61 protein-coding genes and 3 pseudogenes (1 of these 64 cut by a window edge) are annotated in these 54,094 nt (G+C 65.3%); 35 read left to right on the plus strand and 29 right to left on the minus strand.

Translation table 11 applies throughout. The features are described 5' to 3' along the window. The 3 genes and pseudogenes from EPL01_RS11275 to EPL01_RS11285 form a co-directional block, all read left to right on the plus strand. A pseudogene (locus EPL01_RS11275) lies at positions 1-119 on the plus strand (IS6 family transposase); the annotation flags it as partial. Between the two features lie 111 nt (positions 120-230). Next, positions 231-797 (plus strand): J domain-containing protein, encoded by a 567-nt coding sequence (locus EPL01_RS11280; RefSeq protein ID WP_135825688.1) that lies wholly within the window; start codon positions 231-233, stop codon positions 795-797. Positions 798-931: 134 nt separating this feature from the next. After that, positions 932-1,684 (plus strand): hypothetical protein, encoded by a 753-nt coding sequence (locus tag EPL01_RS11285; RefSeq protein ID WP_135825378.1) that lies wholly within the window; start codon positions 932-934, stop codon positions 1,682-1,684. 205 nt (positions 1,685-1,889) lie between these two features. Here EPL01_RS11285 and EPL01_RS11290 read toward each other — a convergent pair whose 3' ends face one another. Continuing rightward, positions 1,890-2,675, minus strand: a complete 786-nt coding sequence (locus EPL01_RS11290; RefSeq protein WP_135825379.1) for a DUF7839 domain-containing protein — start codon at positions 2,673-2,675, stop codon at positions 1,890-1,892. A gap of 117 nt (positions 2,676-2,792) precedes the next feature. On the opposite strand from EPL01_RS11290, the gene EPL01_RS11295 reads away from it, so the two are divergent. From EPL01_RS11295 to EPL01_RS11310, 4 genes are read left to right on the plus strand one after another with little or no spacing between them, the layout of a single operon-like run. After that, positions 2,793-3,128 (plus strand): DUF7471 family protein, encoded by a 336-nt coding sequence (locus tag EPL01_RS11295; RefSeq protein WP_135825380.1) that lies wholly within the window; start codon positions 2,793-2,795, stop codon positions 3,126-3,128. A gap of 1 nt (position 3,129) precedes the next feature. Beyond that, positions 3,130-3,651 (plus strand): winged helix-turn-helix transcriptional regulator, encoded by a 522-nt coding sequence (locus EPL01_RS11300; RefSeq protein ID WP_135825381.1) that lies wholly within the window; start codon positions 3,130-3,132, stop codon positions 3,649-3,651. 1 nt (position 3,652) lies between these two features. Next, complete coding sequence (locus EPL01_RS11305) at positions 3,653-4,120, plus strand: putative toxin-antitoxin system toxin component, PIN family (RefSeq protein WP_168215883.1); 468 nt, start codon at positions 3,653-3,655, stop codon at positions 4,118-4,120. A 25-nt stretch (positions 4,121-4,145) separates the two neighbouring features. Then, positions 4,146-4,418: a DUF7967 family protein gene (locus EPL01_RS11310; RefSeq protein WP_135825383.1), complete on the plus strand. Its 273-nt coding sequence runs from the start codon at positions 4,146-4,148 to the stop codon at positions 4,416-4,418. A gap of 4 nt (positions 4,419-4,422) precedes the next feature. On the opposite strand, the gene EPL01_RS11315 is transcribed toward EPL01_RS11310, so the two are convergent. After that, positions 4,423-4,641: a helix-turn-helix transcriptional regulator gene (locus EPL01_RS11315; RefSeq protein WP_135825384.1), complete on the minus strand. Its 219-nt coding sequence runs from the start codon at positions 4,639-4,641 to the stop codon at positions 4,423-4,425. Beyond that, positions 4,638-5,057, minus strand: coding sequence for a DUF2178 domain-containing protein (locus EPL01_RS11320; RefSeq protein WP_246045682.1), 420 nt, complete (start codon positions 5,055-5,057; stop codon positions 4,638-4,640). Before EPL01_RS11320 ends, EPL01_RS11315 begins: the two co-directional genes overlap by 4 nt. A 256-nt stretch (positions 5,058-5,313) precedes the next feature. Between EPL01_RS11320 and EPL01_RS11325 the strand changes: the two genes are divergently transcribed. Continuing rightward, positions 5,314-6,024: a metallophosphoesterase gene (locus EPL01_RS11325; RefSeq protein ID WP_135825385.1), complete on the plus strand. Its 711-nt coding sequence runs from the start codon at positions 5,314-5,316 to the stop codon at positions 6,022-6,024. Between the two features lie 380 nt (positions 6,025-6,404). Here EPL01_RS11325 and EPL01_RS11330 read toward each other — a convergent pair whose 3' ends face one another. After that, positions 6,405-7,700: an NAD(P)/FAD-dependent oxidoreductase gene (locus EPL01_RS11330; protein WP_135825386.1), complete on the minus strand. Its 1,296-nt coding sequence runs from the start codon at positions 7,698-7,700 to the stop codon at positions 6,405-6,407. Positions 7,701-7,797: 97 nt separating this feature from the next. Here EPL01_RS11330 and EPL01_RS11335 point away from each other — a divergent pair, with 97 nt between their 5' ends. Beyond that, entirely contained in the window at positions 7,798-8,055 is a 258-nt protein-coding gene (locus EPL01_RS11335) for a DUF5789 family protein (protein WP_135825387.1), read from the plus strand. Between the two features lie 73 nt (positions 8,056-8,128). Continuing rightward, positions 8,129-8,254: pseudogene (locus EPL01_RS11340) on the plus strand (RPA12/RPB9/RPC11 RNA polymerase family protein); the annotation flags it as partial. 241 nt (positions 8,255-8,495) lie between these two features. Here EPL01_RS11340 and EPL01_RS11345 read toward each other — a convergent pair. From EPL01_RS11345 to EPL01_RS11360, 4 genes are all read right to left on the minus strand, one after another. Beyond that, positions 8,496-9,293 carry a formyltransferase family protein gene (locus EPL01_RS11345; protein WP_135825388.1) on the minus strand — a complete coding sequence of 266 codons (798 nt, stop codon included), beginning with the start codon at positions 9,291-9,293 and terminating at the stop codon, positions 8,496-8,498. Between the two features lie 102 nt (positions 9,294-9,395). Beyond that, positions 9,396-10,136 (minus strand): tRNA (adenine-N1)-methyltransferase, encoded by a 741-nt coding sequence (locus tag EPL01_RS11350; protein WP_135825389.1) that lies wholly within the window; start codon positions 10,134-10,136, stop codon positions 9,396-9,398. Beyond that, entirely contained in the window at positions 10,133-10,537 is a 405-nt protein-coding gene (locus tag EPL01_RS11355) for a nascent polypeptide-associated complex protein (RefSeq protein ID WP_135825390.1), read from the minus strand. Before EPL01_RS11355 ends, EPL01_RS11350 begins: the two co-directional genes overlap by 4 nt. 1,103 nt (positions 10,538-11,640) lie before the next feature. Continuing rightward, positions 11,641-12,132, minus strand: a complete 492-nt coding sequence (locus EPL01_RS11360; protein ID WP_135825391.1) for a PUA domain-containing protein — start codon at positions 12,130-12,132, stop codon at positions 11,641-11,643. A 183-nt stretch (positions 12,133-12,315) separates the two neighbouring features. On the opposite strand from EPL01_RS11360, the gene EPL01_RS21625 reads away from it, so the two are divergent. After that, on the plus strand, positions 12,316-12,486 hold the full coding sequence (locus tag EPL01_RS21625; protein ID WP_168215884.1) for a hypothetical protein: 171 nt from the start codon (positions 12,316-12,318) through the stop codon (positions 12,484-12,486). Between the two features lie 26 nt (positions 12,487-12,512). On the opposite strand, the gene EPL01_RS11365 is transcribed toward EPL01_RS21625, so the two are convergent. The 3 genes from EPL01_RS11365 to EPL01_RS11375 all read right to left on the minus strand — a co-directional run bounded on the left by EPL01_RS11365 (position 12,513) and on the right by EPL01_RS11375 (position 14,624). Then, on the minus strand, positions 12,513-13,010 hold the full coding sequence (locus EPL01_RS11365) for a LabA-like NYN domain-containing protein (protein ID WP_135825392.1): 498 nt from the start codon (positions 13,008-13,010) through the stop codon (positions 12,513-12,515). Positions 13,011-13,231: 221 nt separating this feature from the next. Then, the gene (locus EPL01_RS11370; RefSeq protein ID WP_135825393.1) at positions 13,232-13,867 is read right to left on the minus strand and encodes a metallophosphoesterase family protein; all 636 of its coding nucleotides are present in this window, start codon (positions 13,865-13,867) and stop codon (positions 13,232-13,234) included. A gap of 115 nt (positions 13,868-13,982) precedes the next feature. Then, positions 13,983-14,624 (minus strand): metallophosphoesterase family protein, encoded by a 642-nt coding sequence (locus EPL01_RS11375; RefSeq protein ID WP_135825394.1) that lies wholly within the window; start codon positions 14,622-14,624, stop codon positions 13,983-13,985. Between the two features lie 237 nt (positions 14,625-14,861). Between EPL01_RS11375 and EPL01_RS11380 the strand changes: the two genes are divergently transcribed. Then, a complete protein-coding gene (locus tag EPL01_RS11380; protein ID WP_168215885.1) occupies positions 14,862-15,818 on the plus strand; it encodes a hypothetical protein in 957 nt (318 codons plus the stop codon). Positions 15,819-15,833: 15 nt separating this feature from the next. On the opposite strand, the gene EPL01_RS11385 is transcribed toward EPL01_RS11380, so the two are convergent. Continuing rightward, a complete protein-coding gene (locus EPL01_RS11385) occupies positions 15,834-16,130 on the minus strand; it encodes a hypothetical protein (protein ID WP_135825396.1) in 297 nt (98 codons plus the stop codon). A 579-nt stretch (positions 16,131-16,709) separates the two neighbouring features. Here EPL01_RS11385 and dapA point away from each other — a divergent pair. The 10 genes from dapA to EPL01_RS11435 all read left to right on the plus strand — a co-directional run bounded on the left by dapA (position 16,710) and on the right by EPL01_RS11435 (position 27,455). Beyond that, positions 16,710-17,618 carry a 4-hydroxy-tetrahydrodipicolinate synthase gene (gene dapA, locus EPL01_RS11390; protein WP_135825397.1) on the plus strand — a complete coding sequence of 303 codons (909 nt, stop codon included), beginning with the start codon at positions 16,710-16,712 and terminating at the stop codon, positions 17,616-17,618. Further along, on the plus strand, positions 17,615-18,439 hold the full coding sequence (gene dapB, locus EPL01_RS11395; RefSeq protein ID WP_135825398.1) for a 4-hydroxy-tetrahydrodipicolinate reductase: 825 nt from the start codon (positions 17,615-17,617) through the stop codon (positions 18,437-18,439). The genes dapA and dapB overlap by 4 nt, the downstream gene beginning before the upstream one ends. After that, positions 18,440-19,273 carry a 2,3,4,5-tetrahydropyridine-2,6-dicarboxylate N-succinyltransferase gene (locus EPL01_RS11400; RefSeq protein ID WP_135825399.1) on the plus strand — a complete coding sequence of 278 codons (834 nt, stop codon included), beginning with the start codon at positions 18,440-18,442 and terminating at the stop codon, positions 19,271-19,273. Beyond that, positions 19,270-20,544, plus strand: coding sequence for a diaminopimelate decarboxylase (gene lysA / locus EPL01_RS11405; protein WP_135825400.1), 1,275 nt, complete (start codon positions 19,270-19,272; stop codon positions 20,542-20,544). The genes EPL01_RS11400 and lysA overlap by 4 nt, the downstream gene beginning before the upstream one ends. Further along, entirely contained in the window at positions 20,541-21,416 is an 876-nt protein-coding gene (gene dapF, locus EPL01_RS11410; RefSeq protein WP_135825401.1) for a diaminopimelate epimerase, read from the plus strand. The genes lysA and dapF overlap by 4 nt, the downstream gene beginning before the upstream one ends. 19 nt (positions 21,417-21,435) lie before the next feature. After that, on the plus strand, positions 21,436-22,593 hold the full coding sequence (locus EPL01_RS11415) for a M20 family metallopeptidase (RefSeq protein WP_135825402.1): 1,158 nt from the start codon (positions 21,436-21,438) through the stop codon (positions 22,591-22,593). Positions 22,594-22,698: 105 nt separating this feature from the next. Further along, positions 22,699-23,280, plus strand: coding sequence for a GNAT family N-acetyltransferase (locus tag EPL01_RS11420; protein ID WP_135825403.1), 582 nt, complete (start codon positions 22,699-22,701; stop codon positions 23,278-23,280). A 262-nt stretch (positions 23,281-23,542) separates the two neighbouring features. Continuing rightward, positions 23,543-24,472, plus strand: a complete 930-nt coding sequence (locus tag EPL01_RS11425) for a rhomboid family intramembrane serine protease (RefSeq protein WP_135825404.1) — start codon at positions 23,543-23,545, stop codon at positions 24,470-24,472. A gap of 31 nt (positions 24,473-24,503) precedes the next feature. Then, a complete protein-coding gene (locus EPL01_RS11430; protein WP_135825405.1) occupies positions 24,504-25,340 on the plus strand; it encodes an endonuclease V in 837 nt (278 codons plus the stop codon). 105 nt (positions 25,341-25,445) lie between these two features. Next, entirely contained in the window at positions 25,446-27,455 is a 2,010-nt protein-coding gene (locus EPL01_RS11435) for an AMP-binding protein (RefSeq protein WP_135825406.1), read from the plus strand. A gap of 46 nt (positions 27,456-27,501) precedes the next feature. Here EPL01_RS11435 and EPL01_RS11440 read toward each other — a convergent pair whose 3' ends face one another. From EPL01_RS11440 to EPL01_RS11480, 9 genes are all read right to left on the minus strand, one after another. Next, positions 27,502-27,930 carry an Ig-like domain-containing protein gene (locus EPL01_RS11440; protein ID WP_135825407.1) on the minus strand — a complete coding sequence of 143 codons (429 nt, stop codon included), beginning with the start codon at positions 27,928-27,930 and terminating at the stop codon, positions 27,502-27,504. Continuing rightward, positions 27,927-28,514, minus strand: a complete 588-nt coding sequence (locus EPL01_RS11445) for a GNAT family N-acetyltransferase (RefSeq protein ID WP_135825408.1) — start codon at positions 28,512-28,514, stop codon at positions 27,927-27,929. The genes EPL01_RS11440 and EPL01_RS11445 overlap by 4 nt, the downstream gene beginning before the upstream one ends. 383 nt (positions 28,515-28,897) lie before the next feature. Then, the gene (locus EPL01_RS11450) at positions 28,898-29,635 is read right to left on the minus strand and encodes a long-chain fatty acid--CoA ligase (protein WP_135825409.1); all 738 of its coding nucleotides are present in this window, start codon (positions 29,633-29,635) and stop codon (positions 28,898-28,900) included. Positions 29,636-29,745: 110 nt separating this feature from the next. Beyond that, positions 29,746-30,639 carry a hypothetical protein gene (locus EPL01_RS11455; protein WP_135825410.1) on the minus strand — a complete coding sequence of 298 codons (894 nt, stop codon included), beginning with the start codon at positions 30,637-30,639 and terminating at the stop codon, positions 29,746-29,748. Between the two features lie 42 nt (positions 30,640-30,681). Then, positions 30,682-31,680, minus strand: a complete 999-nt coding sequence (locus EPL01_RS11460; protein WP_246045683.1) for a CPBP family intramembrane glutamic endopeptidase — start codon at positions 31,678-31,680, stop codon at positions 30,682-30,684. 112 nt (positions 31,681-31,792) lie between these two features. Beyond that, positions 31,793-32,965 (minus strand): molecular chaperone DnaJ, encoded by a 1,173-nt coding sequence (gene dnaJ / locus EPL01_RS11465; protein ID WP_135825411.1) that lies wholly within the window; start codon positions 32,963-32,965, stop codon positions 31,793-31,795. 144 nt (positions 32,966-33,109) lie between these two features. Beyond that, a complete protein-coding gene (gene dnaK, locus EPL01_RS11470; protein ID WP_135825412.1) occupies positions 33,110-35,029 on the minus strand; it encodes a molecular chaperone DnaK in 1,920 nt (639 codons plus the stop codon). Between the two features lie 519 nt (positions 35,030-35,548). Then, positions 35,549-36,181 (minus strand): nucleotide exchange factor GrpE, encoded by a 633-nt coding sequence (locus tag EPL01_RS11475; RefSeq protein ID WP_135825413.1) that lies wholly within the window; start codon positions 36,179-36,181, stop codon positions 35,549-35,551. Positions 36,182-36,324: 143 nt separating this feature from the next. Beyond that, positions 36,325-36,714, minus strand: coding sequence for an Ig-like domain-containing protein (locus tag EPL01_RS11480; RefSeq protein WP_135825414.1), 390 nt, complete (start codon positions 36,712-36,714; stop codon positions 36,325-36,327). A gap of 103 nt (positions 36,715-36,817) precedes the next feature. On the opposite strand from EPL01_RS11480, the gene EPL01_RS11485 reads away from it, so the two are divergent. Next, positions 36,818-37,843 (plus strand): twin-arginine translocation signal domain-containing protein, encoded by a 1,026-nt coding sequence (locus tag EPL01_RS11485; protein ID WP_135825415.1) that lies wholly within the window; start codon positions 36,818-36,820, stop codon positions 37,841-37,843. A gap of 15 nt (positions 37,844-37,858) precedes the next feature. Here the strand turns inward: EPL01_RS11485 and EPL01_RS11490 are convergent, their stop codons facing one another. Next, a complete protein-coding gene (locus EPL01_RS11490) occupies positions 37,859-38,320 on the minus strand; it encodes a luciferase domain-containing protein (RefSeq protein WP_135825416.1) in 462 nt (153 codons plus the stop codon). A gap of 633 nt (positions 38,321-38,953) precedes the next feature. On the opposite strand from EPL01_RS11490, the gene EPL01_RS11495 reads away from it, so the two are divergent. Next, complete coding sequence (locus EPL01_RS11495) at positions 38,954-40,297, plus strand: DEAD/DEAH box helicase family protein (RefSeq protein WP_135825417.1); 1,344 nt, start codon at positions 38,954-38,956, stop codon at positions 40,295-40,297. Between the two features lie 15 nt (positions 40,298-40,312). Here EPL01_RS11495 and EPL01_RS11500 read toward each other — a convergent pair whose 3' ends face one another. Beyond that, on the minus strand, positions 40,313-40,744 hold the full coding sequence (locus tag EPL01_RS11500) for a hypothetical protein (RefSeq protein ID WP_135825418.1): 432 nt from the start codon (positions 40,742-40,744) through the stop codon (positions 40,313-40,315). Positions 40,745-40,882: 138 nt separating this feature from the next. Here EPL01_RS11500 and EPL01_RS11505 point away from each other — a divergent pair, with 138 nt between their 5' ends. Further along, positions 40,883-42,424 carry a DUF790 family protein gene (locus EPL01_RS11505; protein WP_135825419.1) on the plus strand — a complete coding sequence of 514 codons (1,542 nt, stop codon included), beginning with the start codon at positions 40,883-40,885 and terminating at the stop codon, positions 42,422-42,424. Here the strand turns inward: EPL01_RS11505 and EPL01_RS11510 are convergent. Further along, positions 42,421-42,957 carry a DUF7122 family protein gene (locus EPL01_RS11510; protein ID WP_135825420.1) on the minus strand — a complete coding sequence of 179 codons (537 nt, stop codon included), beginning with the start codon at positions 42,955-42,957 and terminating at the stop codon, positions 42,421-42,423. The genes EPL01_RS11505 and EPL01_RS11510 overlap by 4 nt on opposite strands. Beyond that, entirely contained in the window at positions 42,954-43,862 is a 909-nt protein-coding gene (locus EPL01_RS11515; protein ID WP_135825421.1) for an RsmB/NOP family class I SAM-dependent RNA methyltransferase, read from the minus strand. Before EPL01_RS11515 ends, EPL01_RS11510 begins: the two co-directional genes overlap by 4 nt. A 112-nt stretch (positions 43,863-43,974) precedes the next feature. On the opposite strand from EPL01_RS11515, the gene EPL01_RS11520 reads away from it, so the two are divergent. The 3 genes from EPL01_RS11520 to EPL01_RS11530 all read left to right on the plus strand — a co-directional run bounded on the left by EPL01_RS11520 (position 43,975) and on the right by EPL01_RS11530 (position 45,083). Continuing rightward, the gene (locus EPL01_RS11520; protein ID WP_210424133.1) at positions 43,975-44,253 is read left to right on the plus strand and encodes a hypothetical protein; all 279 of its coding nucleotides are present in this window, start codon (positions 43,975-43,977) and stop codon (positions 44,251-44,253) included. A gap of 65 nt (positions 44,254-44,318) precedes the next feature. Next, a complete protein-coding gene (locus tag EPL01_RS11525) occupies positions 44,319-44,687 on the plus strand; it encodes a hypothetical protein (protein ID WP_135825422.1) in 369 nt (122 codons plus the stop codon). Between the two features lie 138 nt (positions 44,688-44,825). Continuing rightward, positions 44,826-45,083 carry a hypothetical protein gene (locus tag EPL01_RS11530; protein WP_135825423.1) on the plus strand — a complete coding sequence of 86 codons (258 nt, stop codon included), beginning with the start codon at positions 44,826-44,828 and terminating at the stop codon, positions 45,081-45,083. Here the strand turns inward: EPL01_RS11530 and EPL01_RS11535 are convergent. Continuing rightward, entirely contained in the window at positions 45,080-45,607 is a 528-nt protein-coding gene (locus EPL01_RS11535; protein ID WP_135825424.1) for a nicotinamide-nucleotide adenylyltransferase, read from the minus strand. The two genes, EPL01_RS11530 and EPL01_RS11535, sit on opposite strands and share 4 nt — an antisense overlap. A gap of 170 nt (positions 45,608-45,777) precedes the next feature. On the opposite strand from EPL01_RS11535, the gene lonB reads away from it, so the two are divergent. Both lonB and EPL01_RS11545 read left to right on the plus strand, forming a co-directional pair. Beyond that, positions 45,778-47,790, plus strand: coding sequence for an ATP-dependent protease LonB (lonB, locus tag EPL01_RS11540; RefSeq protein ID WP_135825425.1), 2,013 nt, complete (start codon positions 45,778-45,780; stop codon positions 47,788-47,790). 113 nt (positions 47,791-47,903) lie between these two features. Next, entirely contained in the window at positions 47,904-48,095 is a 192-nt protein-coding gene (locus EPL01_RS11545; protein WP_135825426.1) for a hypothetical protein, read from the plus strand. A gap of 12 nt (positions 48,096-48,107) precedes the next feature. On the opposite strand, the gene EPL01_RS11550 is transcribed toward EPL01_RS11545, so the two are convergent. Beyond that, complete coding sequence (locus EPL01_RS11550; RefSeq protein WP_135825427.1) at positions 48,108-48,695, minus strand: protoglobin domain-containing protein; 588 nt, start codon at positions 48,693-48,695, stop codon at positions 48,108-48,110. A 241-nt stretch (positions 48,696-48,936) separates the two neighbouring features. Between EPL01_RS11550 and EPL01_RS11555 the strand changes: the two genes are divergently transcribed. Further along, positions 48,937-49,770: an SDR family oxidoreductase gene (locus EPL01_RS11555; protein ID WP_135825428.1), complete on the plus strand. Its 834-nt coding sequence runs from the start codon at positions 48,937-48,939 to the stop codon at positions 49,768-49,770. 1 nt (position 49,771) lies between these two features. Here EPL01_RS11555 and EPL01_RS11560 read toward each other — a convergent pair. Together EPL01_RS11560 and EPL01_RS11565 are read right to left on the minus strand one after the other, a co-directional pair. Beyond that, a pseudogene (locus tag EPL01_RS11560) lies at positions 49,772-50,884 on the minus strand (ArsA family ATPase); the annotation flags it as partial. A gap of 337 nt (positions 50,885-51,221) precedes the next feature. Beyond that, complete coding sequence (locus EPL01_RS11565; protein WP_135825430.1) at positions 51,222-51,443, minus strand: hypothetical protein; 222 nt, start codon at positions 51,441-51,443, stop codon at positions 51,222-51,224. 176 nt (positions 51,444-51,619) lie between these two features. Between EPL01_RS11565 and EPL01_RS11570 the strand changes: the two genes are divergently transcribed. From EPL01_RS11570 to EPL01_RS21630, 4 genes are all read left to right on the plus strand, one after another. Continuing rightward, complete coding sequence (locus EPL01_RS11570; protein ID WP_135825431.1) at positions 51,620-52,213, plus strand: flavin reductase family protein; 594 nt, start codon at positions 51,620-51,622, stop codon at positions 52,211-52,213. Next, positions 52,210-53,136, plus strand: a complete 927-nt coding sequence (locus tag EPL01_RS11575; protein ID WP_135825432.1) for an AAC(3) family N-acetyltransferase — start codon at positions 52,210-52,212, stop codon at positions 53,134-53,136. Before EPL01_RS11570 ends, EPL01_RS11575 begins: the two co-directional genes overlap by 4 nt. A gap of 118 nt (positions 53,137-53,254) precedes the next feature. After that, complete coding sequence (locus EPL01_RS11580; RefSeq protein WP_135825433.1) at positions 53,255-53,974, plus strand: hypothetical protein; 720 nt, start codon at positions 53,255-53,257, stop codon at positions 53,972-53,974. 12 nt (positions 53,975-53,986) lie between these two features. Beyond that, positions 53,987-54,094, plus strand: the 5' portion of a protein-coding gene (locus EPL01_RS21630) for a hypothetical protein (protein WP_168215886.1). The gene runs 63 nt beyond the window's last position; 108 of the gene's 171 nt are visible here — the first part of the coding sequence; its start codon is at positions 53,987-53,989; the stop codon falls past the right edge of the window.

Here is a 54,094-nt window from a genome sequence, read left to right on the forward strand (position 1 = left end):
TCTTCCGCGAGGTAAAACGACGAACCTCATCGTTCAGTAACTGTTTTAGCCATGTCGAACCAGCAACTGCTGAAACATGGTTGCAAGCGTTCGCCGTCTGGCACAATTCCACTAACTAAACACGATGAATCTAAGCCGACGGATATTAATCTTGTCCCCGGGTCGATACGAAACCGGCGAGCGGTACCGGCGAGAGTTTCTTTACCACACGGTCCGTAGCCGTCCCTGTGTTGCCCGAATGGCTCGTGGTCGGCCTCTGGTTGTCGGTCGGCGTCGGCGTCCTCATCGGCGTCATCTTCGTGGCCGGGGCGCGTCTCTACCCGAGCGAGACCCCCACCGCGACCCACGCGACCGGTGAGGGACGGCGGCGCATCGAAATCCGCCAGTACCTCTCGACAATCGGCGAGGAGTTCGCCGAGGACCACTTCGTCGAGGGCCAGCACGTCGCGTTCTATCTCCCCGAGCGCGACGTGGCCATCACCTTCGACGCGCGGGCCTACTTCCGCATCGAGCGCTCGTCCACCTTCGCGGTCCTCGTGGAACACGAGATGCCGGGGATGCATCTGGGCGACCGCCTGCCCTTCGAGACGCCCGATATTCGGGACGACGAGGACCAACTCGACCCGACCGAGGCGGCGTTCGCCGTCCTCGGCGTGTCTCGGGGCGCGACCCTCTCGGAGGTCAAGCGCGCCTACCGCCAGAAGGTCAAGGAGGTCCACCCGGACCACGGCGGCGACCGCGAGGAGTTCCAGCAGGTCCGCGAGGCCTACACCGCGGCGAAAAATCAGGTGAGCTAGGCAGTAATAAAAGAGACAAAGAAACGATTAGAATTCTAATCGAGAACGAGAAAACTATACAAAACGACTCGGACCATATTTCTGCCGTATTTCATACCGAATGACTATTAAACCACACATGGAAAAGAAGGGACATGTCGGACGACGACCGTTTAAAGAGGGCAAAGTTAGCTCGGGAGGAGGCACGCGAGACATTAAGCGAGCAAGCGGCAACTCTCTCAGATATTGACGAGAAGGCGATGCAAATATTTCGAGCGAACGTGGTACTTACTGGAATCATCGTTAGTGGGGTCTCTATTGCTGTTCAAGCTAACGAAGCTGATACGACGGCAATACTCAATCCGTTTACCAAATTCGGGGCGGTTCTTCTATTCACGGCGACGGTCCTAGCTTCGGCTACGTACACTTCAACGAGCGAAGAGATAGGCGTGAGTTCCGACGATATTACAGAGAATATCCTGAACAGAGATTACAAATATACACTTGTAGAAGAAGGTCTGGCAGAGGAATACAGTTCGTGGATTTCTCAAAACTATCGGTCAAACGTCCAGAATGCCCTCTTGTTCACTCTTACGCTACTCGCAACTGTGATGGCTATTTGTTACTTCTTTCTCGGTGCAATTGAGATCTACCGCAATTCGCTCCCGTGGTACACGAATTTGGGAGTAGGAGTGGTATTTGCCGTCATTGTAAAGATTAGTGGCTTACGAGGACAGTTAAAGCGGTGGTATCGGGAAACCAACCCACAAAAGCGATTTCTCGGTTGGCTCGGAGGGTTGTGTTCTCAGTTTTACCCTAACCGAGTGAGAGAAAAACTGAGTGAGGTATCCGATAGGTGTGGAAGTAAGGAGGACGGCGAGACTGATGATAGAGACAGTACCGACTAATGTAGATAGTACCCAAATTATATCACTCACTCTACGCTACTAGCTCCCATGAGCAAGAATACTGACGACGAAGAGAAACCTAGCTTCGAGGGACAGACGGTGTTCAAGGGTGACTTCGACGAGGACACCGACAAAGACGAAGGACGAGAATAGCGGACAGAAACCGGGGTGGACGACAGCAAAGAAACTACGCCTTCTCCTGAAATCAGGGACCGAGTTCCGAGACCTCGTAGGTCACGTTGCAGTCCCGGAGCGCGTCGGTGACGCGGCCGACGATGTCCGCCGTGGCGACGACCACCGCGTCCAACCCCCGGCCCGCCGCCTCGGCGGCCACCTCGCCCGCGGCGAACGTCGTCGCGGGTTCGCACCCGACGTTTCGGAGCGCGACCACGGCTTCGACCCCTGTCGCGGCCACGAGGTCGGCCGACTCGCAGGCCTCGGCCAGCGTCTCCTCGTCGGCGGCACCCGACCCGCCGGACCGAACCGGCGGCACTTGATACACCGTGACGGTGCCGGGTTCGAACTCGATGATGCCCTCGAACCCGGTCACGCCCATGTCGGTGCCCGCCTCGGCGTCGGTGGTCGCCACGCCGGTCGCCGGACCCTCCTCGCCGGGCGTGGCGTGCAGGAGGCCGTCCCGAAGCGAGAGCGTGACGGCCTCGCCCTCCGCCACGTCGTCGGTGGCGATGGCGGCCTCCTCTTGGACGCTGCCGAGGATGTCGTCGGTCACGTGGTCGGCGTACCGGCGCACGTCGCCCGCCGCCTGCAGGAGCCAATCGACGCCCTCCTTGGTGACGGTGTAGCGCGAGCGGCCCTCCTTCTCGACCAGTCCGTCCTCCACCAGCGCCCGGATGTACTCGCTGACGGCCTGACTGGTCACGCCGACCGCCTCTGCGATTTCGCCCTGACTCACCGCGGGTTGGCGGTCCGCGATTTCCGCGAGGATGCGAAATCTCGTCGCGGCCCGCTTGTTCTCCAGAACGTCGGCCATGTGTTGACCTGTCGGGCGGCGCGTTAAAAACGTCGGCGTTCGGCGCGTGGGATGGGGTTCGGGTGAGACCCTCCGAATCGAACGCTTAATTCGGCTCGACTCCCTACTCGGCGATAGATGAGTGGGGTCCACCCCGAGGCGACGGCCGCGCTGGTCGACCCGTGGCTGGCGGCCGTGCTGTCGGTCGCCGGACTCGCCACGGCGATTCTGGCGGGCCTCGCGCTCGCCGTGTTCGCGCGCCGCCGGTCGCGGTCGTACTTCCTCGTGGCGCTGGCGCTACTCGCGCTGTTCGCCCGGACGATTGTGGCCGCGCTCTCGATGACGGGCGTGCTGGCTGACTCCTCGCACCACCTGCTCGAACACGGACTCGACCTCGCAATGGCGTCGCTCGTCATCGGCGCGGTCTACTACGCCCGGAGCGTCGAACGCCGCAGTACCTCGGAGGGAACCTGACGTGACCACGACGACACGAGACACACTTCGCTCGCACATCGAACGCCACCCCGGCCAGCACTTCAACGCGCTGGTTCGGGACCTCGATCTGGCACCGGGACAGGTACAGTACCACCTCAGACGCCTCCGGAAGGCCGACTCGGTGGTCGAGGAGCAGTACTACGGCCAGACTCACTACTACCCGCCGGAACTGGACCCGTGGGAGCGGGGCCTCCTCGCGCTCGTCCGCCGGGAGACCTCCCGCGACGTGCTGTTCGACCTGCTCGAACACGGTCCCGACGGACCGAGCGCGGTCGCAGACCGGGTCGGCATCGCCAGAAGCACGCTGGAGTGGCACGTAGACCACCTCGTGGAACAGGACGTGGTCCGCAAGAAGCGCGACGACGCCAACCGGGTGACGCTCGAACTCACGAATCCCGAGCGCACCGTCGAACTGCTGGACGCGGTCGAACCCTCGCTCCCCGAGCGCCTCGTGGACCGCTTCGAGCGCCTGCTCGACGGCCTGTTCGCCGACGACGCGTAGCGTGGCGCGCGAATCGCTCCCTCCGGCCGCCCTCCCATCGCCGACCGTCGTCTTCGACACCAACGTTCTGGTCGCCGAACTCGCCTTCCCCGAGGAGCCACCGGTCTGCGTCGCGCTGGCCGAGGCCGATGCTCTCGAAGTCGCGGTCTCGCCCGCGCTCCTCGAAGAATTCGCGGCCGTCCTCGAATACGACCGACTGGCGCTCCCCGCCGAGAGCCGGGCCGAGGCAGTCGAACGCGTCGCGGAATTCGCCCGCGTGGTCGAACCTGCCGCCTCGGTGGACGCCGCCGAGGACCCGGACGACGACGCCGTTCTGGAGTGCGCGCTGGCGGTCGGGGCCGAGCGGGTGGTCTCGGACGACGCCCATCTCCGGGCGCTCGACGGGTTCGGCGGCATCGGGATTTCGAGCAGGGAGGCGTTTCTCGCCGAGTCTCTTCGGCGTGCCTCCTCGACCGGGCCAAACGACTAAACTCTCGTTTCTCGTTCGTGTGCCCGTGCCAACCGAGACAGACGACGTTCGCGTCTGGCTAGTCGAGCGCGGGTACAACAACCGCGACCTCATCGTCCTCAAGTACGCGACGCCCGAGGGAGACCGACTCCTCCGGCGGGAACTCGCGTCGCAGGCCGTGGACGTGGACACCGTGACCGCCGCCAAAGACGTCTCGCCCGATGACCTCGAACGCGTGGACGAGTCGGACTTGCAAGAACGGTACGCTGACGAGGCCTCGCGGATGGCCGCGGAACACGACCCCGAGGACACGATTTAGGACGCTACGCTGACTCGCCGTTTTCGCCGCCGAGTTCCGGGTCGAACAGGTCCTCGATGTGACAGTCGAAGTGTCGGGCCAACTTGAACGCGAGTTCGATGGAGGGGTCGTAGCGCTCGCGCTCGATGGCGTTGATGGTCTGGCGGGTCACGCCGACCGCTTCGGCGAGGTCGGCCTGACTCAACCCCGCGGCGTCTCGTCGCTCCCGAATCTCGTTCTTCATGGCCGGTAGCGGAGCGCGAGGTAGACGACGCCGAACGTGGCGTACAGCGCGACGAAGCCGTAGAGCGCGGGCCAGACTGCTTCGGGGACGGTGTAGGCCGTCACCTTCGGAACCACGCGGGCGGCCGACGCCGCGAGGACCAACACCGGCGCGAACAACTTGAGGGTGAGCTGGCTCGCCTTCCGTTCGAGCGCGCGGTCCCGCTCGTCGAACAGCGTCAGCGAGGTGCCCTGCCAGACCGCGAGGAACCCGAGGATGCCGACCCAGTAGACGGCCTCGCTGACCAGCGGGTAGCCCAGCACCTCCCTGAGCAGGAGGGCGACGGCGACGCCCCCGAAGACGAACCCGTACATCAGTTGTCGATACCGGCGCTTCTGGTCGAGCGGACTCCGTCCGGAGGTTTGCGTTCGGGTCATGGATGGTTTCGGGTGCGCGTGACGTAAAGCACGCTTTACAGTAAAGTCTGCTTTACACACGCACTTAGCTCTACCGACCAGTTGGCTCGCAGACGTGACTGGGATTTATCGAAGCTAGAAACGAAACGGTTTCTTTAGAATAATGAAACCTGTTCTTAGAAATTGTAATTCTTTCTCTGCGGCTCGACCACTACCTTTCCGACCGCGCTCGCCCGGACCGCAACCGGCAAGGCCGCGGCGGTCCAACCCCGCGCCGATGGACGCACAGTTCCGCGACCGGGCGGTCTACCTCCCGACCGAGGAGGCGCTGGTCGTCGCGGACCTCCACGTCGGCCGGGACGCCGAGTCGGCGGTCGAACTCCCGCTGGGCGAGCGCGCGGACCTGACCGAGCGACTCGCCGCGCTTCTGGCGGCGTTCTCCCCGGCGCAAGTCGTCGTCGCGGGCGACCTCCTCCACGCCTTCGACGGCGTGCCCGAGGGCGTCCGCGAGACGGTCGGCGCGCTGGTCGAGACCGCCGAGGAGGCGGGCGCGGACCTCGTCGTCGTCCGCGGAAATCACGATTCGATGCTCGACGCGGTGCTGGACGGCGGTGCAGTACCTTCGGGGTCGGTAACGACAGCCGAGGAGTACCGACTGGGCGACACCGTCGTCCACCACGGCCACGCCGACCCCGAGGCCGACGCCGACCGCTACGTCGTCGGCCACGACCACCCGGCCATCGAAATCGAGGGCAAGCGCCACCCCTGCCTGCTCTACGGGCCGGGTGCGTTTCGGGGTGCGGACGTGGTGATGCTCCCGGCGTTCAACCGCCTCGCGCCCGGCGCGACGGTCAACGGGATGTGGGCGCGGGACTTTCAGTCGCCGCTCGTGACGGACGCGGATGCGTTCCGGCCGGTCGTGTGGGATTCCGAGAGTGGGGACGCGCTTTCGTTTCCTCCTCTCGGCGAGTTTCGGCGGATGTTGTGAGTTGGAGGCGGAGACGCCCGCTTTTCTTCGGGGAGTTGTCAGGACGTTTGGCGGATTCAGAGTGTGAGGAGCGTTTGGCGGATTCTGCTCGGGAGAAGAGGAACCCGAGAGGAAGCTAGCTTCAGGCTTGAGCCGAGGAGTCTACCGCACAGCACCGCCACCGCTACCGCGGACCACACCCTCCCCACCCGATTGCGTTGTCTGCGAACCACGTTCGCAGATCAGCGAGACGCAAAGCGTCTCGCAAGCCTCGTCGCTTTGCTCCTGCGCTACTCATCCCTCGCGCGACGATGGCGTGCCACGGAGGGCACGCCAGCGCGCGCCGAAGTGAAGAAAGTGAGGCCGATTTCGAGAGGGTAGTTCGCTAGATTCTCACGCCCTCAGAAGTCCAAATCGAAGTCCTCGGCCACGCGCTTCGCCGCGGTCCGACCGCTCATCATCGCGGCGTTCAGCGAGGAGGCGTCGGTGTACTCGCCCGCGAGATAGACCGGGCCGTCGGGGGCGCGAACGTCGGGCAGGCGGTCGTGAATCCCCGGCGGTTGGGCGAACTGGGCGAACTCGACCCTGCTGGTGTGCAGGAGGTCTACGTCGAGTCGGCGCTCGGGGTACCACGAGTCGAGGGCGCGGACGGTCTGGGCGGCGAGGTCCTCGTCCGGGTCGTCGGGGACCCCGAGGAAAGTCGCGCTCAGGAGGTTGCGGTCGTCCGGCGCGTACTCCGGCGCGACCGACGAGAGCTGGGCGATTTGGTTCGGCGCGTCCTCCTCGGCGTTGAGCAGGAGGCGCTTGCCGCAGTCGAGTTCCGGCCCGTCGAACGCGAAGTACTGGGTGACACACCCCTTCGCCTCGGTCGGAATCGACTCGACGCCGGTCAGCTCGCGGGCCTGCTTGGGGTCGGTGGCGACTACCACCGCGTCTGCGCTCGCTGACTCTCGGCCGAGTTCGACCTCGGCTCTGCCCGAACCACCGGGTCCGGTGGCGTCGGGGCCGGTGGCGTCGAGGTCGGTCACGGTCTCGTCGGTCACGATTTCGACCCCGGCCTCGCGGGCGTTCTCGGCGAGTTGCTCGCTAATCGCCCCCATCCCGCGGGAGGGGACCGCGATGCGCCCGACCGTCAGCATCTTGAAGGTGAACTCGAAGACCTTCTTCGAGGTCTCCAGCCCCCTGTCGAGCGTGATGCCGCCGTAGAACGGCGCGGCGAAGTTTTGGAGGAACTTCTCGGAGAAGCCCCGCTCGCGGAGGTACTCGCGGGTCGATTGGTCGGACCCCCGGAAAATCTCGCGGTCGGATTTGTCGGCCAACTCCTGACGGAGTTCGTAGACCTTCAGCTTGTCCCGAAACGTCACGTCCCGGTTCAGGGCGGTCTCCAGCGCGGCGTCGACGTCCCTGAAGGGGTCGGCCAGCGTCGAGCGGTGGTCGGGCCGGGCCACGACCGCGCCGGGCTTGAAGTACCGCAGGTCCAGCGCGTCGAAGTCCAACTCGCGCTCTGCCGCCGGATAGGCGGTGAACAGCACCTGAAACCCCCGGTCGAAGACGAACCCGTCCTGGCGGAGCGACCGCACGCGCCCCCCGAGGTCCCGGTGTCGCTCGAACAGTCGCACGTCAGCGCCCGCGTCGGCGAGGTGACGCGCCGCGACGAGTCCGGCCAGTCCACCGCCAGCGACGACGACTTCGGTCATACCACCTGGTTCGGTCGCGCGCCACAAATTTTCTCTGCTCCGACCGCCCGAGAAACTGCCGACAACACCTAAGGTATGGTCCGTCGTACCGAATGCCATGTCACGAGAAGTCAAACTCAGTAGACTCGACTCGGTCCTGACCGACCTCTCCTACCCGGTCGAGCGCGAGGTCGCCGCCGAGTCGTTCGAGGACACGACCGTAACCTTCGCCGACGGGGAGGCGAATCTGGGGGAACTGATTTCGGACACGCCCGCCGAGGAGTTCGACTCCTTCGAGGAGCTACGCGACGAGATCAACAACACGCTCCCGCGAGAGGCGGTCGGCGAACCCTACCAGTCGGAGGGCGAGGGATAGCGCGCCGAACCGAACCGACGAAACACCGTACTTAACTTGTCGCGTCGGCTACGCCGTGACAACAATGGAGTTCTGTGACGAGTGCGGCAACGACCGCGCCCAGTGGTACATGCAACAGATTCGCGCCGCGGACGAGAGCGAGACGCGCTTTTTCATCTGTACCGAGTGCGAACACAAGTGGCGAGAGGACGACAACTAGCCACTTTTTGCTGCGCTCGGTCGGCGAGCGCCGTAGGCGCTCGCCCTCCCTCGCTGGCAAAAACTTGGGGAAAAACCCTGCGTCACCCCCTCAGGCCGGGCCGGAGGCCCGGCCTTCGAGGGATTCCTTGGTCCGCTCGCTCACGTTCGTTCGCTCGCGGTAGAACTGCTAGCGTGACGGGAGACTAGTGCGCGAGCCTTCGGCTCGCTGTAGCGGTTTTTGGTTGAGGACTTGCGCCGCGCTACCCCACGACTTGCTGGACTCGGCCCTTGCCCTCCTTGACGACGTACTTCAGCACGTCGCCGCCTTCGGGGAGCGAGTAGAGGTCGCCGAGGTCGTCGGGCGACTGGGGTTCGACGCCCTTGTGGACGTTTCTGATGCCCTTGACCAGCACGTCGTCCGAGACCGCGAAGAGGCGTCGCCGGACCGCCGTCCACGTCGGGGCGTCGGCGATGTCCACCGGTTCGTAGGCAACGATTTCCCCGCCGTCGAGGGTCTCCGAGAGGCGCTGGAGAGTCACGCCCGCGGTCTCCTCGTCGTGGAGGAACTCCCAGAAGCCCGAGGGCATCCCGCGGTACTCCCGCAGGTCGCCGTGGTGAAAGCTCAGGACGCCGTGGTTCGGCGCGTCGAGCGCGTCGCCTTTCAGGATGCCGAACCCGAATCGGATGGCGACGTCGGCCTCGGAAATCGTCTCGACCGCGTGGTCGGGCAGGACGTTACCGAAGTCCGGGGCGGGTTCGGGTTCGACCGCCAGCGTCTCGGGTTCGCCGAGGCCCGCGATGTCTTCGAGGTCCACCGGTTCGCGAAAGGCCGGGCGTTCGCCGAATCGGAAGGCCGCGCCGACCGGGGTCCAGAGGGGGTACTCGCGGACGCGCTGGAGGTAGTGGCCGAGACCGCCGGACCCGCCCGACTCGGCGTTCATCACGACGTGGGTCACGTCGGCGTCGGTCCGGGTAAGCATCGCTTCCACGGCGCTGGCCTGCCACGCGGGTACGTCGGTACCGCGAACGAGGAGTGCAACTGAAAGAGTCGCTGACATGGGGGTGTCGTGGCGAAAACGACCGCTGTCGGCTTTGTTATGCCGTGGCTTCGCGCGACTTCGCGCTCCCTACGAGAGAACAGGTGGTGATTGACACCCGATTCAGGGCCGACGCGCGAACGTCAGGTAGCCCGTGTGGCCGACGCCCGCGGTCGAGGGCCGCGAGCCTCGGTCGTCGAAGTCCATCCGGCGCTGGATGGTTTCGAGAGTCTCGATGTCGTCGAGTCCGGCCTCGCGTGCCGCCTCGACCACGTCGCGGGTGTGTTCCACGAAGGGCGAGTAGACCGCGAGGAAGCCGCCGCGGACCAGCAGGTCGGGGGCGCGGGCCACGACTGTCGGGGCGTCCTCGGTGTCGAGAGTCAGCACGTCGAACTGGCCGAGGTCGGTCCGAGCGTCGTCGTCCGTGACCTCCTCGGTCACGTCGCCGGACCGCACGTCTACTCGGTCGGCCACGTCGGCCATCTCCATGTTCCCGCGAGCCACCTCGGCGAAGTCGGGGTCGCGCTCGTAGGTCGTGACCTCGGCACCCATCCGGCCCAGATAGGCCGAGAGGACGCCGGTTCCGGTCCCGGCGTCCAGCACGCGGTCGCCCGCGGCGATGCCGGTGTGGCCGACGATGAGGCCCACGTCGCGGGGCATCATCGGCGCGCCGGTGCGCTCGAAGTGGTTGAACAGGTCCGGGCCGCGCAGTCTGCGGACCTCGAACGGTTCGCCCAGATGGGTTTCGAGCGTCTGGCCGTGTTCGACGTCCTCGGGGACCTCCAGCACGCCGAGGTCGGTCTGTAGCTCCTCGCCGGGTTCCCGGAGGTACTCCCGGTCGCCGTGAACCAGCAGGACCGTCACTCTAACCGCTCGACTGCGGCCGCGAGGTCGCCGTCGGTCGCTTCGAGCGCCTCACGCGCGTCGTCTTCGGTCGAACCGGTCCGCTGGGCGACGATTTCCACGTCCTCGTCGGGAATGCCGGACGCTCCGGCGTCACTCGCCTCGTCGGACTCGCCCGACTCGACCGCGCTGGCTCCGCCAGCACCGGCCTCGCGGGTCTCGGGTTCGCCGACGACCTGATAGGTCTCCTGACCGCGGGCGTCCATCACGGTGATGTCGGGGTTGTCGAAGACGAGCTGTTCGCCGTCGCTCTTCGTGATGACGACTTCCTCGGCGTCGAGTTCGTCCACGTCGATACCCATCTGCTTCATCATCTGCTTCATCTTGCGGGGGTCTAACCCTCCGCCGCCTCCTCCGAACATACTCAACTCGTCGGAGCGTGAAGAAATAAGGTTGGCGGACCAGTCGCGTCCGGCCGGTCGAATCGTCGCCCCGCGAAGCGACCTTCCCGCGACGCCACCGCCTCCCGAATCGCCGACAGGTTTCTTGTCGCGGCCGTCGAGAGAGACGGTATGGCCCGACGATGGGCCGCGACTGCGCTCGCGGTCTGGCTCGCGGTGCTGGTAGCGACCGCCGCCGTTCCCGCGCTGGAGATGAAGACGATGGGAGAGGAGGGAGCGATGGCGGAAGAGGAGGACGTCCGCGACCGACAGGGCACCATCGTCGGCCGACCGAACCTGTCGGTCGAGATTCCGGACAACCGGGTCGAGGCCGGGGAGACGGCGACACTCTCGGCGTACCTCGTCAACGACGCCAGCGTGTTCCGGGGCGGCGACCCCCGCGACGAGGAGCGCGTCACGACCGCGTTCGACGTGTCGATTCGGCCCCGGACCGAGGAGTTCAGCGGGCGACTCGCAGGCGAACTCGAATTTCTGACCGAGCGCGTGTCGGTCGGCACCGTCCCGGCGGGCGTCACGGGGCCGGTCCAGTTCCGGATTGCGGTCGGCGACTCGCTCCCGCCCGGCCGGTACCGGGTCCCGTTCGCGGTGACCTACTCCTACGTCGGGTTCGTCCGACCGAACGAGTCGGTGGTCGTCCGGACTAGAACCGAGACGCTGGCCGCGACGCTCGTCGTGGAGGGTCGCCCGCGGCTCAGGCTCTCGGCCCTGCCGAACCAGTCGCTCTCGCCGGGCGAGAGCGAGGCGGTCCGCTTCGCGGTCGAGAACGTCGGGAGCGAGACGGCCTCGGAAGTGGGAGTCAGGCTCTCGGCGGACAACGGGTCGATTTACTTCGGGACGCGACTCGACCGCCAGTCGGCGGCGGGATTCTACGTTCCGGCGCTCGCGCCCGGCGAGAGCGAGACGCTCGCGGTCCGGATGGGGGCCGACGACGCCGCGCTCGCGGGGACGTATCTGGTCTCGGGGAGCGCGACGTTTCGAGACGGGTCGGGAGAAGTGCGGGACGAATCGTGGCTCGCGGCCGGGATACCGGTCGAGCGGAACGGCGCTCCGGCGGCGAGACCGAACTACTCGCCGTCCGCGCCCTCGCGGACCATCACGGCCATCCCGGTGTCGAAGTCGGCCATCGCGTCGGCGGAGAGTTCCGCCCGGCCGACCCCGAGGAGCGCGCCCTCCTCGTGGACGATAGCGACCTCGTCGCCGGGCCGGATTTCCGGGCCGACCGCGGAGACGAACTTGGCGAAGACGTTCTTGCCCTCGCGGACGAACGGTTCGCTCTCGTCGCCGACCACGACCCGGCCCGCCGGGGCGTCGAGGGCGTCCGCGACTCGCTGACCGCCAGCGAGACCGAGGGTGAACCGACCGTCGGTGCCGTAGGTGACGAGTCGGCCCTCGTCGGCGATGACCTGCTGGGGTCGGCCCGACGAGGACCGCTTGATTTCGAGGCGCTCGTCGTCGGGGAACAGCGCCGCGCCGACGCCCGCCCCGAACTGGTAGTCGGCCACGGTCCGGAGTCGCGGGAGGTCGTCCGGAACGCCGCCGTCGTCGCTCGTACTCATTGCTCGGAGGTTGGCGTCGCCCGGCGAAAAGGCTTCGTTCTTCGGGTTGCGGTGTGAGGAACCGCAGTATTGTGTGTTGATAACACTACCCCTGATACCGGGGAACAATTTAATGATTAATAATAAGATTCCTCGGCGGGTACGGTTTGATTTATAGTCTTGGAGTGATTACGAACGACTACGATGAAAGCAAACCTCGGCCTCGGCCTCGTCTTCGTGGCTGGCCTCGTCGTCTTCGCGCTCGCAACCGTCCAGACCTTCCCGACCTACCTCGCGTCGGCCGTCGGCGTCCTCGTCATGGCGGCAGGCGCGCTCCTGAGCGGTACCGCGGACGAAGACGGCCGCCCGGTCTAAGTCGCCGATTTCGCCGACTTCGCCGGTTAGAGCAGGAAGGTGTCGGGACGCTCGGACATGTCCACGAAGGCGTCGGCCGCCTGAATCAGTTCTTCGGACGTAGACTCCTCGAAACTAGTGACTTCTGTCCGCACGCCCTCGTGGCGGAGGTGCGAACAGAGCCGCGAGAAGTCGCCGTCGCCGGTACAGAGGATAATCGTATCGACGTGGTTGGCAAGCGTCACGGCGTCTAGGCTCATCCCAACGTCCCAGTCGGCCTTCTTCGACCCGTCGCCGAACGTCTTGAGTTCCTTGATTTTGGTCTCGAATCCGATGTCGCCGAGCGCGTCGAAAAAGCGCTCCTCGTCCGGGCTATCCGCCTGAATAACGTACGCGATGGCACGAGTCAACTCGCGGTCCTGAACCGACTTCTCCAGCAGGGCCGAATAGTCGATATTCCGACTGTAGACGCTCTGGGCCGTGTGATAGAGGTTTTGCGCGTCCGCGAGAACCGCGACCCGCTGATGCGGGTGTATTTCCGTCATAACTGAAGCTTCGAACCTCCGATGATAAAAATGCCCACCAACCTTTTGCTGCGCTCGCTCGGTCGAGAATCGAAGATTCTCGGCCTCCCTCGCTGGAAAACGTTGACGAAAACACCGTCAGAGCGCCGCTCTGACGAGCTGTCGGTCGTTTCGCTCCCGACAACCCGGCGTCACCGCCTCAGAAGCGCCGGAGGCGCGCTTGAGAGGGTTCCTCGGTCTACTCACTCCTTCGGCGTCGCGTAGTCGGTCAGCTCCAGCGTGTCGGAATCGAGTTCGTAGAACCGTTCCCAAACGGGCGCGAGGCTGACGACGCGGGTGTCGCCGTACTCGGCCTCGACGTGGCGCTCGTGGTGGCCGACCAGACAGAGGTCCGGATTCAGCGCGTCGAGGAGTTCGTCGATTCGCTCACAGCCAGCGTCGTAGCCGTAGTAGACGACGCCGTGAGGGGCCTCGTGGGTCAGGAGGACGTCCACGTCGTCCACCTGTTTCAGGCGTTCGACGTCCTCGCGGACGAAGTGTCGGCGGCGCTCGCCCGAGAGGTCCGCGCGGGACTCGTCGTACTGGGTCGGTGCGTAGTTGCCCGACAGACCGGCGATGCGCAGGCCCTCGACCTCTGCGACGGTGCTGGCGAGCAGATGGGCGTTCCGGACCCCCTCGGGGTCCTCGCCGCGCCGGAGCGCGTCGATGGCGTCGAACTCCTCGTTGTTGCCCGCGACGAAGTAGGTGGGAACCGGCAGGTCGTAGTAGAGCAGGTCGCCGGTGTGGAGCGCGACCGAGGCATTCGATTCCCGGTAGGCGGCCAACAGCGACTGGCGGTGGTCGGCGTCGTCGGCGTGGGCGTCTCCGAGGACGAGCATCGGCGGAGAACCGACGGGAATCGAGGTAAGGGCTGTGGCTCGCCAGAATACTCCCTAGGCAATCAAACCAATTTCTAAGAAAACGTTTTGATTGCTCAAGGAAACGTGGAGTTGTCTATGACGGCGGCGTCGAGTACGAATCCAACGCCAGCGTCTCGGGATCGAGACGGTAGTACCGCTCCTGAACCGGCGCGAGGCTGACGACGCGCGTGTCGTCGTAGGCCATCTCGGCGTGCTGGTGGTGGTGGCCGACCAGACAGAGGCGCGGTTCGACCGCCTCGAGGAGTTCGTCGATGTACTCACAGCCGACCTCGTAGTCCTCCGAGACCGGCAGGCCGTGAGGAGCTTCGTGGGTCAGCAGTACGTCCACCTCCTCCAGTTGCTTGACCGCCTCCACGTCGTCGCGGACGAAGTGTCGCCTGCGTTCGCCGTGGAGGTTGGGTCGGGGGCGTTCGTACTGGGTCGGCGCGTAGTTGCCCGACAGACCGGCGATGCGCAGGCCCTCGACTTCGACGGCCTCGCCGACGATGAGGCGGGCGTTCGTGACGCCGGAACTCTCGACGCGGCCGTGTCGCAGGGCGTCGATGGTGTCGAAGTCCTCGTTGTTGCCCGCGATGAAGTAGGTAGGAATCGGCAGGTCGTAGTGAAGCAAATCGCCTAACTGCAACGCCACGTCCGCGTCGGCGGCCCGATAGGCGGCGAACAGCGCGCGCCGGTTGTCGGGGTCGTCGGCGTGAGCGTCTCCGAGAACGAGCATTAATCACGCGTTCGACCGGCGGAAAGATAAAACCGCGGTTCAGACGGCGCTTCAGCGACGGGGAGATAGTGCTATACTCGACATCGTAACGTAAAGATACAGTCCCAAACGTTTATCCGCCCGAAAGAAAGAACCGTGTCAGACACAGCGAACTCCTCCGTTAGTGTGCTAAATCCGCGATGCGATTGCAGCGACCACACAGACTACGAGACCGAGTACGGACTAGACCTCACCGAAGTGGAATCGCTACCGTATCGTGCAGAGTTCTGCGACACTAACGGCCGGGAGGAGTACGAGGTGCTGTCCTTCGCCGAAGAGTGCCGTCTCCTGAGTGCGCTCGGCGAGGTTCACGACCACGAGAACGTCTGTCGAGTCCTCGACCCCCACTACCGCTGGAAGGTCTCATCGAACCCGAAAGAGTACGACTATCCACAGCATCACGAACACCTGTTCAAGTACACGTTCGAGGTCGAGTGTGAAGTTCGCGGAGAGGAGCCGCCGACGTACCAACCCAATCCCGACGATTGTGCAGTCGCCCGAGACCTCTACTGCGTGACACAGGCGTTTCTCGATCAGCAGGAGGGCTCGGAATTGACCGTGTATCGCGGACTCTCGCGGCACGCGTCGAAGTTCGTCGCTCGGACGCTCCGTGCAGAGTCACGACCGAAGTACGAAATGCCTGCAAACGTCCTCAAGAATTTCACGGCCTCGGAGTCGTTCGGGTCGTTTTACAGTTCGCTCGTCTTTCGACTCGACGTTCCGCGCACCGCTATCGCCATCGCGGCCGACCATCTTGCCAAGCACCGACAGGGCGGAACCCCTGCCGAGCGTGACGCCGAATACCGCGTCTTCGGCGACGAGTTCGGGACCGTCTCACCGGACGACATCTACCTGTACGTCGATGGAGAACGAACGCCGCTGTTCGATTTTGTCGCCGTCAAAGAGACGTTCACGAGGCCCGAGCATCTCTGTTACGTCGATTCGATACGACAATTGGCGAAAGACGACGAACGCATCACGAGCGACCCCGGCGTCTCTCGTGTCGCCGACTGGTACGAGACGCTCGCCGAGGACGAGTACGAACTCGCCGAGACGATAGAACCGATCGTCCACTATGTCGTCGGAGAAGCGAGCGAACTGCCGAACGACTGGGAGGACGACTTAGAGAGCAAGATTGGAAAGAGCCGAATCTGAGCAAAACCTATAAGACTACACGAGAGATATATTACGGTAAGAGACCCACTCATGCCCGACGAGCAATCCTCCGTTACGGTCGATCTTCGGGACGAAAACGAAGAGTGGGTGCAGTACGCGCGAAACCAAGGACGGCCTCGCTCGGATTCGGAAATCGACGACCAGTCGCTCGAAGCCGCGTCGAACCGAAAGCTTCGGCGGGCCGTGTATCAGTATCTCGAAAATCTGGAGCATAATACGCTCGATATAGCGACTCTCTTCGAACTCTCTCGACGCCAACTTCTGGACGAACTGGCGGGTCTCGTCGTCCATCGCGTACAGAACGTTGAATCGATTCGAAGAGAAATTCGAGGTCGACTCCGCTCCGAGGAAGACGTTTCGGCGTTCGAGTTACCACAGCGAACCCGAGAGGAGACGGCGAAGTATCTCGCCGAGGCGGTCGGAAAAGCCGAGATTCGGCGGATGGCCCGTTTGCTACTCGACAGAGAATCCAGTCTCGATACCGACGACCCTCTAGAATGCGTTCCGGGACCTCGTACGACGAGCGATTGAGAAGCAGTAACTACTGGGGTTCTGTACTTTTCTGCGACTAAACAAATTCTCGCCGACGTTCGGCAGGTATCGCGCTCGGCGCAAAGATTAAGTCCGAGTGAGTGTGTTGGTCGCATATGCACTCCGACCACACCGCGGCCGCGCTCGTCTCGTCGGCCAGCGGTGGGTCGGTCGGTTTTGCGGGGCTGAAACGCACAAAACGCGATTACCGACAGGCTTGAGGCGGGCGTAGCACACCCGTCGCGGGCCGCACTCGTTTTTCGGATTTCACCGTTCAGCCTCGAATCGACAACCGGCGCGAAAGCACGTATCCGACCACCAACCGACCGACCACCCACCATGACACAGCCTACCGAACCTTTCAGCGGGGTCTACCCGGCGATGACGACCCCCTTCGAATCCGACGACAGCATCGACTTCGAACAGCTCCGAACAGACGCCCGGCGACTCGCAGACGCGGGAGTGGACGGCCTCCTCGCGGTCGGCTCGACCGGCGAGAGCGCGACCCTGAGCCACGACGAACACGTCGAAGTCGTGGAAGCGGTCGTGGACGCGGTAGACGTGCCCGTCATCGCAGGTTCCGGCAGCAACTCGACCCGCGAGGCGCTCGAACTCTCCCGGCGCTCGGCCGACGCCGGGGCCGACGCTCTGCTGCTCATCTCGCCGTACTACAACAAGCCCGAGCCCGAGGGGATGGAGCGCCACTATCGGACCATCGCCGACGAGGTGGACGTGCCCCAAATCGTCTACAACGTCCCGTCGCGCACGGGCCGAAACATCGCGGTCGAGACCGCGGCCTCGCTCGCCGAACACGAGAACATTCAGGGCTACAAGGCCGCCAGCGGCGACTTGAACCGAATCGGCGAGGTCATCGAGCGCACCCGAGACGAGGAGTTCTCGGTCCTCTCGGGCGACGACTTCCTCACGCTCCCGTTGCTCTCCATCGGCGCGACCGGGACCATCAGCGTGGCCGCGAACGTCGAACCGGAGCGCATGTCCGCGATGGTCGAGGCCGCGCTGGCCGACGAGGTCGGCGAGGCCCGCGAGATTCACGAGGACCTCGCGCCGCTGTTCCGCGCGCTGTTCGCCGAGACCAACCCCATCCCGGTGAAGGAGGCGATGGAGATTCGGGAGTACGGCCCGGCGCACCTGCGCTCGCCGCTGACGCGCCTCTCGGAAGCGCCTCGCGCAGAACTTGCGGGTATCCTCGGAGAGTTAGAAGAGCACGAGATTGGAGTACACCAATGAGCGTCTCAGTCGCAGTCACGGGGGCGACCGGCCAGATGGGTCGGGCAGTCCTCGACGCGGCCGATTCCCGCGAGGACGTGGAGGCCGCGTTCGCGGTCAACCGCGGCGCGCCCGACGACCTCGAAGCGCGCGAGGAGATTGCGGGCGTCCCCGTCGAACCGGCCCGCGAGTTCGACCGACTCCTCGCCGACCACAATCCCGACGCGCTCGTGGACTTCACCGGTCCCGCGAGCAGCCAGAACTACGTCGCGGTCGCCACCGAGGCCGGAGTCGCCAGCGTGGTCGGCACGACCGGGTTCGACGACGAGAGCGAGCAGGCCCTCCGCGAACTCGCCGAGTACGCCCCGGTCCTCAAGGCCTCGAACTTCGGCCGAGGCGTTCAGGCCCTCCTCTCGGCGGTCGAGTCGGCGGTCGCCGACCTGCCGGGCTACGACGTGGAGGTCACCGAGACCCACCACAACCGGAAGCGAGACGCTCCCAGCGGGACCGCCAAGACCATCCTCGAAACCATCGAGAACGCGAGAGAAGACGCCAGCGCCGACTCCGGCCAGCGCGTCCACGGTAGAGAGGGCGAGGCCCCCCGAGAGCAGGGCGAAATCGGCGTCCACGCCCGCCGGGCGGGGACCATCACCGGCGAACACGAAATTCTGCTGGCTGGCAACCACGAGGAGGTCCGACTGACCCACCGCGCCGAGGACCGCGGCGTCTTCGCCGAGGGGGCCTTGGACGCGGCGGTCTGGCTCGCAGACCGGGAACCTGGCTGGTACGACTTCGAGCAAGTCGTCGCAGGCGAGCAGGTGGCCGAGGGAGGTGGCCAGTAGATGAGCCTTCAGTCCGAAATCGAGGACCTGTGGAACCGATACGACGAAGGGAACATCACCGCAGACTCGGCGGGCCGCGACGAACTGGACGCTCTCGAGGCCTTCCTCGACGCGCTCGAATCCGGCGAGGTCCGGGCCGCCGAGAAGCGGGACGGCGAGTGGGTCGCCAACGAGTGGGTCAAGCAGGGCATCCTCCTGAACTTCGGCCTCAGGGAAATCGAAGGGCGGGAGTACGGCGACGTGACCTACCACGACGTGCTTCCCCTGCGCGAGACCGGCGACCTGCCCGACCGCGGCACCCGAAACACCCCCGACGGCACCGTCCTGCGCCGAGGAGCCTACGTCGGGTCCGACTGTATCATGATGAGTCCGAGTTTCGTCAACGTCGGCGCGCACGTCGGCGACGGGACGCTCGTGGACTCCTGCGACACCGTCGGGTCGTGCGCCCAAATCGGCGCGGACGTGAAACTGGGCGCGAACACCCTCATCGGCGGCGTGCTGGAACCGGTCGAGGACGCCCCGGTGGTCGTCGAGGACGGGGCCTCACTCGGCGCGGGGTGCCGAGTCACCTCGGGGTTCGTCGTGGGCGAGAACTCGATAGTCGGGGAAAACACCCTCCTCACGCCCCGAATCCCGGTCTACGACCTCGTGGACGAGGAGATTCACTACGGCCGCCTCCCGCCCGAGCGCCGGGCGTTCACCCGGTTCGTGGAGTCGTCGGTCGGCGACCACGACCTGTTCGAGGGCGGGGCGTACAAGCCCGCGGTGGTGGCGATGGACGTGGAGGCCGAGACGCTGGAAGCGACCGAGCGCGAGGAGGCCCTGCGAGAATGAGCGCCGCGCAGGTCCGAAATCCGCCGGTCCGCCGACTCGCCGACTGGTCGGCGAGTCGGCTCCGTGACCTCGCGGACGAACACGGAACGCCCCTCTACGTGCTGGATTTGGACCGCGTGCGCCAGAACTACCGGCGAATGGCCGCGGCCTTCCCCGAGGCCGAAATCTACTACGCCGCGAAGGCCAACACCGCCAGACCGGTCCTGCAAGCCCTCGCCGACGAGGGTGCCGGAATCGAGTGCGCCTCGGCGGGCGAGTTGGCGCGAGCCCTCGACGCGGGCGTCGAGAGTTCTCGGGTCCACTACACCGCGGTCAACCCACCGGCCCGCGACCTCGACGTCGCGGTCCAACTCGCCGCGGACCACCCCGACCTGACCATCACCGCGGGCGCTGAGGACACCCTCGACAGACTCGCCGACCGGGGCTACTCGGGTCGGGTCTGCCTGCGCGTCAACCCCGGCGTCGGCGCGGGCCACCACGAGAAGGTGGCGACCGGCGCGGACGCCAAGTTCGGAGTGCCCTTCGACCGGGCCGCTGACCTCGCCGAAGACGCCGCCGAGGAGTTCTCCGTGGTCGGTATCCACGCCCACGCCGGGAGCGGCATCTCCGGCGAGGACCTCTCGGCCCACCGGGAACTCGTCGGTCGGATGGGCGAGTTGGCTCGGGAAGTCGAGTCGCGGGGCCTCGACCTCGAATTCGTGGACGTGGGCGGCGGCTTCGGCGTTCCCTACTCCCCCGACGAGGAGCCACTCGACTTGGACGCGGTCGCCGAGGCGACCCGCGAGGCCCTCGGCGAGACCGCGGCCGACCTCGCGGTCGAACCCGGTCGGTACCTCGTGGCCGACGCGGGGGTCCTGCTGACCGAGGTCAACACGGTCAAGGAAACGCCCTCGGGCGTCGTGGTCGGCGTCGGCGCGGGAATGACCGCCCTCGCCCGGCCCGCCATCTACGGCGCACACCACGAGATTCGAAACCTCTCGGCCGACGGCGGTCCCGGCGACTGCGAACCTCGTCCCGAGCGCGAGGTGACGGTCGCCGGACCTGTCTGCGAGAGCGGCGACTCCTTCGGCGACTACTGGCTTCCCGACCCGGCCCGCGGCGACCTGCTCGCGGTGGGCAACGCGGGGGCCTACGGCTACGAGATGGCGAGTCAGTACAACTCCCGTCCCCGCCCGGCCTCGGTCGTCCTCTCGGGCGACGAGGCCAGTCTGGCGCGGCGACGCGAAACGATTGCGGACGTGACGGCGGTCGAACTGGAGCGACACCAATGAGCATCGAATTCGAGAAGTACCACGGCACCGGCAACGATTTCGTAGTAGTAGACGCAGACGAGTACGTCCCAGACCGGGGCGCGTTCGCCAGAACAGTGTGCGACCGACGCGACGGCGTCAGCGAGCGAGACGAACAGACCGAATCGGTCGGGGCGGACGGAACACTCTTTCTTGCGCTCGAACCCGAATTCTCGCCGCCTCGCGTAGTAATGACGCTGGTCCAGCCCGACGGTTCGACCGCGGCGATGTGCGGCAACGGCGCGAGATGCGCGGCCAAGTGGGCCGCCGAGCAGACCGGCGCGGACGCCATCATGCTCGACACGCAGGCGGGAACCCGCCGGGCCGAACTCCGCGACGGCGAGGTCACCATCGAGATGGGCTCCCCCTCGTTCTCGCCGGGCGACGTGCCGCTCGCGCCGGGCCGCGAGGACCCGCTGGTCGAGGAGACCGTGGAGGGACTGGAAGTCACCGCGGTGAACACGGGCGTCCCCCACGCAGTCGCGTTCGTCGAGGACGTGAACGACGTGGACCTCGAAGCGGTCGCGCCCGCAGTCCGACGCGCCGAGGTCTTCCCCGAGGGCGCGAACGTCACCTTCGCTTCCCCGCGCGACGACGGCGGGTACGACCAGCGAACCTACGAGCGCGGCGTCGAGGGCGAGACCCAGTCCTGCGGCACCGGCGCGGTCGCAATCGGGGTCGCGGCCCGGCGACTCGGCCGGACGACCGACGAGGAGATTCCGGTCTACCCGCCGGGCGGGCGACTCGACGTGGGATTCCGAGACGGCCGCGCGACCCTGACCGGCCCGGTCGAGCGCGAGTTCGAGGGCGAGTTGGCCTCGACGCCGGACCCGTGGCACGTGAGCGAAGCGTGACACCGCAAGTCAGTTCAGCATGAGCTTCGACCCCATCGCCTTCCTCGAACGCGCGGTTCAGACGCCCTCCCACGAGGACGTCGGCGAGATGCGCGACCTGCTGGTGGAGACGCTGGAGGGGGCAGACGCAGACGCCGAGGACGACGAGAGCGGAATCTCGGTCGAGGTGGACGACGCCGGAAACACCGTCGCGGTTCGGGACTCGGGCCGCGTGGGACCCCACGTCGTCCTGAACACCCACATCGACACCGTGCCGCCCCACGTCCCCTTCGAGCGCGACGAATCCTCCGGAGAAATTCGCGGCCGAGGCTCCTGCGACGCGAAAGGACCGCTCGCCGCCATGCTCGCGGCGTTTCTCTCCTCGCCGCCCGAACGCGGTCGGGTGACGCTGGCGATTACGCCCGACGAGGAGACCGACTCGACCGGCGCGGCCGCCCTCGAACTGACCCCCGACCCCGACGCAGTCATCGTGGGCGAACCCACCGAACTCGACGTTTGCAACGCCGCCAAGGGGCGATTTCAGGCGACAGTCGCAGTCCGGGGGGCGAACGCCCACGCCGCCGAACCCGAGTCCGGGGTCAACGCGGTCCGGGCCGCGGGAGACTTACTCCGCGAGGCGTCGGAGACGCCTCGAACGAGCGGTGCAACCGCGAGTGCGCTCGACTCCTTCGACGACCGCAAGGACCGGCCCGACCCCAGCGAGTTGCTCGGCGACTCGACGCTGGTCCCGACCACAATCGAGGGCGGAACCGCGACGAATCAGGTGCCCGCGGAGTGTTCGTTCGTGGTTGACCGGCGGTCGATTCCGCCGGAGACCGCCGAGGGCTTCCGGGAGGCGCTGGCGGCCCATCTCCGCGACCACGCGCCGGAGGGCGTCGAAGTCGAGGTGACGCTGGCCGAGCGCGAGACGCCGTTTCTGGCGGCGTTCGAGACGCCTGCCGACTCTGCCGCGGTCCGGGAACTCCGCGAGGCCAGCGGCGGCGAGGTCCGGCCCTTCGGTGCCGCGACGGAGGCCTCGTACTTCGCCGAGACGGCTCCGACCGTCGTGTTCGGGCCGGGCGCGCTGGCCGACGACGAGGGCGCGGTGGCGCACGCTCCTCGGGAGTACGTCCGGATTTCGGAAGTCGAGGCGGCCGCCGAGGCGCTCGAAACGACGCTCTCGCGGCTCTGCGGCTGAGTAGGGCCGAGGTTCCGAACGCGGGGGCGTCGTGAGGCCGGTCGCTGTTCCAACAGATTCGACCCGAACCCGAATTTTAAGCGACCGGCGCGAGTCGGTCCCGATATGACAACCGACGGCGTTTCTGTCGTCAGAACCGGCCTGAACGGCCACGAACCGGAGTTACGCAATCTCCTCGTCGAGTACTACGAGTTCGCCGACGAGTTGGCGGTCGAGCATTTCGACGCGCTCGACGGACTCGACGCGGCGGAGGCCGCCCAGTCGGACCTCGACCGACTCGCCGACGCGAAAATCGGCGACCCGCTGTTTCTGGCGCTCGAAGAGAGCCGAACCGGCAAAGAGGGCCAAAACAGCGACGAGAGCCGAAACAGCGACGAGGACCGAATCGTCGGCACCGTCCAGTTGAAGCGACTGGACGAGACGACCGCCGAGGTCAAGCGCCTCTACGTCGTCCCGTCGCGGCAGGGCGAGGGCCTCGGTCGGCGACTGATGGAGCGGGTCCTCGACGGGGCGCGAGCGGACGGATTCGAGACGCTGCTCCTCGGCGTGGGACCGTATCTGGAGGCGGCGCGGGCGCTCTACGAGGACCTCGGCTTCGAGTACATCCCGCCCTACGACCAGAGCCAAGCGCCGCCGGAAATCCGCGACGAGTGGAAGTTCATGGAGTACTCGCTGGACGATAGCTGAGAGCGCAGGGAATTGTTCTGTTGTCGTAAACGTATATCTATATTTCTTTACCGATTTAAAAGATGTCTCTGACTGTCCGCGCGCTCGCGGCGCGCCGCGAGCGCGCTGGCCGCGGCGACGCGGCCCGAGTGGAACCTTCGGGAGAACTCACGGGAGCGTTCATGAGTCGCTCTGCCGACAGATACGGTTCCGGGTTCCGTCACCGCGGAGCGGCCGCCAAGGACCCAAATCCCTTTCAGGTCCGGACCCCAAGGAACCGACAATGGCGCAGTGCGACGAGTGTGGCGAACACGAGAACATGCCGTACAACTGCCGACGTTGCGGCGGCACTTACTGCTCGTCCCACCGACTCCCCGAAAGTCACGACTGCCCGGGACTCAACCAGTGGAACGACCCGGACGGCGTGTTCGACAGCGGCTTCGACGACAACGTGGACCAGAGCGGCGGCTCCGGCGGCATCGCCAGCTCGCTCGGCGTGAACACCGGCGCGGGCGGTCCGCTGGGCTACTTCCGCGGGAACATGACCTACGTGTTCCTCGGCCTGATGTGGCTGACCTTCCTCGCGGAGGTGATAGTCCTGCACGTCCTCCAGAACGCCCAGCTCTTCCAGATGCTGTTCGTCCTCGAAGCCAGCAACGTCGAGTACGTCTGGACGTGGGTCACGTCGGTGTTCTCCCACAGTCCGTTCGGCTTCTTCCACATCGCCGGTAACAGCATCGCGCTGTACTTCTTCGGCCCGCCGGTCGAGCGATACATCGGCTCGAAGAAGTTCGCCGCCCTGTTCGTCGTGAGCGGGATGGTGGCGGGCCTGAGCCAAATCGGGACCGCGATGGCGCTGGGCACCGCTGGCGGCGGCGTCCTCGGCGCGAGCGGTGCCGTGATGGCCATCATGGGCGTGCTGACCATCCTGAACCCGAACCTCCGGGTGATGCTCATCTTCCCGCCGATTCCGATGCCCATCTGGGTGCTGACCGGCGGCTACGCCCTGCTGTCGGTTATCGGCGGCCTCGGCCCGGTCTCGGGCGGTATCGCCCACTTCGCGCACCTCTCGGGCCTCCTCATCGGCTTCGCCTACGGCAAGCACGTCAAGGGCAAACGCCGCGCCCCCCAGCAACTCGGCTCCGGCGGCGGGTTCGGCGGCCGCGGGCCGGGCGGTCCCGGTGGCCCGGGTGGTCCGGGCGGACGATTCTAATTCCTCGCGCTCTTCTTCCCTTCCATCGACAATGACACCAGTCCATCCGGAGTTCGCGCCCGACCCCGCGCTCTCTCGCGCGGAGATGGAACAGTTGCAACTCGACCTCGCCGAGGAGGCCCGTTTCGAGGACGACTTCGCGTTCGACCCCCGAGCGATTGGTGGCTCCTCCGGCGGAACCCAGACCACGCTCGGCGAGGAGGCCAATCTCGGCGAAGACACCGATTCCGAACCCGGAGACGCCGAACCCCCAGTCGTCGCTGGCGTGGACCAAGCGTTCACCGCCGACGGCGAGAAGGCAGTCAGCGCCATCGTCGCCACGCGCGGCGACGAGGTAGTAGAGCGCGTTCACGCCGTCGAACCGACCGACATCCCCTACATTCCGGGCCTGCTCTCCTTCCGCGAGGGCGGGGCCATCCTCTCGGCCTTCGAGGCACTCTCGGTCGAGCCGGACCTCGCGGTCGTGGACGGGAGCGGGCGCATCCACTTCCGGCAGGCGGGCATCGCCACCCATATCGGCGTCATGCTCGACGTGCCCGCAATCGGCGTCGCCAAGAACCTGCTCTGCGGTCGGCCCCGCGAGTCGCTCGCCGACCCCCTGCCCGAAGGCGGGCGGGTCGCCATCGAGGCCGACGACAGCGTGACCGCGCCGGAGGGCACCGTCATCGGCTACGCCTACCAGTCCCGCCAGTACGACAACCCACAGATCCGCCACGTCAACCCCCTCTACGTGAGTCCGGGCCACCGCGTCGGTGCCGAGACCACGACTGACCTCGTGGGCCTCCTCTGCGCTGGCTACAAGCTTCCGGAACCCACCCGCCGGGCCGACAGCTACGCCGACCAAGTCAAGGCCGAAGTCGGGGATTGAGCCTCCGACAGGAAGGCCGAGGACGGACGGAGACTCAGTCCGCGAACAGGTCGTTGAGCAAATTACTTGGCAGACCCCGCCAATTTTTGCGAACAGGAGGACATCATGGATACACTCGAAGACGTAGACGAGGTCGTTCACGAGCCGACCGAGGAGTTCGTGGAATCGACCAACGTCTACCAGTTCATGCAGGAACACGACATCGAGGACTACGACGAGTTAATCGAGCGCACCACCTCGGAGGTCGAAGGCGTCGAGGCGTCCGGCGTCGAGTGGTTCTGGGACGAACTCGTGGACTACCTCGGCATCGACTTCTACGAGGACTACGACAGTATCCGAGATAACAGCGACGGACCCCAGTTCTCGGAGTGGTACGAGGGCGGCGAGTTGAACATCGCCCACAACGTCGTGGACCGCCACGCGGAACCCGACAGCGAGACCCGCAACAAGGTCGCCACCATCTGGGAGGGCGAGGACGGCGAGGTCCGAGAAATCACCTACCACGAACTCGCGCGCCAGTCCAACAAGGTCGCCAACGCACTCGAAGAGCGCGGCGTCGAGGCGGGCGACTCGGTCGGTCTCTACATGCCGATGGTGCCGGAGGTCGTCTCCATCCTCTACGGCGCGTTCAAGGTCGGCGCAATCGTCGTACCCATCTTCTCCGGGTTCGGCGTGGACGCGACCGCGACCCGAATCGAGGACCCCGAGTGCGAGGTGCTGTTCACGGCCGATGGCTTCTATCGGCGGGGCGACGAGGTCCTGCTGAAGGACGCCGCCGACGAGGCCATCGACCAAGCGGGCCACGTCGAACACACCATCGTCTACGAGCGACTCGGCCACATCTCCAGCGACGAGGTGTCGATGAAGTGGCGGAGCCGAGACGAGTCGTGGGACGAGGCGGTCGAGACCCAGTCCGACGAGTACGACACCAAGTCGATGGATTCCAGCGACGAGTCGATGCTGCTGTACTCGTCGGGGACCACCGGCAAGCCCAAGGGCATCGTCCACACCCACGCCGGAGCCTTGATGCAGGCCGCCAAGGAGATTTACTTCGGCTTCGACCACAAGCCCAGCGACCGCTTCTTCTGGGTCAGCGACATCGGGTGGATGATGGGGCCGTGGACGCTCATCGGCAACCACGCCTTCGGCGGCACTATCTTCATGTACGAAGGTGCGCCCGACCACCCCGAACCCGACCGCTTCTGGGAGATGATAGACCGCCACGGCATCTCGACGTTCGGCATCTCGCCGACCGCGATTCGCGCCCTCCGGAAGTACGGCGACGAGTACGTCGAGAAACACGACCTCTCGACCCTGCGCCTGCTGGGTTCGACCGGCGAACCGTGGGACCCCGAGAGCTGGATGTGGTTCTACGAGAAGGTCGGCGGAAGCGAGGCACCAATCATCAACATCTCCGGCGGGACCGAAATCATGGGTTGCTTCCTCATGCCGATGCCAACCCAGTCGCTCAAGCCCTGCACCCTCGGCGGGCCGGGACTCGGCATGGACATCGACATCGTGAACTCCCAGGGCGAGTCCATCGCCGACACCCACGAGCGGGGCTTCCTCGTGGCCCGCGACTCCTGTCCCTCGATGACCAAATCGCTCTGGTCGGGCGACGAGCGCTATCTGGACGAGTACTGGTCGTCCTTCGAGGACCCGCCGCTGTGGGACCACGGCGACTGGGCGCAGAAGGACGCCGAGGGCTTCTGGTTCCTCCACGGCCGGGCCGACGACGCCATCAACGTGGCGGGCCGGAAGGTCGGTCCCGCCGAGGTCGAGGGCGCGCTCATCGACCACGAGGCCGTGAATCAGGCCGCCGCGGTCGGCGTGCCCGACGACACCACCGGGCAGGCCGTGGTGAGCTACGTCATCCTCGAAGACGGCTTCGAGGTCAGCGACTCGCTCCGCGAGGAGTTGCGCGAGCAGGTCGGCGAGGAACTCGGCAAGCCCTTCAAGCCCCGCGAGGTCCTGTTCGTCTCCGAGTTCCCCAAGACCCAGTCGGGCAAAATCATCCGGCGGGCCATCGAGGCGACCTACACGGGCGAGGACCTCGGGGACATGTCCTCCATCGAGAATCCCGAGGCGCTCGACAAGTTGGAGAACGCCGAGTAATCCGATTGTCTGGCTCTTCTTCTTCCTCTCTTTCGCTCTTTCTCGCTCAGGTGCATCCTCTCCAGACATCTGCCGTCGCGTTCGATTCGACCTGAACGATTGTCGCACATCGCCGGTCGGGTCCGACTATCTCGAACGATTCGGGTTCGCGGCCGTCTACTGCGACGAGGAGTCTGTACGTCTCGTCGCGCTCGGTCGTCTCGGCGAACGAGCGGCGTTCGTCGGGCGTGAGCGTCACGTTCGCCTCGAAGGCCGCAGATTCGCCGGACCCGTTCGCCGGGAAGACGGCGACCCGAACGGTACGATTCGCGTCGTCCTCGTTCGAGACGAGGAGGTCGTCTATCGGCGGCGGAGTGCGAGTGACATCGAGGACTCCGAACGCCACGACGCCGCCGACGACACCGACAGCGAGAGCGAGCGTTCCGAGTCCCGCGAACCGGAGCGTCGAACCTTTCCAGAACGCTCGGTCGGTCATCGCTCGTCCGCTCGTCTCTCCTCGACCCACTCCTCGCGGAGGAGGCCGTAGACGTACTCGTCGCGGTACTCGCCCTCCACGAACCGGTTCTCTCGGAGTTCGCCCTCGCGGGTGAACCCGAGGCGGTCGAGCAGGGCCTGCGAGGCGTCGTTGTGCGAGAAGACGCGGGCCTCGACGCCGCGGGCGTCGTGAGTGTCGAAGACGTGGTCGAGCAGGAGCGACAGGGCCTCGGTGGCGTACCCCTCGCCGTGGTAGTCGGGGAAGAGCCAGTATGCGACCTCGGGGCGAGTCAGGTGGATGTCCTTGGCGGTCACCACGCCGATTGGCGTCGGGTCGGCGTCTGAATCCTCGGGGTCCGAATCCTCGTCGTCGGACTCCAGACAGGCCAGCAGACCGACGCCCTCGTCGGTCTCGAACCACTCCTCGATGGTCTCCTCGACCTGCGTGGCGTTCGTGGGGTCGGCCAGACCGAGAGGACCGCGGACGACCGGGTGGTTGCGACCGCGCTGGAGGAACTCGGTGTCCTCGCGCTCGATTGTGTAGAGGGCGACGCGCTCGCCGCGAGAGAAGGCTACGCCGGGCATACGCTTAGCGACGGACGGTCGAATTAAAGCGATTTCCCTCTGGTTCGATTACAGGACGTCGGAGATGCGATGGCGGGCGGAAACGCCACCGAGCGACGGCCTGCCGACTAACCGACTGCAGACGCTCGGCCAAATAACCGACGGGTGGGATGAAGGGGCCGCCCGGTCGCGCAACGCTTGGTCGCTGGTCGGCCCCTATCCGAGGTCGGGTTGTGCGGAGAGACCGAGGATATGCCGACCAGCGACCGCCGGGAGACAAACCGCGTCTCCCGAGGTCACGTTCGCTTCGCTCACGTGACCGCGACCGGGCGGGGGCTTCGAGAAACGTTCACCACGACAGTTCGACGGTTCACTCTGTCTGGACCAGCAATACCCTCACGCCCTCAAATCACCGCAGACGCCTCGACAGTCTCCGACTCCGGAACTCCTCCGTCCGAATCTCCGGACCCCGCCACGACCCCGAAATCACCGACCGAATCCTCGTCCGGAAGCAGAATCGCCGCGCCAGCGAGGAGCGGCGCAACGATTCCGGCGACCACGGTACCGGGGTCCGCGAGCGGCGCGCGGACCGCCACCTCGTCGCCCGGTTCGAGCCCCCAGTCGTCGGCGACCTCGCGCGCGGCGGAGAGCAAGTCGGCGTGGGAAAATTCAGCTTCTCCAGCGACCAGCGCGACCGTCCCGGGGTCGATGGGCGTCTCGGGGAAGGAGGGGTTCTCGCTCCACACGTCGCGCTCGAAGTGGGCGACCGCGGGGTCGTCGGGCGGGCCGCCGTAGCCGACGCGCTGGGTGCCCGGCGGGACCTCGTAGTCGCCGATTTCGTCGGCGGGCGCGACCGCGATGCGGGCGTCGAGGTCCTCGGCGGCGGGGTCGGGCAGGCCGAACCGGGTCCGCGCGCCCAGCAGGGCCGCCCCGAAGAAGGAGAAGACGACCTCGGGTTCGGGGTCGTCGGCGACCGCGACGGTGGCCTCGTCGTGGACTCCTCGCCGCCGCCAGAAGTTGCCGGTCTTCCACGCCGTCGTGCAGAACCGGTGGTAGTCGTAGGTCCGGTTCTCGCCGGGCGCGAGCAGTGCGGACTCCTCCGAGCGCCGACTCCGGGCCACGAGGTCGCCGAGTGCGTCCATGCGCGGGGGTTAGGAAGGCGTCGGAAAAGTCGCGTCGGTTCGGCGCTCAGAAACAGGTTTAGGTGTGCTTAAAATATCCCTACAATTTCTAAAGCAATCAAAATATTTCTCTACTGCTCGCGCGGCAGGTACTCGCCGAGCGCCGCGGCGATTTCTTCCGGGTCCGCTACCTCCTCGACTTCGACGGGGTTCCGGCGCACGTCGAGGAGGCCCCACGCCGACCACCCCGAGCGCCGGACCACGATGGCCTCGTCGGTCACGTCGTAGCTCTCGAAGGCCGACCACGGCCGGACGGTCCGCTGGACCGCGTTGCCGACCAGCAGGCCCGCGTCTGTCACGGCCACCCGGCGCTCGGTGGTCGTGCCGAACAGCCCGCTGGCCATCGGCGCGACCAGTTGGAAGAACCACCGGAGCGGGGCGAACTCGACGGCCAGCGAGACGCCGAAGCCGACGACGCTCACCGCGAGGAGTCCCGCGGCCGCTCGCTTGAGGAGGCGGGCGTCGCGCTCCGGGGCCGGGGCGCTGAACCGGACCAGCGTCTCGGCGTCGGCCAGCACGGCGTCGGCGTAGCGGTTCCGCGCGGCGACGGCGAGGCCGACGCTCGAAATCGTCCCCGCCACCACGCCGACGACCGCGACGCCCGCAATCGGTCCCGTGACGGCCGCTCCCCGAGCGACCCCCGCGGCGACCAGTCCACCGAGGTAGCCGAACGGGAGCGCCATCGCGGCCCAAATCCAGCGCGAACTGCCGAGTCGGACCGCCAGCGACCGGTGGCGGGCGAGCAAGCCGACGCCTCCCACCGCGGCGACTGCGGTCCCGAGGAGGACGAAAAAGAGCGCGCCGGGGTCGGTGGTTCCGCCGAGCGCGACCGCGATTGCGACCGTCGGTGCCGCGACGGCCGCCGCGTAGAGGCCCGCGACGAAGCCGAAGAAGCCGTCGGTCCCGCTGGCATCGTCCGCGTTGCCGCGACCGCCTGCGCTGTCCGGAAGCGAGTCGTCGGCCATCCCTACTCGGAAGCTTACCTATCGAATCGCAAAAAGGTTGTCTCAGGCCCACTCGATGTCCAAGCCCTCGTGGACCACGAACTCCAGCGCGTTGACCAGATAGTGGGCGACGACCACGACCAGCAGGCTCCCCGTGAGGACGAACGCCGCGGCCAGCGCGAACCCCAGCAGGCCCGTCACCGCGACGCCGCCCGGCCCCTGCGCGCCGTGGCCGATGGCGAACGCGACGGTCGAGAACACCGCCAGAATCCACGGCGAGACGCCGAATCCGGCCGCGAACACGCCGACCAGCGCGGCCCGGAAGAGCAACTCCTCGAACCCGGCGATGACCGGGAGGACGACCCCGAGGAGAATCGCCCACCCGGCGAGCGAGTCGGGAGCGAGCGCCTCGCGCAGGCCCTCCGAGTAGTCCACGCCCGCCACGTCGGCGACTTTCGCGGAGAGTTCGTTGGCGACGTAGAGCGCGACGCCGAAGGCGACGCCGACCGCGACCGCCGGGAGGCCGAGGCTCCACGGGTCGGCGGGGTTCACGCCGAGCGCGACCGGCGGGATGCCCGCAATCCACACCGCGCCGAGGAGGGCCACGCCGAAGACGCCCTGACTGAACGCCACGTTCGCCAGCAAGGCCCCCGTCGAGAAGTCGAGTTCGCCCTGCTCGCGCCGGTCCGGCGTCTCGTCTCGCGCTCGTCGGGCCTGCTCCTCGGCCTCGTTTTCGCCCCACGGGCCGTCGCCCTCGTCGCTCCACCGGTTGCTCTCGTCACTCTCGTCGGGCCACGGATTGCCCCCGCTCTCGTCCAGAACGCGGCGCTCGTGGCGGCCCGTTCCGGTGTCGGTGTGTCGCTCGATTCGGGCCGCGCCGGTCGCGGGAATCTGGGACTCGCTCGCGCCCCACTCGCTTTCGTCTCCGGTACCAGCCTCGTCCTCGTCCCGGTCGTCTGACTCCTCGAACATCGCCTGGGAGGCCCGAGCGAGCATGACGAGCAGGCCGAGGACGAGCATCGTGACGGCGGCGAACGACTCGTATTGGGGCGCTGGCGGCATCGATTCGAAGTAGGAACCCCGCGGGCAAAAAGTTCGTCTCCCCGGCCTCGATTCCCGCGACGCTACCGAACTCCGCGACGATTCGCTCGGGTAAAACGGTGGGAGCGTGGTCTCAAAAGCTGTTCTTAATCTTCTCGAAGAAGCCCTCGTCGACGCTGACCTCCTCGCCGCCCGCCTCGGCGAACTGCTGGAGGGCTTCCTTCTGCTCGTCGTTGAGGTTCTCGGGCGTGACGACCTGCACTTTCACGTAGAGGTCGCCGTGACCGCGCCGCCGGAGGCGAGGCATCCCCTTGTCCTTCAGGCGGAAGGTCTCGCCGCTCTGGGTGCCCGCGGGCACGTCCATCTCGACGCTCCCGTCTATCGTCGGAATCTCGATGGTGTCGCCGAAGGTGGCCTGCGGGAAGGAGATGGGTTCCTGTCGCCGGAGGTCGTCGCCGTCGCGCTCGAAGTCCGGGTGGTCCTCGATTTCGACTTCGATGAGGAGGTCGCCGTTCGGGCCGCCGTTCTCGCCGGGCGCGCCCTCGCGCTCCATCTGGAGGGTCTGGCCCGACTGGATGCCCGCCGGGACCTCGACCGAGAGAGTGGCCTCCTTGCGGACCGTGCCGTCGCCGCCGCAGGTCGAACACGTCTCGGCGTAGATTTCGCCCTCGCCGCCACAGCGTCGGCAGGTCTGGGTCTGCTGGACGCGACCGAGCGGGGTCTGCTGGACCTGCGTGACCTGCCCGCGACCGTTACACTCCTCGCAGGTGTGGGAATCGGTGCCCGGCGGGTGGCCCTCGCCGTCGCAGTCGTCGCAGGTCTCGGGTCGGCGGACGCTGACCTGCTTCTGGACGCCCTCGTAGGCGTCTTCGAGGTCGATGGTCAGGCGCGTCCGGAGGTCTTGGCCCTTCTGCGGGCGGTTGGACTGGCGACCGCCGCCACCGCCGCCGAAGAACTGCTCGAAGATGTCGCCCATGCCGCCGCCCATGTTGCCGCCGCCCGTGCCGCCGCCGAAGGGACCGCCGCCCATGCCCCCGGCACCGCCAGCGCCGCGACCGCCGTCGAAGCCGCCGCGCTTCTCGGCCTGCTCGAAGCGCTCGTGGCCCATCTGGTCGTAGGCTTGGCGCTTCTCGTCGTCGGTCAGCACTTCCTTGGCCTTCTTTACCTTCTTGAACTTCTCCTCGGCGTTCGGGTCGTCGCTCACGTCGGGGTGGTACTCGGTCGCCTTCTCGCGGTAGGCGTCCTTGATCTCCTCTTCGTCGGCGTCCCTGCTCACGCCGAGCACGTCGTAGAAGTCCTCGCTCATTCGTTGTGAGTCGATAAAAGACGGAGTTACTTCAAGGGTCCGTTGCTGTGACGAGCCGATTTCGGACGGTCGAGGAGCGTACTCGTCGTCCTCGTCGTCAACACCGTCAGAGGCAAGCTCTGACGAGCAGACGACTCGTCGTCGCTATTGCTCTTCCTCGTCGTCAACGTCTTCGAAGTCGGCGTCTACGTACTCGTCGCCGTCGCCGCCAGCGCCGCCCGGTCCGGCCTGACCGCCCATGCCGCCGGGGCCAGCGCCCGCCGCGCCGCCGGGTCCTGCGCCAGCGCCGCCCGGTCCGGCACCGCCAGCACCGGCTTGGGCCTGCTGCTGGTACATCTGCTTGCCGATTTCCTGAAGCTCCTCCGAGAGCGCCTCGGTGGCTTCCTCGAGTTTCTCCTTCGAAGCGTCCTCGTCTTCGAGGACCTCCTTGACTGTCTCGATTTCGACCTCGATGTCGTTGCGGAGGTCGTCGTCGATGTTCTCCTCGTTCTCGTCCAGCAGGGTCTCGGCGCGCTGGACCGCGCTCTCGGCCTCGTTGCGGGCCTCGATGCGCTCGCGGCGCTTCTGGTCTTCTTCCTGGTGCTTCTCTGCCTCTTCCTGCATCTCCTCGATCTGCTCGTCCGAGAGACCAGCGCCGCCCTCGATGGTAATCTCTTCCTGATTACCGGAGCCTTGGTCCTCGGCGGAGACGTTGACGATGCCGTTCTCGTCGATGTTGAACGAGACCTCGATTTGCGGGGTTCCGGCCGGGGCGGGCGGGATGCCCGTCAGCTGGAACTCGCCGAGGAGTTCGTTCTCCTCGGCGATTTCGCGCTCGCCCTGGAAGACACGGACCTGCACCGAGGTCTGGTTGTCCGCCGCGGTGGTGAACACCTTCGACTCCTCGGTCGGGATGGTGGTGTTCTTGTCGATGAGGCGCTCGAAGAGGCCGCCCTTGACCTCGATACCGAGCGAGAGGGGCGTCACGTCGAGCAGGACGATGTCGTCCACGTCGCCCGAGAGGACGCCGCCCTGAATCGCCGCGCCGAGCGCGACCGCCTCGTCGGGGTTGACGTTCTTCTTCGGCTCCTGGCCGGTCATCTCCTCGACCTTCTCCTGTACTTGGGGCATCCGAGTCGAGCCACCCACGAGGATGACCTCGTCGATGTCGCTCTTCGAGTAGCCCGCGTCTTCGAGCGCCTGCTCGGTCGGGCCGACGGTGCGCTCGATGAGGTCGGAGGTCAGACTCTCGAACTTCGCGCGAGTCAGGCTGTCTTCGAGGTGGACCGGCCCCTCGTCGGTCGCCGTGATGAACGGGAGGTTGATGTCGGTCTCCTTGCGCGAGGAGAGTTCGATTTTGGCCTCCTCCGCGGCGTCCTTCAGGCGCTGGAGGGCCTGTCGGTCCTCGCGGAGGTCGATGCCGTGGTCGTTCTCGAACTCGTCGGCCAGGTAGTCGATGATGGCCTCGTCCCAGTCGTCGCCCCCGAGGTCGTTGTCACCGTTCGTGGCGACGACCTCGTAGACGCCGCCACCCAAATCGAGGATGGAGACGTCGAAGGTGCCACCGCCGAGGTCGTACACGAGGACGGTCTGGTCGGACTCGTCGTCCAGCCCGTAGGCCATCGAGGCCGCGGTCGGCTCGTTGACGATGCGCTCGACCTCGAAGCCAGCGATTTCCCCGGCGTCCTTGGTCGCCTGGCGCTGTTTGTCGTTGAAGTAGGCGGGGACCGTGATGACCGCCTTCTCGATGTCGTCACCGAGATACTCCTCTGCGTCTCGCTTGATCTTCTGGAGGATCATCGCCGAGATTTGCTCGGGCGTGTACTCCTCGTCGTCGATTTCGACGGTGTAGTCGTCCTCGCCCATGTGGCGCTTGATGGACTGAATCGTGTGGTCGGGGTTCTGGACCGCCTGATTCTTGGCGGGTTTCCCGACGAGACGCTCACCGTCGTCGAAGGCGACGACCGAGGGCGTGGTGCGGTCGCCCTCGCTGTTGACGATAATCTCCGGGTCGCCGCCCTCCATGACCGCGAACGCGCTGTTCGTGGTGCCGAGGTCGATGCCCAGAATCTTGTTGCTCGCCATCTTGTTCGATACGTTGCGGGTTCTGCCGTTTAAGCCTTGCTAGTCTCGGCGTACAGGCTCGCAGAACAATCCTCTCGCTGTCTTGCGGTTTTGGAAATGTCCTGTGCCCGTGAATGACATACTTATATATCGGACCGCAATTCTACCGGTTCTCGACCGGTCGAAATAATCTGCAGAATTCAGACACGAATCGGTTCTGCTCGGCGACTCGTCTGCCGGCGAACGCTCAACTACAGAGTCCACTGGCGGACGCTCGACCAACAGACCGCCAGTTTGGGTGGACTGAAAGGGGCACGCGCTCGCGTTCATTTTAGTTGTCTCAGACAGGCACTATTTCGCGGTAGTCGTCTCAGACAGGCACTATTTCGCGGGCGCAAAACTGCGCCCGCGAAATATCCTGCTGAGCGACCGCGAGCGTGTGGGGGCTTTCTAAACCGACTCTGCCGACTTCTCCGTTACTGCTCAGCAAGGTAGTCGAAGCCTTCTAAGCTCGAAACCCAAAAATCGACTCAAACGGTTTTACTCCTCGCCGTCGCTGACGGTCACCTGCGCGGCCCGGAGGACCTTCTCGCCCATCTCGTAGCCGGGTTGGTACACGTCGGCCACCGTCCCCTCCGGCTGGTCGCTCTCGACTTGCATCATGACCTCGTGGCGCTGGGGGTCGGTCTCGGTGCCGGGTTCGGGCGCTATCTCCTCGACGTTCTCGTCCTCGAAGACATGGTCGAGTTCTTTCAGCGTCATCTCGACGCCCTCCTGCAGGCTCTCGACGTTCTCGTGGTTGTCCTCGACGGCGCGCTTGAGGTTGTCGCGCACGTCGAGCAGGTTCTCCACGAGGTCCTCGGTCGCGCGCTCTTTCATCTGCTCTTGGCGCTTCTTGGCGCGCTTCTTGTAGTTCTGGAAGTCCGCGCGGTTGCGCTTGAGCTTGGATTCGAGGTCCTCGGCGCGCTCCTCGGCCTCCTGCTTGTCGGCCTCCAGTTCCGCGAGGTGTGCTTCGAGGTCCGTGGCGAGTTGGGCGTCCTGCGTTGCGACCTCGGCGACGAGTTGGGTGCTTTCCGGGCCGAGAACGTCCCCGGATTCGTCTTCGACTTCCTCCTCGGCGGCCTCGTTGTCGGCGTCCTTCCGCACCTGCTCGGTAGTCTCCTCGTCGGTCATATGCGGTACAAACGGTTGGGCGCGTTTAAGGATTCAGAAAACGGGCGGGCTAGTGGTCGCACTACCGTCGCACACTGAACAGTGTCTGGTACCCTTGACAGCGTCTGTCGCAACGCATTCCGAGCGGGAGACGAAGACACCAGTCAGCCGCACTCGTAGAACAGTTCGATGGTCTGCTCCGCACTGATTCCGATACCGAGTACGTTCGCGTCCGGTTGACACTCGGTGTCCGATTGATACTCGAGCGTTTCGTCTACCCCACCCTCGACCGCTACGCGTACCGTCGCGGGTTTGCCGGAGAACTCCCGAGACTCGTCCACTTTTTGTGGATCGAGGCGATACTCGTGACGAAAGAGTCGCTCACCTTCCGCGTTCGTGACCGTGACCGTCAGGAGTTGCCTCTCGTCGGTTTCGTTCACTACGAGTACCTCGTGAGTTTGTTCGTTACCGGAATCGAGATACTCGGAGAGACATCCGGATAGGCCAGCAACTCCTACGGTTGCGACGAGAGCCCCAAACGAACGTCGGTTCATAGCCCTCCCTTCCATCAACAGAAAGAAATAACTTCTCCATAACTTATCTTATATAAAAATACGTTAGAAATATATATATTATACTGCTTTGATTGGAAATTGTATGCCAGGAAATAACGGAAGTAATGGCAGAAATAGCAGAAGAGACGTGCTAAAGACCATCGGAGCGGGCGTCGGCGTCGCCGGTATCGGTACCTCGTTGACCGCCGCACGTCACGAACCGAGTCAGTTCAAGAAAGACGTCAGGCGGGCCATAGAAATCCGACGAGAAGCCGACGAGAAAGCTGCGAAGGTGGCCGAAAACATTCGACAGAGTGGAAAGCCGAACGCGAAAGAGCGTGCTCGAAACTATCGCGTTCGGAAGCCAAAACAGGCGTGGGAGACCTATCTTCGTTCCAAGGGTTACGGCGTCGTTCAGCAGACGCAACGCTACGCTTTCGATGACAAGGATAATTCCGACGGGCCGTCGGCCCAAAAGGTCGACAGCGTGGATACGATGGGAATCGACGCCACACTTTCGATGACGACAGATGGATACGAGTATTGCGCAAGTCTGGCCTTCCAGTTGTACTTCTCGATTAACTACGAGTACGACTCCGGGCTAGTCGGCAACTGCTACAATACGAGCTACGGCGAGGATCCGCTGGACACCTGCGGCATGGGCTGGAAGGGAGAGTGCTGGAAGTACAACACCGATAATCTGGCAGAGATGTCCGAATCCTCGGACAACGTCACCTACGAGGACAGCGCCTACTCCCTCAGCGGCTTCGGCTGGGAGGTCGACGACGCCCAGATATTCCAGGACTGGAAAAACGACGGCAACGACTGCAGTTCGTCCCGGTCGGACGAGGAGGGGTACTCGGCACTCGAAGACGCTAACTTGTTCCTCTACGAGGAGGACGACCCCAACTGCAACGGGAACGACGACACCTACATCCTCGGCGTCTACGACCACACCTGGAAGGGGACGTACAACAACTTCTCGGTCGGGGTGTCGTACCCGTACGCCGTCAGCGTCTCCTATTCGCAGACCAGTTCGTTGAAACACGAGAGTACAAAGACCGAGAAGGACGGCGAAACCGCGTTGCAGGTCTCCCGAGACGAGGCGGTGGACGTCGGGAACCTGTAAGGGTCCCCGCCGCGCTCAGGGCGTCGAGTGTAGTCCCCGGCGCTCGAACGCCGCCCGAACCTCCTCGCTAATGTCTAACTCCTCTAACTCCGCCGGAACGTCCACGTTCTCGAACTTCTCGGCTCCCGCGGGCGTCTTCTTCAAGTTGTTGACGTGATAGAGGTACGACAGCCGGAGGAGCCAAATCCCGCGCGCGACGTCGCTTTCGTCTTGGATGAAGAGCGTGGTCCACCCCGACTCCGGGACGACGTGGTGTTCTTCGGTCCTCCCTTCGGCGACGAGCGCGTCGCGCAGGCCCTTCGTGAACGGCACGTCCACGATACCCCAGCGGTGGACGTGGCCCACCTCGCGCGGTCCGAGGGTGAACTCTCGGCCCTCGAAGCGGTGTTCCTCGGTGTTGACGTTCGGCCACGCCGCTACCTCCTCGATGACGCGGTCCACGTGCCGGGCCGCTTCTCGCTTGGTCTGGTCCCCCATGTGTGCATCGGCACAACGCCATCTGGCAACTTAATCTCCGTGCCTAATTTGAAGTAGAATTCCGTCAGAGAACGACCGTTTTAGCGTCGAACTGTGGCGTAGCGGTGGGTTTCGGTTGGCGAGTTTCTGTTTTGGGTGCGAGCGAGCGTTGGTAGAACGGACTTGGGAGCAGAATCGTAGTGATGGACGCTTTTTGAAGCCCTCGCCCAACTGTTCCTGTCTGGATGTGATCGTGACTGCGAACAGTAAGGTGGTGTTGTCTTCTTGAAGCCCCGGTCGATTTTTTCTCGACAGAACGGTGAACCGCAGAACAGACGATATTTTGTTTTTCCTGAAGCCCCGCCCTTCATCCTCCCTGTCGGTTGGCCGGTCGAGCGTTTGCCTGTGGACCGTTGCGTCGGGCGCGCTGGTGGATGAGCCACCGAGCGTTCGCCGGTGGAAAACTCACCGAGCGTCCGCGAGCGCCCGCCGCGGCGGGCGCTCGCTCGCATATCCCTTCGACCATCTTGATGCATTCTTAGGAAATAAAAACAATAACTAAAGAAATTATTTGCTATGTCTGCTCCCCTCCGACCGTCCACCGACCGACGGCAATCCGCTTATGTCGCGCGGGCACCGAGAACCCACTAATCCGTGTCCGACGCGACGCTCACCTTCGAGGAGGGGACCATCCGAGTCGAGGCCGACCCCGATCTCGACCCCCCGTACACCGAGGCCGACGCCCGGTCGAAGACACGCCGAGCGCCCGCCTTCCGGTACGCCGCCCTGCGCGGGTGGTTGGACGACCGAGGACTCTCCGTCGAGGACCGAGTTCTCGACGCGCCCGACCTGCCGAATCTCTCCTCGACCTACGAACTCCGCGAGTACCAGCGGGAGGCCCTCGCGGCGTGGGAGGCGGAAAATCGCCGAGGAGTCCTCGAACTCCCGACCGGGAGCGGCAAGACCGTCATCGGCCTGAAGGCAATCGAGGACCACCAGACTGCGACCATCGTCGTCGTCCCGACCATCGACCTGCTGGAGCAGTGGCGGCGCGAGTTGGAAGCCGAGTTCGGCGTCCCGGTCGGCCAGTTGGGCGGCGGCGAGCAGAACGTCGAGGCGCTGACGGTCTCGACCTACGACTCGGCGTACCTCCGGGCCGACGAACTGGGCGACCGGTTCGGACTGGCAATCTTCGACGAGGTTCACCACCTCGGCGGCGAGGGGTATCGGGACATCGCTCGACTGCTGGCCGCACCGGCCCGGATGGGCCTGACCGCGACGTTCGAGCGCCCCGACGGCGCACACGAAGTCGTCGCCGAGTTGGTGGGCGGGAAAGTCTACGCCATCGACCCCGAGGAACTCGCGGGCGAACACCTCGCGCCCTACGACATCAAGCGCCTCGAAGTCGCGCTGACCGACGACGAGCGCCAGCGCTACGAGGAAGCGAACGAGGTGTTCACGAACTACCTCGCCAAGTCCAACATCCAGATGCGGAGCGGGAGCGACTATCAGGAACTCGTCAAGCGCTCGGGGTCGGACCCCGAGGCCCGCGAGGCGCTGCTGGCCAAACAACGCGCCCGAGAAGTCATGATGAACAGCGAGGCGAAGGTCGAGGCCCTCCAGTCCGTCCTCGCCGACCACCGCGACGACCGGGTCATCGTCTTCACGGCCCACAACGACCTCGTGTATCGCCTCTCGGAGCGATTCCTGCTCCCCGCCGTCACCCACCAGACCCCGACCGCCGAGCGCAGAGAAATCCTGAGTCGGTTCCGCGAGGGCGAGTACTCCCGCATCGTGACCTCGAACGTGCTGGACGAGGGCGTGGACGTGCCCGACGCCAACGTCGCGGTCGTCCTCTCGGGGAGCGGGAGCGAACGCGAGTTCACCCAGCGACTCGGTCGCATCCTCCGCCCGAAAGACGACGGGCGGCCCGCCCTCCTCTACGAGGTCGTCAGCGCCGAGACCGCCGAGGAGCGCGTGGCCGAGCGCAGAAGATAGCCGCCAACCTCACAACTACGCCCGGAGGTCCACTTCCAGCGACCCGTCTTGCTCGAACTGCTCGACGGTGAACTCGAAGGGCACCTCGACGGTTTTGGTCTCGCCCGCGGGCACCGTCACGTCGAGCGATTCGCGGGCCGCGGTGGTGTCGTCGCCGTCGTCCGTGGTTTCGGTCTTCGCGGTCGGCTCCGCCGCGCTCACGGTCACGTAGAGTTTTCCGGAGGCCGAAGAATCGCCCGCGTTCGTCACCGAGACGGTGACCACCAGTGCGCCGTCGTCGCCCTCCTCGTAGTTGAAGGTCTCGACCGACAGCGACGACTCCGCCGATTCGTCCCCGCCGCCACTTCCGCCGTCTCCGCCGCCTCCTCCCGAGCAACCCGCGAGGAGCGCGAGGCCGCCGGTCGCACCGAGGACCGCACACCTCCGGAGCGTGTCACGTCTGCGCATAGCCGAGGGTCCCAGTCCAGCACAATGGGTCTTCTGCTTGGCCCTGCGCTTCCGACCCTGTTCTGCCGACCCTGCGCTTCCGACCCCGCGCTTCCGAGGTTCCGACTGCTTTTGTACGCGCCGACCCCAGAGACAGGTATGCTGACGAAGGACCTGCTCCGCGTCTCCCGGGCGGGCGGTGGCTACCACCCGCAGTTCGCGGGCCGGGAGCATCGCCCGCTGGCCGCGCGGGTCCTCGGCACGTATCAGGGCCACGTCGGCGAACCTCGGAGCGACCTCGACGCCGCGCTCAAGGAGTTGGAAGCCGACGCGGACCACTTCAAACTCGTCCGGGGATTCGCCAAACTGCTGGACCGCGAGGCCGTCTTCGAGACCGAGGCCGCGGTCCCCCCGGAGCGCGCCCGCCGGGCCGCCTTCGAGGAGGCCGAGGCGGTCGGCGTGGTCTCGGAGGCGGAGCGCGCCGAGGCCCTCCAGCGGGCGGGCCAGCGGCTCGCGGCCGACCCCGAGGCGGTCGCCGACTCCCTCTACGCCGACTTGGACGAGCGACAGGTACTTGCCGAGTTCGACGCCCGGTGGAGTCCCGACGAACTGCTGGCGCAGTACAACCTCTCACTCGCCCAGACAGCCCTTTTCGATGCGACCGAACTCCGAGTCCGGACCGCCGACCCGAAGGCGCTGGTCTCGGCGGTCAAGCGCCTGCGACTGATGTACGAGATTCGGAAGTCTGGAGGCGGGGCAGACGGAGGGGGCGACAAGAAATCCCTCTCGGACCGCGAGGTCGTCGTCACCGGGCCGGACGCCCTCTTCCGCTCGACGCGCCGGTACGGGACCCGGTTCGCGCGCCTCCTCCGGACCGTCGCCAAGGCCGACTCGTGGACGCTCTCGGCGACTATCGACGACTACGGCACCGAGCGAACCCTCTCGCTGTCGGACGCCGACCCGATCCGCGTCCCCGGCACCGAACCGGTCGCGGACGTGACCTTCGACAGCGGCGTCGAGGCCGACTTCGCCGCCCGGTTCGAGTCCCTGGACTTGGACTGGGAACTCACCCGCGAACCCGAACCCCTCGAAACCGGCGCGCGGGTCATGATTCCGGACTTCGCGTTCGACTATCAGCACGGCGACTTCCGCGCGTTCTTCGAGGTCATGGGCTTCTGGACGCCCGAGTACGTCGAGAAGAAACTGAGCCAACTCGAAACTGTCGAGGACGTGGAACTGCTGGTCGCGGTGGACGAGAGTCTCGGCGTCGGCGAGGACATCGAGGCACGCGACCACCGCGCGATTCCCTACTCGGGGACGATTCGAATTAAGGACGTGCGCGACGCCCTCCGGCGCTACGAGGAGGAACTGGTCGCCGAGAACGCCGCCGACCTCCCCGACGAAATCGTCCCCGAGGCCGACGCAATCACGCTCGAAGCCCTCGCCGAGGAGCGCGGCGTCAGCGAGGACGCTATCGAGGCCAAGTCCTTCCCCGACCACGAGCGCGTCGGTCGGATCCTCGTCCGGCCGTCGGTCCTCGCCGACCTCGCCGACGAAATCGAGGACGGGATGGCGTTCTCGACGGTCGAAGACGCGCTGGCCGAGCGCGGGATTGGAGACGCCAGCGCGCTCCTCTCGGAGTTAGGATTCGCAGTCGAGTGGGAGGGACTGAGCGGCGGGACGGTCCGGAAGAGAAATTAAAGGTCCCGCTGGCGGCCCTTCGGCACGGGACTCCGGAGTTCCCCGTGAACGTAGAGGCCGACGCCGAGGGGTTCGGGGTCCCCGGCGAGGTCGTGGCTCACGACCAGGTAGCCCCAGTCGCCGTCCCAGTCCAACTCTTGGTCCTCGCCGCGGACGAAGCGCCGGGCCTGCTCGCGGGTGACTTCCACGACGTTCTTGCTCGCCTCGCGGCCGAACCGCTGGACCGCGTTGGTCGTCGGCTTCCAGTGTTCTTGGCGAGTGCGGAGGAACTTCATCCCGAGGGCCTCGATTCGGAGGGGCGAGGAGATGTCGCCGTGAAGAATCCAGATTTTGCCCTTGCCCTTCTCCCAGAAGGTGTACTCCTCGAAGGTCTCGGGCGGAATCTCGAATCGCTGGTCCCACCAGTCCAGCACCTCTTGTCGGGTCGCCCGCCCCTCGACTTCGCGCTCCTCGGCGGTGGCGGGCAGGCGGTCGAACTGCTGGCCGTCGTTCGTGGGGGTTTCGTCTGTCGGGTCGTTCGATTGCTCTGTCATCCCTCCACCTCCAGTTTCGCGCAGAAGAACCCGCCCGTGTCGTTGTGGTGCGGGTAGAACCGCTTGGCCTTCCGGACGCTCTCGTCGTACTCCTCGCCCTCGAACTCGGTGACGCCGGGCCGGGAGTCGAGGCCGAGGTCGAACTCGACCAGTCGGCAGTCCTCCTCGTCGAGGACGTAATCGAGGACGGCCTCGTTCTCCTCGGGCGCGAAGGTGCAGGTCGAGTAGACCACGGTGCCGCCCTCTCCGGTCGCCTGAACCGCGCGCCGGAGGATGCCCTTCTGGACGCCCGCGACGCTCCGGACGTGGTCCATCGTCCAGTCGTCCAGCGCGGTCGGGTTCTTCCGGATGGTGCCCTCACACGAGCAGGGCACGTCCACCAGCGCCTTGTCGAAGGCCGAGAAGTCGAAGGGCTTGAGCGAGAAGTTCCGCGAGTCGGTGTTGGTGACCGCGGTGTTGGTGACGCCCAGTCGCTCGGTGTTGAACCGCAGGGCCGAGAGCCTCCCGAGGTTGTTGTCGTTGGCGACGACCAGTCCCTCGTCGTCCATCAGCGCCGAGAGCTGGGTGGTCTTGCTCCCCGGCGCGGCGCAGGCGTCCCAGACGCGCTCGCCGGGTTCCGGCGCGAGGACTTCGGCCGGAATCGCCGAGACCTCCTCTTGGCCGTGAATCCAGCCGTGATAGGACGCCCACGTGCTTCCGGGGTTGTCGGTGTCCAACTCCAAGACCGTCTCGGACCACTCGCGGTCGGTCCACCCGACGCCCTCCTCGTCCAGCGCCGCCTTCGCGCGCTCCGGGGTCGCCTTGATGGTGTTGACCCGGACGACCGAGGGAAGCGTGCGCTGGCAGGCTTCGAGGAAAGCGTCGAACTCCTCGACCAGCGGTTCGTACCGCTCCAGTTTCTCCATTGGCGGTGGCTTGGTGCGAGCGGCGTTTGTGGGTTTCGGAAGGCGAGCGACCAGCCCTGACGCCTGCTCGCTGGCCGTAGGCGTTACCCGTCTCTCCACCGTCAACTGACCCATGGCGAACGCAAACGCGCCCGACGACGTGGACTGGGACGAGGCCGCGCGGATGGAACTCGAACCCGACGCCATCCACGAGAGCAACGACGGCTACTACTTCGACTGCCCGGAGTGCGGGTCTCCGGCGACCATCGAGAACATCATCGAGAAGGGCCGGTGCAACGGCTTCCTGAACGAGCAGGTCGAGGGCATCGACGTCGACGTGGAGAACGTCTCCTGCTCGGCGCTCCTCCAGCTCGAACTGGCCTACACCGCCGACTCCGAACCAGAGACGTAGAATCGCTAACAGGAGCGTAGCGGCGATTAGCAACCGTTTTAGGGCCGTCCCGTCTGGGGTCGTGCATGGACCCGATGGGTGGGAGAGAGGGGACCCGAACGCAGTTGCTTCGGAGTATCGCACTTCTGGTCGCAGTCGTCGGGATGCTCACAGTCGGCACGCTCGGCCCGGGCGCATTCACGCTCGAATCGGCCGTCGCGGCCGCCGCCGCGGTCAGCACCGCGAGTCAGTCGGCGTCGCCAGCGCCGCTGGTCGCCGCCGGGCTGTTCGTCGGCGGCGTCCTGCTGGCGGTTCACGCCGAGTTCGGACTCTTCGGTCCCGTCAACCCGAACTCTTCCGGGAGATGGGCGTCCTGCCGCATCTGCGACCACCGAATCGACGCCGGACGAAGCGAGTGCCCCTACTGCCGCACCAGCGACCCGGTAGAGGAGTAGCGCACCGGACTGCGGAGCGCGCTCGACTGAACTCACCACTGCCAAACAGAGCCTCCTCTCCGATACGATTCAGAAAGACAACTGTCTCCCAGTCAATAACTCGACAATACTTTCACTCGTCCAGAGAACCACAGCAACGTGAACAAACGCTGGCTCGCGGTCTCGCTCGCCCTCGTCGCGGTCGGGATTCCACTCGTCTACGTCGGTTGGACCAGCCGAGGATGCACGCTCGCCGGATGTCCCGAGTCCGCGAAGCACGCCCCGCGACTGGTCGTCCGGTGGTACGGAATCGGCTTCTCCGACGGGTGCAACGTCTGCATGCTCAACACGCCCGCACTACTGGGTGGCCTCGCGGCCCTTCTCGGAAGCTACTGGACCGGGAGAAAGGCCCTCTAAGACGGAGTCGCCCCGTTCGAGTCCGAATCGCTCACGCGCCGAATTCGCTCCAGACCGCCGGTCTCCTCGACGACTTCGACGACCGCGTCCGGGACCAGCGACTCCCAGTCGTCGCCCGCTATCATCCGGTCGCGGACCTCGGTGCCCTCCAGCACGTCGCGGTTGTACATCGGCGACTGGCGCACCTCGACGCCCGCCTCCTCGAACAGTTGGATGACGAGGGGATTGTTCGAGTAGGCCACGTCGAAGTCCGGACTCATGCTCTGGACGTGACTGACCCACACCGAGTTTCGGTCCAAGTCCTCGATTGGGACCGCGTAGGTCACGAGGTCCTCGTCCACGAGCGACTTGGTTATCATCATGATGCGCTCGCCAGCGGTGAAGGGGTCGTGTCGCGTGTGGGAGTCGCCCGCGCTCCCGATGCCGAGGACCAACTCGTCTACCTCCTCGGCGATGCTCTGGACCACGTTGTGGTGGCCGTTGTGGTAGGGCTGAAACCGCCCGATGTAAAATCCGCGAGTCATACGTACCGTTGCACGGCGCGGTTTTATAAGGGTGGCGAGTCTCCGCGTCCAGAGAAAACGGCGGTTTCGGCCGGTTTCTCCGGAAGTCTGACGTAGCCGCCTCGGGCGAATCGAGGGAGAAAGTATATCAATTCTCCAGCCCTCAATTCAGACACGTACAGGACAGTTCTATGAGCAAGGACACCGATAACGAGGCTCCGCCGCCGGAGCAAACGACCGAGCAGGGGGGCTCGGAGTTCGAGGACCTCGGCAGCGACGTCGAACCCGATATCGCAGACGACGCCGCAGTCGAGGCCGATTTGCTCGGCGGTCTGGAGATCGAGACTACCGACGAGATAGATATTCCCGACCGACTGGTGGACCAGGTCATCGGGCAGGACCACGCCCGCGACGTGGTCCAGAAGGCGGCCAAGCAGCGCCGCCACGTCATGATGATCGGCACGCCCGGTACGGGCAAGTCGATGCTGGCGAAGGCGATGAGCGAACTCCTCCCGAAGGAGGACCTTCAGGACGTACTCGTCTACCACAACCCCGACGACGGCAACGAACCGAAGGTTCGGACCGTCCCCGCGGGCAAGGGCGACCAGATTATCGAGGCCCACAAGGAGGAGGCCCGCAAGCGCAACCAGATGCGCTCGTTCCTGATGTGGGTCATCATCGCCATCGTGGTGGGCTACTCGCTGCTCATCGCAACCCGGCCGCTGCTGGGCATCCTCGCGGCTGGCGTCATCTACCTCGCGTTCCGCTACGGCTCGCGGGGCAACGACGCGATGATTCCCAACCTGCTGGTCAACCACGCCGACCAGACCACCGCGCCCTTCGAGGACGCCACCGGTGCCCACGCCGGTGCGCTGCTGGGCGACGTTCGCCACGACCCCTTCCAGTCCGGCGGGATGGAGACCCCGAGCCACGACCGCGTGGAGCCGGGTGCCATCCACAAGGCCAACAAGGGCGTGCTGTTCGTGGACGAGATCAACACCCTCGACATCCGGTCCCAGCAGAAGCTGATGACCGCGATTCAGGAGGGCGAGTTCTCCATCACGGGCCAGTCCGAGCGCTCCTCGGGCGCGATGGTCCAGACCGAACCCGTCCCCTGTGACTTCATCATGATCGCCGCGGGGAACATGGACGCGATGGAGAACATGCACCCCGCCCTGCGCTCGCGTATCAAGGGATACGGGTACGAGGTCTACATGGACGACACCATCGAGGACACCCCGGAGATGCGCCGGAAGTACACCCGGTTCATCGCCCAAGAGGTCGAGAAGGACGGCCGCCTCCCGCACTTCAACGAGGAGGCCGTCGAGGAGGTCATCCTCGAAGCCCAGCGCCGGTCGGGCCGCAAGGACCACCTCACCCTCAAACTGCGTGACCTCGGCGGACTCGTTCGCGTCGCGGGCGACATCGCTCGCGCCGAGAACAAAGACCAGACCGAGCGCGAGGACGTCTTGCAGGCCAAGCGCCGGAGTCGCTCCATCGAGCAGCAGGTCGCCGACGAGTACATCGAACGCCGCAAGGACTACGAACTCACCGTCAACGCGGGCGACGTGGTCGGCCGCGTCAACGGACTCGCAGTCATGGGCGAGGACTCCGGTATCGTCCTCCCCGTGATGGCGGAGGTCACGCCCTCGCAGGGGCCGGGCGAAGTCATCGCCACCGGGCAACTCAAGGACATGGCCGCCGAGGCAGTCCAGAACGTCTCTGCCATCATCAAGAAGTTCAGCGACGAGGACATCTCCGAGAAGGACGTTCACATCCAGTTCGTGCAAGCGGGCCAGCAGGGCGTGGACGGCGACTCGGCGTCGATTACGGTCGCCACCGCGGTCATCTCCGCGCTGGAGGACATCTCCGTCGAGCAGGACCTCGCCATGACCGGTTCGCTGTCGGTCCGGGGCGACGTGCTTCCGGTCGGCGGCGTCACCCACAAAATCGAGGCCGCCGCGAAGGCGGGTCTCGACCGGGTCATCATCCCGAAGGCCAACGAGGACGACGTGATGATAGAAGAGGAGTACGAGGAGCAGATCGAAATCATCCCCGTCTCCCACATCAGCGAAGTGCTGGAAGTCGCCCTCGCGGGCGAGGCCGAGAAGGACAGTCTCGTGGACCGCCTGAAGAACATCACCGGGTCGGCGCTCGACCGACAGGTCGGTCGTCAGGGCACCGGCAGTCCGAGCCCGCAGTAACTCGGACAGTCTTCTTTCACTTGCGATTCGAGGACGGCGAGCGTCCCGTCTGCCGTTTTCGCCGACCGGGAACGATAGATGCTTATTTTAACAGACCTATCGTATCGAAGGACATGGGACTCAAAAAGAGCCTCCTGAACGGTATCGTCGCGTTCGTCGTCGCAACGCTGGCCGCGCGAGCGGTCGGCGGCGACGGCACGAAGACCGGCCTGATGACCGGTAGTTCGGTGGCGATTGCGTCACTGCTGTCCGGCGGGTCCGACAGCACCGAAATCGAGTTCGAAGACGACGCCGCCGCCGAGTAGATTCGACCCCGGTCAGAAATCGTCCTCTTTTGCGTAGGGTTGACTCCAGAGGGTCACCTGTAGCACCACCGACTTGAACCACGCGTCGTGCATCTTTCGGACCGTCTCGTCGTCGTGGTCGCTGTTCTCGAGGAACTGGCGAATCGTCGCGGTAATCGGGTAGACGAACGCTATCATGTACCGAAGGTGGACGATGGGAACTGAGTCCACCTCGTCGGTCTGGTTCTTCTTGTCGCGGTGCCGGAGCGCGATTTCGTGCTGGTAGTCGAGCCACTCCTCGTCGTAAGGCGGGTTGCAGGTGTCACGAATCCACTGGCCGAATCGCTCGCGCACCCGGTCGAGGTACTCCTCGATGGGTTCGCCCTCGGGCGTGGCGAAGTACTTAAGCAGGAAGTCGTGGTCGCCGACGAACCCGTACCACACCTCAAGCACGTCGTCGATTTGGTCCTCCAGCACGTCGCCCGCCATCCGGAGGTGTTTCTCGTCCTCGTCGGACCACATCACCGTCTGCTGTAACTTCTCGAACTCCTCGGCCGTCACGGGCGATTCGGCCACCGACTCCTCGCCGTAGGTGTAGCCCGGAATGTCGCTCTCGCTCATGGGTATCCCGGTGACACCACACCACGAGAGCTGTTAACAATTATCTAGGATAAGGGAGGGGTCAGGTTCGGAAAACGCCTTCCGAGTCTCCCAGCCGGTCGGAGTTGGGGAGGGTCACGTGCGCGCAGTCCTGCGCGTACGAGATGAAAATATTATACTTCCGGGGCAGACACCCGTCTCTACCTCCGCGCTATACCCGCGGAGCGACGAAACTTAACTGTCCCCGCCCCGACGTGTGAGTGTGACCGAAACCGTTCTCATCACTGGTTGCTCGTCGGGCATCGGACGCGAGACGGCCCACGTCTTCCTCGAAGACGGGTGGGAAGTCTACGCGACCGCCCGGAACCCCGCCGACATCCAAGCGCTCGGCGAGGCCGGGGCCAACATCGGGACCCTCGACGTGACCGACGAAGACGACGTGGAGCGCACGGTCGAACGTATCATCGACGAGCAGGGCCGCATCGACTGTCTGGTCAACAACGCCGGGTACGCGCAGGTCGGCCCCGTCGAGGACGTGCCCGTAGAGCGCGTCGAGGAGCAGTTCGAGGTCAACGTCTTCGGCCCGCACCGCCTCGCCCGCGAGGTCCTGCCCCACATGCGAGAGCGCCGGACCGGCACCATCGTCAACGTCTCCAGCGTCGCCGGTCGGGTCGCCACGCCCGGCATCGGCATCTACAACGGGTCGAAGTTCGCCATGGAGGGGATTTCGGACGCGCTCCGGCCCGAAGTGGACGAGTACGGCATCGACGTGGTGCTGGTCGAACCCGGCCCGGTCGACACCGCCTTCGCCGAGCGCGCGAACGACGAAATCGATGGGCTGGAGCGGTCCGGAGCCTACGACTCGCTGTACTCCGTACTGGAGGACACCGAGGCCATCGGCGGCGGCGGTCCCGGCGCGGTCGAACCCCGGCGCGTGGCCGAGACGATTCTCGACGCCGCGAACCTGACCGACCCCGCGGCGCGCTATCCGGTCGGGCAGGTGGCCAAGGTGTCGCTGCTCGCGCGGTTCCTCCCCGCGAAGTTGCAGGACAAGCTCTACGGACTCCTGATCTCGTTCGCCGGACGAGTCCGCTGAATCAGTCTAAGCAGTTCGCCACGAGCGCGAGCATCCGCTCGCCCCGCACCTCGTCGGCCAGCAGGGGCACGCGCTTGACGTCGTGGCCGCGGAAGACCTCCTGAGCTTCCTTGAGGGCGTCCTGCTGGACCTCCCAGCGGCGCTGGCAGAACTCGCAGGTGTCGAGGTTCGGCGAGACGAAGGCGTCGGTGTCGGTCTCCTCGCCCGCCACGTCGGTCAAGTCCTCCATCACCTTGTTGACCACGACGGTCCCGACGGGGACCTCGAACTCCGCGAGTTGACCCAGCAGGCGCTTGGACTCGAAGACGCTCATCTCCTCGGGCACCATCACGACCCGGAAGTCGGTCTTCGAGGGGTCCCGCAGGGTCGCCCGCAGGCGCTCGATGCGGTCGCTGAGTTCTTCGAGGTCGTCGAGCCCCTGTTCGGGGTCGGCCTCCTCGCCGCCGAACATCCCCTTGACGCCCTCCATCATGCCCTGGAACTTCTGTTTCATCTTCATGATGCGCCCGACCATCGAGTCCATGAGTTCCGGCAGTTCCAGCAGTCGCAGGGTGTGGCCGGTCGGCGCGGTGTCCACGACGACGCGCTCGAACCGCTCGTCGTCCATGAACTCCAGCAGCTTCTGCATCGCGGCGGCCTCGTCCGCGCCGGGCATCGGCCCGCCCAGCATCGACTCCATCGGGTTCTCGCCGCCCAGCATCCCGCCGAGGCCGCCCATCGGGCCGCTGTCGTCGCCCATCGGTCCGGATGCAGGGTCTACTTCGTCGGCACTCCCGTCGCCCGCGGCTCCGCCGAACATCGCGTCGCCCTCCTCCATCGCCGCCTCGGGGTCGATTTCCGCGGCGTAGAGCGGCACGTCCTCGCGGATGCGCTCGGGACTCGCCGGGATGTCGGTCTCGAAGGTGTCCGACAGCGAGTGGGCCGGGTCGGTCGAGACCACCAGTGTCGAAGTACCGTCGCGGGCGCTGGCCAGTCCCGTCGCGGCCGCCATCGTGGTCTTGCCGACGCCGCCCTTCCCGCCGTAGAGGACGTACTCGGGCGCGTCTACCCCTTTCGGCACGTCGCTCTCGTCGATACGTTCGACCGCCTCGACGTCGAGTTCGCTCATTGCCGGAGGGTAGTCAGTCGGGACTTACGTACCCGTCGGTCTGGGGTATCGCGGCGGCGTCGCGGCGTCGGAACCGGCTTCCGTCCGAGCGCGGCGAGTGCCGAGAGAGCCGGTCCGGTCGCCCCGAAATAACTCTGTATTTCTAAAAGCATTGCTTCTATTGTCTTAGCGATTGTCTGCATTTGTCTCTGGAGCAACAGACGGTTGTATCGATGTGTATCCGAGGCCCGCGGAAGAAACCGCTACTCCTCGTCACGCTCGGCAGAACGCCCGCGATTCCGACGGTCGAGAAACAGCGACCCCGACGCGACTCGCCGAAAAACTAGATTGCCGGACGTTCTCCCTACCCGTCGTTCTCCTCGTTCGCCTCGGTGTGTTTGCCCTGCACCCGGTCGTGGTCGCCCTCCTCGTCGTCGGGGAGCGTCGCGGCGTCGGACTGGTCGGTCTGCTCGGGGTCCATCTCCTCGTCCACGCGCTCCATCTCCTCCTCGACTTCCTGTTCGCGCTCGGCCTCCATCTCCTCGCGTCGGTCGCTCTCGCTCTCGGCGGTCTCCTCGTCTACCATGGCTAAATCGTGGGCCGCGATAGCCTTTGACTTGGTGGCCTCCCGTCGAAAAGCGCCGCGCGCGCGCGGGACCGCGAGCGCGCGGCCCTTTCAACAGACGGAGACGCGGCGATTCAGAGACGCCGCGATTCGCCGCAAGCGCAACTACTTCCCCCGCGGGACCCTCACGCGACGACATGGAACTCGACCCCGACGAAGTCGGGTCGCTGTACCGGACCCTCGCTGGCGCGGTCGTCCCCCGGCCTATCGCGTGGGTCAGCACGACCAACCCCGACGGAATCGACAACCTCGCGCCCTACAGCTTCTTCAACGTCGTCGCCTACGACCCGCCGGTCGTGATGTTCGCGCCGGTGGACGACGACGACGCCCCCGGCGGCCTGAAGGACACGCCCCGGAACGTTCGGGAGACCGAGGAGTTCGTCGTCAACGTCGTCACCGAGTCGGTCGCCGAGGCGATGAACCAGACCAGCGCGACCCTCCCGGCGGGCGAGAGCGAGTTCGACCGCGCCGACCTCACCCGCGCCGACTCGACCGCGGTCACGCCGCCGCGAGTCGCCGAGTCGCCCGTCGCCTTCGAGTGTTCGCTCTACGAGATGGTGGACGTCGGCGAGTCCACGATGGTGCTGGGCGAAGTCGAGTGGGTCCACGTGGACGACGAGGTGACGACCGACGGAAAAATGGACGTGGAGAAACTGGATGCTGTCGGGCGACTGTCGGGAAGTTTATACGCGACGACGGAAAACCGATTCTCGATGGAGCGTCCCCCATGACTGACGAGAGCGCAGAAACCCACGATGACGAGACGACAGAAGACGAGAAGCCAGCAGACGAGAAGCCAGCAGACGCCGAACTCGAATCCGACGACGTGGACGTGCAGGGCGAAGCGAAGGCCATCGAGCGCACGGACGCCCCGCTGACGGTCGAGCGACTCGCCGAGGAGTTCCGGAATCTCGGCGTCGAAGCGGGCGACACCCTGCTGGTCCACTCCTCGATGTCGTCGCTCGGGTGGGTCGCGGTCGGCCCGACGACCGTGGTGGACGCGCTGATGGAAGTCGTCACCACCGACGGGACGCTCGTGATGCCCGCCCACTCGGGCCAGTACACCGACCCCGAGGGCTGGGAACACCCGCCCGTCCCCGACGACTGGGTCGAGGAGATTCGGGCCTCGCGGCCGCCCTTCCGCCCCGCCGTCACGCCGACCCGCGGAATGGGCGCGATTGGCGAGACCTTCCGGACCTACCCCGAGGCCCGACGAAGCCGCCACCCGATTTACTCCTTCTCGGCGTGGGGCGCGGACGCCGAGGAGATTGTCGCCGACCACGCCTACGACCACGGCCTCGGCGAGAAGTCGCCCCTCGCAGCGGTCTACGACCGCGAGGGGACCATCCTGATGCTCGGCACCGGCCACGAGACCAACACCTCGCTCCACCTCGCGGAACACCGCGCCGACCGCGAGCAGGAAATCGTGACCCAGTCCGCGCCGGTGCTGGACGAGAACGGCGAGCGCGTGATGAGAGAGTTCGAGGAGTTAGACTACAACTCCGACGACTTCCCCGAGGCAGGGCAGGACTTCGAAGAGGAGTATCCGGAGGCGGTCACTCGGGGGCGGGTCGGGTCCGGCGCGGCCAAACTCCTCGACCAGCGCGCCATCGTGGACTACGGCGCGGAGTGGTTCGAGACGAATCGGGAGTAGTCGGGGACCTCCCATCTAGTTCTCTCATCATGGCTCGGGTGATAGCCCTGTATTTTACAGAATCAACTAGTATTCATTCCGATAATATTTTAACGGTTCGTAGTCTAATACGACTACCGTGGAGCGCTGGATTCCATACATCCCACCTGGTTGGGCCGTGATACTCGACGGTGTAATCACTGCGATAGCGGTGGGGGTTTCGCTCTATATTCAGAATCCGAGTCAGAAGCTTATTAGACCAGTTCCAATAGGCGTCACTCTCGTCGTTGTTGCATTCCTAATAAGTAGCTTGGTCTCTTATGCGACACAGTATCAGGCGACGATGCGAGTCCAAGAAGATACTCAGCGGACGATTCTTGACATCGCACTAGAGCAACTTCTTTCCAAGTACCGGGACGAGATTGCAGACTGCGACCTTCGTGCAAACGTCATGTTGGTAAACCACCGTTGGGAATTCGCCATCCCACCGCATCGAAAGCGATATCTCAATTTTCAGGAAACACATGGCGGATACAGCGAAGCGGAACTCGAACAGGAGTACCCGTCTGGTGCAGGGTGTGCAGGGACTGCGTTGGAAAATGACAACCCGACATACTACGATTCTCAACAAAGAGATGGATTATCTCGGAGTTTAAGTCATACCCAGCAGGAGATAACATCACACGTGAATTCCATTCTAAGCGTTCCGATCTACCCGGATAGTGATCCTTCCAGACGGCCAATCGGTGTCTTAAGCATTGACAGTTCCGGAAATATAAGTGACACGAAGCTTGATGAGGAACAAGCACAAAGGCTTATGATGAAGTATGCTGGCGTTATTGGTGATGTGGTAAGCTGAGGTGGCCATCTCATGCCAGAACTCCACTCCAACACCGAACGGGACGACGCTGACGGTTGTACGACTGTCGAGTATACCGAACAGGAAAAGCGAGAACTATACAGAGTCACCGAGGAGGAC

Origin of the sequence: Halorussus ruber (genome assembly GCF_004765785.1) — an archaeon.
GTDB lineage: Archaea > Halobacteriota > Halobacteria > Halobacteriales > Haladaptataceae > Halorussus > Halorussus ruber.

Coding starts and splice junctions, on each gene's coding strand:
- EPL01_RS11500 (WP_135825418.1), bottom strand. CDS start 40,744: ATGCGCAGACGTGACACGCTCCGGAGGTGTGCGGTCCTCGGTGCGACC.
- EPL01_RS11460 (WP_246045683.1), bottom strand. CDS start 31,680: ATGCCGCCAGCGCCCCAATACGAGTCGTTCGCCGCCGTCACGATGCTC.
- EPL01_RS11420 (WP_135825403.1), top strand. CDS start 22,699: ATGACAACCGACGGCGTTTCTGTCGTCAGAACCGGCCTGAACGGCCAC.
- EPL01_RS11415 (WP_135825402.1), top strand. CDS start 21,436: ATGAGCTTCGACCCCATCGCCTTCCTCGAACGCGCGGTTCAGACGCCC.
- EPL01_RS11325 (WP_135825385.1), top strand. CDS start 5,314: ATGGACGCACAGTTCCGCGACCGGGCGGTCTACCTCCCGACCGAGGAG.
- EPL01_RS11360 (WP_135825391.1), bottom strand. CDS start 12,132: ATGAGTACGAGCGACGACGGCGGCGTTCCGGACGACCTCCCGCGACTC.
- dapA (WP_135825397.1), top strand. CDS start 16,710: ATGACACAGCCTACCGAACCTTTCAGCGGGGTCTACCCGGCGATGACG.
- EPL01_RS11315 (WP_135825384.1), bottom strand. CDS start 4,641: ATGAAGAACGAGATTCGGGAGCGACGAGACGCCGCGGGGTTGAGTCAG.
- EPL01_RS11490 (WP_135825416.1), bottom strand. CDS start 38,320: ATGGGGGACCAGACCAAGCGAGAAGCGGCCCGGCACGTGGACCGCGTC.
- EPL01_RS11385 (WP_135825396.1), bottom strand. CDS start 16,130: ATGGACGACGAGACCCGCCAGTTCGTCCAGAAGTTGGCGTCGAGAGAG.
- lysA (WP_135825400.1), top strand. CDS start 19,270: ATGAGCGCCGCGCAGGTCCGAAATCCGCCGGTCCGCCGACTCGCCGAC.
- EPL01_RS11475 (WP_135825413.1), bottom strand. CDS start 36,181: ATGACCGACGAGGAGACTACCGAGCAGGTGCGGAAGGACGCCGACAAC.
- dapB (WP_135825398.1), top strand. CDS start 17,615: ATGAGCGTCTCAGTCGCAGTCACGGGGGCGACCGGCCAGATGGGTCGG.
- EPL01_RS11430 (WP_135825405.1), top strand. CDS start 24,504: ATGACACCAGTCCATCCGGAGTTCGCGCCCGACCCCGCGCTCTCTCGC.
- EPL01_RS11520 (WP_210424133.1), top strand. CDS start 43,975: ATGGCGAACGCAAACGCGCCCGACGACGTGGACTGGGACGAGGCCGCG.
- EPL01_RS11570 (WP_135825431.1), top strand. CDS start 51,620: ATGGAACTCGACCCCGACGAAGTCGGGTCGCTGTACCGGACCCTCGCT.
- EPL01_RS11545 (WP_135825426.1), top strand. CDS start 47,904: ATGGGACTCAAAAAGAGCCTCCTGAACGGTATCGTCGCGTTCGTCGTC.
- EPL01_RS11365 (WP_135825392.1), bottom strand. CDS start 13,010: ATGACGGAAATACACCCGCATCAGCGGGTCGCGGTTCTCGCGGACGCG.
- EPL01_RS11375 (WP_135825394.1), bottom strand. CDS start 14,624: ATGCTCGTTCTCGGAGACGCTCACGCCGACGACCCCGACAACCGGCGC.
- dapF (WP_135825401.1), top strand. CDS start 20,541: ATGAGCATCGAATTCGAGAAGTACCACGGCACCGGCAACGATTTCGTA.
- EPL01_RS11455 (WP_135825410.1), bottom strand. CDS start 30,639: ATGGCCGACGACTCGCTTCCGGACAGCGCAGGCGGTCGCGGCAACGCG.
- EPL01_RS11550 (WP_135825427.1), bottom strand. CDS start 48,695: ATGAGCGAGAGCGACATTCCGGGCTACACCTACGGCGAGGAGTCGGTG.
- EPL01_RS11330 (WP_135825386.1), bottom strand. CDS start 7,700: ATGACCGAAGTCGTCGTCGCTGGCGGTGGACTGGCCGGACTCGTCGCG.
- EPL01_RS11575 (WP_135825432.1), top strand. CDS start 52,210: ATGACTGACGAGAGCGCAGAAACCCACGATGACGAGACGACAGAAGAC.
- EPL01_RS11355 (WP_135825390.1), bottom strand. CDS start 10,537: ATGTTCGGAGGAGGCGGCGGAGGGTTAGACCCCCGCAAGATGAAGCAG.
- EPL01_RS11565 (WP_135825430.1), bottom strand. CDS start 51,443: ATGGTAGACGAGGAGACCGCCGAGAGCGAGAGCGACCGACGCGAGGAG.
- EPL01_RS11485 (WP_135825415.1), top strand. CDS start 36,818: ATGCCAGGAAATAACGGAAGTAATGGCAGAAATAGCAGAAGAGACGTG.
- EPL01_RS11535 (WP_135825424.1), bottom strand. CDS start 45,607: ATGACTCGCGGATTTTACATCGGGCGGTTTCAGCCCTACCACAACGGC.
- EPL01_RS11295 (WP_135825380.1), top strand. CDS start 2,793: ATGAGTGGGGTCCACCCCGAGGCGACGGCCGCGCTGGTCGACCCGTGG.
- EPL01_RS11515 (WP_135825421.1), bottom strand. CDS start 43,862: ATGGAGAAACTGGAGCGGTACGAACCGCTGGTCGAGGAGTTCGACGCT.
- EPL01_RS11435 (WP_135825406.1), top strand. CDS start 25,446: ATGGATACACTCGAAGACGTAGACGAGGTCGTTCACGAGCCGACCGAG.
- EPL01_RS11335 (WP_135825387.1), top strand. CDS start 7,798: ATGTCACGAGAAGTCAAACTCAGTAGACTCGACTCGGTCCTGACCGAC.
- EPL01_RS11345 (WP_135825388.1), bottom strand. CDS start 9,293: ATGTCAGCGACTCTTTCAGTTGCACTCCTCGTTCGCGGTACCGACGTA.
- EPL01_RS11480 (WP_135825414.1), bottom strand. CDS start 36,714: ATGAACCGACGTTCGTTTGGGGCTCTCGTCGCAACCGTAGGAGTTGCT.
- EPL01_RS11505 (WP_135825419.1), top strand. CDS start 40,883: ATGCTGACGAAGGACCTGCTCCGCGTCTCCCGGGCGGGCGGTGGCTAC.
- EPL01_RS11450 (WP_135825409.1), bottom strand. CDS start 29,635: ATGGACGCACTCGGCGACCTCGTGGCCCGGAGTCGGCGCTCGGAGGAG.
- EPL01_RS11285 (WP_135825378.1), top strand. CDS start 932: ATGTCGGACGACGACCGTTTAAAGAGGGCAAAGTTAGCTCGGGAGGAG.
- dnaJ (WP_135825411.1), bottom strand. CDS start 32,965: ATGAGCGAGGACTTCTACGACGTGCTCGGCGTGAGCAGGGACGCCGAC.
- EPL01_RS11370 (WP_135825393.1), bottom strand. CDS start 13,867: ATGCTCGTCCTCGGAGACGCCCACGCCGACGACGCCGACCACCGCCAG.
- EPL01_RS11400 (WP_135825399.1), top strand. CDS start 18,440: ATGAGCCTTCAGTCCGAAATCGAGGACCTGTGGAACCGATACGACGAA.
- lonB (WP_135825425.1), top strand. CDS start 45,778: ATGAGCAAGGACACCGATAACGAGGCTCCGCCGCCGGAGCAAACGACC.
- EPL01_RS11525 (WP_135825422.1), top strand. CDS start 44,319: ATGGACCCGATGGGTGGGAGAGAGGGGACCCGAACGCAGTTGCTTCGG.
- EPL01_RS11290 (WP_135825379.1), bottom strand. CDS start 2,675: ATGGCCGACGTTCTGGAGAACAAGCGGGCCGCGACGAGATTTCGCATC.
- EPL01_RS11425 (WP_135825404.1), top strand. CDS start 23,543: ATGGCGCAGTGCGACGAGTGTGGCGAACACGAGAACATGCCGTACAAC.
- EPL01_RS21625 (WP_168215884.1), top strand. CDS start 12,316: ATGAAAGCAAACCTCGGCCTCGGCCTCGTCTTCGTGGCTGGCCTCGTC.
- EPL01_RS11440 (WP_135825407.1), bottom strand. CDS start 27,930: ATGACCGACCGAGCGTTCTGGAAAGGTTCGACGCTCCGGTTCGCGGGA.
- dnaK (WP_135825412.1), bottom strand. CDS start 35,029: ATGGCGAGCAACAAGATTCTGGGCATCGACCTCGGCACCACGAACAGC.
- EPL01_RS11320 (WP_246045682.1), bottom strand. CDS start 5,057: ATGACCCGAACGCAAACCTCCGGACGGAGTCCGCTCGACCAGAAGCGC.
- EPL01_RS11510 (WP_135825420.1), bottom strand. CDS start 42,957: ATGACAGAGCAATCGAACGACCCGACAGACGAAACCCCCACGAACGAC.
- EPL01_RS11445 (WP_135825408.1), bottom strand. CDS start 28,514: ATGCCCGGCGTAGCCTTCTCTCGCGGCGAGCGCGTCGCCCTCTACACA.